The organism is Amycolatopsis sp. NPDC047767, assembly GCF_040704195.1.
Taxonomy (GTDB): domain Bacteria; phylum Actinomycetota; class Actinomycetes; order Mycobacteriales; family Pseudonocardiaceae; genus Amycolatopsis.
The window spans coordinates 1-56240 of record NZ_JBEYSJ010000044.1; the positions used below are offsets into that span (position 1 = coordinate 1).

The window sequence follows — 56240 nt, forward strand, 5'->3', positions numbered from 1 at the left end:
GCGACCTCCCCACGGGTTGACAGGGCTGGTTCCCAAGCACCCATGGTGGCGTTCGGTGCACTGAGCGCACCGAACGCCGCATGGGGTGCGTCGAACGCAACCAACGCCGCATCGGGGCGGGGGCGGCTACTTGTCGCTCGGGCCCATCACCTGGACTTCGCACCCCTGCTCGATCTTGTCCGAGTTCGGCGGCTGGTTGTTGCTCGTGTAGTGCCACGGGGACTCGTCGTCGTCCGGGTCTTCGGCGACGTGCATGCCTTGCGACGTCATGCAAGAGACCCGGCGGTGCAGGTTGTCCTTGTACGCCGGGTTCGCCGGGTCCTCGCCCCACGGCAGCAGGGGCAGCTTGGACCGGCACGCGTCGCCGGCGGCCTGGTGGTCGTTGGACCACTGTTCGGCGCCCGCGATGCTGTGGGGCTGCTGGTCGACGTCCGCGTCGTGGTCCTTCATGCAGGTGCGCCACGGTTCGATGAGCCGCTGGGAGTCCTCCGGCGACTCGTCGACGCGGTGGCGGGGGCGGCCGCTGTCGGCGTCCGTCGAAGCAGGCGCCGAGGAGGGCGCCGAAACCGAAGGCGTACCCAGCGAAGCGACCTGAGGGCTGGGATCAGCCGGCGACGAACACGCCGCCAGCACCAGCACCAACCCCGCGAGCCAGACCACTTTGGACATTCGAAGCCCCCTCATGTCGTTGCCAGCGCCTGCGTCGGCGTGAGCCGCGACGCGCGGATCGACGGGTGGATCCCCGCCAGCGCCCCCACCACCAGCGCGCCCGCCACGCCGCCGGCCACGGACAGCGGCGGGATGACCGGCGGCCACCCTTGGTACGTCGTGTAAAGCAGCGTCACGACGATCCCCAGCACCGTCCCCGCCAAACCGCCGAGACCTGACAGCGCCACGGCCTCCGTGAGGAACTGCCCGCGGATCTGCCCCTGCGTCGCCCCCAACGCGCGGCGCAGGCCGATTTCGCGGCGGCGTTCCAGCACCGAGATGAACATCGTGTTGGCCACGCCGACCCCACCGACCAGCAGCGCGACACCCGCCAGCCCGAGGAACAACGCGGAGAACGTCGTCTGGCTCGCCTGCTTCGCCGCCAACGCATCCGACGGCCGGCTCACCGACACCAGCCCTGGTAGCTGCGGGTACAACGTCGCGGGCAAAACCGCGCGTACGTCGGGAATCGCGTCCTCGCGGGCCTTCACGTAGATCACCGTCGGGTGACCGTCGAAGCCGAGGAACTGCTTCGCCGAGCCCCAGCCCACGAGCACCGCGCGCTCGATGTCCGGTGCGAGCGGCATCGGCGCCAGCACCCCCGTCACGGTGTACCACTGCTTGCCGATCATCACGATCGGCGCGGGCCGCCCGGGCGTCACCGCGGGGATTCCGAGCCGCGAAGCCGCGACGTAGCCGAGCACGACCGCGGGCAGGTTTTGCGTTGCCGCGTCGAGGAACTTGCCGCTCTGCACGGTGCCGTTGAGCGCGGACAGCAGGTCCGGGCTGCTCGCCAGCACGGCGAGACCCGAGCCGTCCAGCGGGTCGGTCAGATCGGAACGCCGCACGGTCTGGTGCGTGTTCGCGACGGCCGCCGCCGTCGTCACCGGGCCGATCCGGGCGACGCTGCCGACGGACGACTCCGGCAGCAGCACCGGCGGCGTCTGGTTCGGCTGCGGTTCGGCGCGCAGCATGTTCGTGCCCAGCGCCGTCAGCTTGTCCAGCAACGCGGCCTGACTGGAGGCGGGAATGCCGGTGACCACGATCATCGTGGCGATGCCGAGTGAAATCCCGAGCGCCGACAGGGTCGCGCGCAGCCGCCGGGTGCTGATGCCGAGCAGGCCGAGCCGCAGGACGTCGCGCAGGCCCAGGCGCACCGGGCGCGTGTCGAGTGCGGTGCTCACGCGGCACTCACCACGAGGTCCTGCACGATCCGGCCGTCGCGGAACTCGATGCGCCGCGGCAGGCTCGCCGCGATGTCGCGGTCGTGCGTGATGATCGCGATGGTCGTTCCTTCGGCGTTGAGGCCGTGGAGCAGCTCCAGCACGGCGCGGCCGTTGGCGGTGTCGAGCGCGCCCGTCGGCTCGTCGGCGAGCACGAGCGCGGGGTCGTTCACCACGGCCCGCGCGATGGCGACCCGCTGGCGTTCACCACCGGAGAGCTCGTGCGGCCGGTGGTCCACGCGGTGCGCGAGCCCGACCCGCCCGAGCGCCTCCAAAGCCAGCGGACGACGTTGCCTGCGCGGCACCCCCGCGTACAGCAGGCCGGTGGCCACGTTCTCCGCCGCGCTGAGGCCGTCGGTGAGGTGGAACTGCTGGAACACGAACCCGAGCCACCGCCCGCGCAGCGCGGACAGCCGCCGGTCGCTCAGCTGCGTCACGTCCTGGCCGCCGAGCTCGACGGTGCCGGAAGTCGGCAGGTCGAGCGTGCCGACGATGTTCAGCAGCGTCGACTTGCCCGAACCGGACGGTCCCACGATCGCCAGCAGCTCGCCCTCGGCGACGGCGAGCGACACGTCGTCGAGCGCCTTCACGCCCCCGGGGTAGTGCTTGCTCACCCCGCGCAGGGCCAGCACCGGCGTCACGAGGTCGTCACCACCCGCAGGCCCTCGGTGATGCCCGGGCCGCTGATCTCCACCTGGTCGCGGGCGAACATGCCCGTCTTCACCGGCACGAGCTTCCCGCCCTGCAGCTGCACGGCGTACCCGCCTTCGCGCAACGCGACCAGCGCGCCGAGCGGAACGGCCAGCACCCCGGCGTGGGTCTCCGTGGCCACCTCGACCTGCACCGAAGCCGAGTCGAGGTCGGCGACGTCGGACGCGTTCACGGGCACCACGGTCACGTTGATCTTCGGCGGCCCCTGGGTCGGGTCGCCGCCCGACGCGTCGCCACCGGTCACGGCGGTGCTGACCGAAGACACCTTCGCCGGGATCTCCTTGCCGTCGGGGCGCACCATCATCACGGCCATGCCGGTCTTGACCGAGCCGACCTCCGCCGCGTCGACGGGCGCGACCACGACCTTGGTCGTCGGCGTCGTGGTGAGCAGCGGGCCCGCGGCGGGGTCGCCGAGCTGGGCCGTCACGCTGTTCACGCGCGCCTCGCCGGGCAGCACCACGACCTGGCCGACGTCGAGCGTGCCCGTGTCTGGCAGGCCGGCTTTCTTCTCCCACTTCTTCAACGCGTCGGCGAACGTGAACTTCGCCTTCTGCAGGTCCTTCGCGCGAGCGCCGACGGAGTAGCCGAGGCGGGCGAGGTTGTCGGCCACCGTGGCGACGTCGGGGCCGGTCAGGTCGGGGTTGTCGAGCTTGCGGAACAGCGGGGTGTCGCCGAAGAACACCGGCACATCCACGCCGTTCACGGAGTACAGCGGCTTCCCGCGCTGGGCCACGGTGCCGATGTCCGGCAGCTGCGTGACCACGCCGGCACCCGCGCCCTTGAGCGGCTCCGGCGTGCCGAAGCCGAGGGTGCCGGTGAACGTCCGCGTGTTCGACAGATCGGTCTTGGCCACTGCCACGGTGGTCACGGCCGGTGGGGGAGCCGCGGCTTCCGCCGTGCCGCGGCCGTGGTCGATGGCCACGTACGCGGCGACGCCGAGCAGCACCACCACGGCGGCCGAGGCTGAGACGGCGATCGTGCGCCGCCGGGACTTACCGGCCACTGACGGCCTCCATCATCGCTTCTCCGATTTCGCTCACCCGGCGCGTCCGAAGTGGACTGAGCCGGCGGGTCCGGAGGCCACTATCGCGGCGAATTGTCAGGAAGCCGTCAGGAAGCGGTGCTGATCCGGTGTTCCCGCGGCGCTGGGTCGCCCGCACCGGCGGAGATCCTTATGCTCGCAGCATGTGCGCAGACATCGTGCTCGCGGAGGACGACCCGAAGCAAGCGGAGCTCGTCCGCCGCTACCTCGAGCGGGAACGCCACTCGGTGGTGGTCGTGCCCGACGGCCGCGAGACGCTCGACCTCGTCCGCCGCCGCCCGCCGGACCTGCTCGTGCTCGACGTCATGCTGCCCGGCATGGACGGGCTCGAGGTGTGCCGGATCCTGCGCGCCGAGTCCGACGTGCCCGTGCTGATGCTGACCGCACGGTCCACAGAGGACGATCTGCTGCGTGGCCTGGATCTCGGGGCGGACGACTACATCACCAAGCCGTACAGCCCGCGCGAACTGATGGCCCGCGTGCGGACTTTGTTGCGCCGCACCAAAAGCGTCGTACCCTCGGGTGGTCCGCTGTGCGTCGGCGCGCTGACGGTGGACGTCGGCCGGCACGAGGTGGCGGTGTCGGGGCAGCTGGTCGAGACCACGCCCGGCGAGTTCCGGCTGCTCGAGGTGATGGCCGCGCACCCGGACCAGGTCTTCACGCGCGGGCAGCTGCTGGAGCACCTGCACGGCTTCGACCGCTACATCACCCAGCGCGCGATCGACGTCCACGTGATGAACCTGCGCAAGAAGATCGAGACGGCGCCGCGCAAGCCCAAGCGGCTGCTGACCGTGTACGGCGTCGGCTACAAGCTCACGGCGGGACCGCCTGATGCGGCGTAGCCTGCTCGTCCGGCTGATCGCGGTGTCGGCGCTGGTCGCGGTGTGCGCGATCGCGGCCACGGCGTGGCTGGCCGCGCGCACCACCACGGGAGCGATCCGTCAGGAGCAGGGCCAAGTCTTCGCCGACGACGGCACCATTTACCAGGGCCTGCTCGGCTACGCGGCCACGCACCCGAACTGGGACGGCGTCGGCAAGGTCGTGCGCAGCTACGCGGAAGCCACCGGCCGGCGTGTGGTGCTGGCGACGCCCAAGGGCCAGGTGATCGCGAGCTCCGACGCCGATCCGGGCCGGTTGCCGCCGCAGCCGTCGGTGGTGATCGACCCGTTGTCGGTCGACCCAGGGCTGGGCGTGCAGTCCACCCCGGACCGGATCGATCCCGAGGCGGTGGGCCCGTATGCCTTGCCGCAGAACGAAAAAACGGATCTTTCGGCCATCGCGCAGCGGGTGCTCCGGTGTGTGCAGGAGCGCGGGAGCCTCGGCAGCATCGAGAGATCGCCCGCTGGGCACCCGCGTGTGGTGGCCCAGGACCCGTTCGCGCTGTCGCGGTGCAACGGCGCGACCCTGGAGCAGCCCACCGACACCGAGCAGGCGGCGCTCGACAAGCTGTCGGATCTCGTGAACGCCTGCCTCGGCCGCAGCGACCAGAGCGCGCCGGCGGCGCAGCTGTCGCTGTCGTGGACGTTCATCGGGCCCGAGACCGGCGCGACGGACACCGTCACACAGAACTGCGTGACCTCCGCGCGTCGCGAGCAGCTGACGCCCTACGTCGCGCCCGCGGCGTGGCTCTACATCACCGAAAAGGGCAGTGACCAGCCGCCGAGCGGATTCACGCTGTCGGCGGACAACCAGGTGCGCCTGGCCGAGGTGGCGGGCGCGATCCTCGTGCTCACGGTCGTGGCCACCGGGCTCGCGTCGATCCGGCTCATCCGGCCGCTGCACGCGCTCACGGGCGCGGCCCAGCGCATGGAGGCGGGCGAGGCCGGTGCGCGCGTGAAGGTGAAGGGCAAGGACGAGATCGCGCGGCTGGCGCGGGCGTTCAACGACATGTCGGAGGCGCGCGAGAAGCTGGAGACCGCGCGCAAGGCCATGGTCAGCGACATCGCACACGAGCTGCGCACGCCGCTGTCCAACATCCGCGGCTGGCTGGAGGCGACACAGGACGGCGTGAGCCGCCTCGACGACGAGCTCGTCGCGTCGCTGCTCGAAGAGGCGCTGCACCTGCAGCACATCGTCGACGACCTGCAGGACCTCGCCCTCGCCGACGCCGGAGCCCTGCGCGTGCACCCCGAGCCCATCGACGCCAACTCCCTGCTCACCCAGCTCGCCGCGGCCCACACCGCCCGCGCCGACGCGGCGGGCGTCCGGCTGGTCGTGCAGCCGATGGCCGACCCGGCCGTCACAGCGGACCCGGTGCGCCTGCGGCAGGCCATCGACAACTTCGTGTCCAACGCCGTCCGCCACACCCCTCACGGCGGCACCGTCACGGTGAGCGCCGCCCGCGTCGACGCGGACGTCGTGTTCTCCGTCGCCGACACCGGCATCGGCATCGCCGCCGACGACCTGCCGCACGTCTTCGACCGTTTCTGGCGCGCCGACAAGGCCCGCACCCGCGGCGCGAGCGGCGGCAGCGGCCTGGGGCTCGCCATCGTCCGCAACCTGGCGGCAGCCCACGGCGGGACGGTCTCTGTGGAGAGCACGCTGGGTGAGGGGTCGACGTTCACGCTGCGCTTCCCCGCCGCCGGCCCGCCAGAGTGAACCCCTCGCCCGGGCGGCTGGTGCGCGTCAGGCAGCTCAGGCAGCGATGCCGAGGTCGCGGATCAGCTTCGCGACGTGACCGGTCGCGCGGACGTTGTAGAAGGCGTGCGCGATCTTGCCGTCCGCGTCGACGATGAAGGTGGAGCGGATGACGCCCTGGTAGACGCGGCCGTAGTTCTTCTTCTCACCGAAGGCGCCCCACGCGGTGAGGACGTGCTTGTCCTCGTCGGAGAGCAGGGGGAAGGTCAGCTGCTCGTTCTCGACGAACTTCGCGAGCTTCGCCGGCTTGTCCGGGGAGATGCCGAGGACCTGGTAGCCGGCGTCGTTGAGCTGGGCGAGGCTGTCGCGGAAGTCGCAGGCCTGCTTGGTGCAGCCGGGCGTGCCGGCGTTCGGGTAGAAGTACACGACGACGGACTGGCCGCGGAAGTCACTGAGGGAGACGCTCTTGCCCGTGCTGTCGGGCAGGGTGAAGTCGGGGGCGGCGTCGCCGGGGGAGAGTCGCTGCTCGGTCATGAACGCAGCGTACTGTGCCGATCGTTGCCAATCCGACCACAGCCACGGCCGAATGGCCTCGTGGCAACGGTTACGTGCCACGTGGGCGCCAGGCGGCTTTTGGCCGGGTTGGTGATCAGACGGCGCCGCAGTACGTGGCCACGGCGGGCTCGCTCGCGCTGGGTCGCAGCTGCACCGTGAGCTGCGTGGTGCGGTCGGGCACGGCGAACGCGAGCGTCAGCTGCGCCGAGCGGCCCTGCTGCAGGTCTTTGCCCGCGTCGGTGATGCCGCCGAGGCCCTGGGTGGCGTCGACGACCTGTTTGGTCGGGCGTCCGTTGATCATCGCGACGACCGTGAGGCCGGACAAGCGGTACGAATCCGCGCCGTTGTTGGTGATCTCGATGCCGAACGACGCCGCGCGCGAGCTGCGCGGGTACGCCGCGGGGCTGGGCTGGAACGACTGCGGGGCGGACACCGAGATCGTGAGGCCGCTGGCGAACCGGTGTTCCGCGCCGAACTGCAGGTCACGCGGAGTCTGCGCGGCCGCGGCCTTCGCGGGGGCGCCGCCACCGCCGAGCGCCGCCGTGCCTTCCTGCGCGTCGACCCCGCAGGCCGCCACCGCCATCAGCAAACAGGCGGAGAGCAACAGCTGGGGGGTGCGCGCGGGCGCCATCTCGGTTTACTCCAGTCGGGGCGGGGTCTCGGGCCGTTCGGCGTAGTGACCGAAGTCGACCCGCTCCACTGTCCCTGCATGTGCACGTGCGCGCGCACGAAGACGCGGACCTGGTGTACAGCCGTGGCCGATCCGTGACCGAAAGGGCACTCCGGGTGACAGTCGTCACCGATGTGCCACTTAAACGGCGAAGGCGAACAAGAGGATGAAGATCGCCACGCCGGCGCCCCACGCGACCATGAGCCACCCGAAGTCACGCACCGGGTCGACCGCGCGGCTCTCCTCGCCGGGGATGTACACGCCGCGGTTTTCGAACCAGTCCGTCCACTTGCGCAGCAGGCGCAACGGATTGAGTGACGGCACGACTCACCTCCCGGATCGGCTTCGCTCCTGCCAGCCTACGGGGGACCCGTCCACCCGGTGAAGGAGCGTTCGAGCGTGCGGAAAAGCGTGATCCTGCTGGCACTCACGACCGTGTTCGGCCTCGCGGCCGCCGTCCCGGCCGCCGCCGCTGCGCCACCGCCGGGCACGGCGCCGCTCGACCACCCGGTGTGGGTGTGCCTGCCGGGGATGGCCGCGAACCCGTGCAACCAGAACCTGGCGGGTGACCCGCAGATCGCGACGCCCGGCGGCAGCTTCACGGCCGGCTACCCCGCGTCGCCCGGCCGGGTGACGTTCGACACCACTCGGGTGGAGCCCGGTGCGAGTGTGGTGGAACCGTTCGAGCCGCCGGCGGCCCCTCCGGTGGACTGTTTTTACGTCTACCCGACCGTCGACTTGCTCTCGAACCCGGCGCTGCAGATCGGCTCGCTGCCACCCGGCCCGGACGACGCCGCGGCCGCCGTCACCTACGCCCAGGTGGGTCCGCTGCTCAGCCACTGCCGCATGTTCGTGCCCGAGTACCGGCAGGCCCCGCTGGCCGCGCACATCGTCGGCGTGCTCACCGGCACGGACCCCGACTACGCGCTGGGCCTCGAAGACGTCGAACAGGCGTGGGACACCTACTGGCGCGACTACAACATCGACCCGGTCACGCACCGTCGCCGCGGGGTGGTCGTGATCGGCCACTCGCAGGGAGCCGCCGACGCGGCCTCGCTCCTGCGCGACCGCGTGGACGGCCACCCCGACGTACAGCCTTCGTTGGTGAGCGCGCTGCTTCTCGGCGGCAACGTCCAGGTCCCCACCGACCGCCCCTCCGGCGGCGGCTCCGACCCGGACGCGGCTTTCCAGCACCTGCCGGTGTGCTCGCGCGCGTCGGCTGCCGTGCCGGCGCCGGTCGGCTGCGTGGCCGGTTACTCGTCGTACAAGCAACCCGCGGGAACGGTCCCGCCGCCCGGCTCCACCTTCGGCCTCTCCTCGACGCCCGGCCACCGCATCCTCTGCACCAACCCCGCCGCCCTGCTCGCCGGCACCGCTCCCGACGCGACCACCCCACTCGACACCCGGCTCCCGACCCGGACTTTGGTGCAGGGCAACGCTCTTCTCCCCAACGGCCACCTCACCGCCGTCCTCCTCGGCGCCTCTCTGCCGACGTTCCCCACCGGCTTTGCCCGCTACCCCGGCGAGTTCTCCGGAGCCTGCACCTTCCGCCCCGTCCCCGGCGGCACCGCCTCCTGGCTCCAACTCACCGGCGGCGACACCCTGGTCGGCCCCCCGTCCAGCGGCGGCCTCGGCCTCCACGTCGACGACTTCTCCCTGACGTTGGGCAACTTGACGGCTTTGGTCGACGCGCAGACGGCACAGTGGGAGGCCGGCGCTCGGTGACACTTCGCCCGGGCCCACGGCAGGGTGCGTCCGGCCACGAGAGGTTCGGTCTCTCTCGGTGGAGTTCCCGCCTTCGAGCCGATGGGCGACGTCGGTGAGACGTGGCCGCGTGGCTAGGCGAAGTCGGCCAGGCGGGACGCGATTCGGGGCAGGTCGAGGTTGCCCTGGACGACGTCGTGGACAAAGGGTTCGGCGGCGTCCTCGTCGAGGGGCGTGCGGAGGGGTTTGTCGTTGAGGCCGAGGAAGAACCAGGTGGCGGTCCAGGCGAGGCGTTTGTTGCCGTCGATGAGGGGGTGGCCGCGGCCGAGCGACTCCATGAGGGCGGCCGCCTTCTCCCACACGCCGGGGTAGGCGTCCTCGCCGAACACCGACGTGCGCGGGCGCGCTGCGGCGGCCGCCAGGATGCCCGTGTCGCGCACCGCGAGCTCGCCGCGCACCACCCGCCGCGCGACGACCATCAGGTCGTGGATCGTCAGGTACTCGGTCATCGCGCCAGCCGCTCGTTGAGGCCCGCGCTCGCGTCCAGCACGTGGTCGAGCACCGTCGCACGCTGCTGCGCGCGCGACGTCACGGCGGCCATCAGCGTCTCCCGCACGTACTCCTGCAGGCTCCGCCCCTCGGCGGCCGCCTGCCGCTCGATCTCGCGCACCTCGCCGTCACTGAACTCGACCGGCAACACCTGACCCATGCCTGGAACCTTAAGGCCTCACCCCGCCCGGCGAACCCCGGTTTTTCCGCCCCCGCCCGGACGCCGCTCAGCGCGACGCCGGCGGATACGGCCCGGGCGGCGGGTACTGCTGCTGCGGTGCTGCTGGCGCGCCGGACCCCGGCACCTGCGGTCCTGGCGGCACCGAGCCGACCCACTCCGGACCGGGTGGCACGAACCCCTGTGATGCCGGCCCGGCCGGCATTGCGCCGCCCGGCCAGGCTTGCCCACCTCCACCGGCGCCGGGCCATTGCTGTCCTGGAACGGAGCCCGGCATTGCGCCTTCAGGGACCTGCCCCGGTATCGCGCTGCCCGGCCACGCTTGCCGCGCACCGCCGGGGCCGGGCCATTGCTGTCCAGGAGCGGAGCCCGGCATTGCGGCTCCGGGAATCTGTCCCGGGACCGCGCTCGGCCACGCATACCCGGCACCAGCGGCGCCCGGCCACTGTTGCCCAGGAACCGGCCCGGCCATCGCCTGCCCGGGAACCCCTTGCCACTGTTGCCCAACAACCGGCCCGGCCATCGTCTGCCCCGGAACCCCTTGCCACTGCTGGCCAGGAACCGCCCCCGGCATCCCCGCGCCCGGCCAACCTGCCGGACCGCCGCCGTACCCCGGCTGCCAGCCCGGCCCGCCGGCGAAGCGTGGCATGACCTCCGGCAGAGTCACCGCCACGGCGGGCACCCACAGCAGCACCGCGATCACCGCGGCCAACCCGGCCGGCAGGAACACGTCGTCGAAGGCACTTGCCCGCCGGATCCCCAGGATCCGCATCGAGCCGGGTACCGCGAGGACCACCTGCACGACCGCGCCCAGCATCAACACCCGCGCCACCCGTGGCCGGCGCGCGGCCAGTAGCGCCGCGCCCAGAAGCACGCCGAGGCCGAGCAAAGCGATCACCAGGTGGAAATAGGGCCCGGGGTTTAAATCAAAGTTGTAGCTCAGCTCCGCGATCTCGTTCCACACCAGCAGCACTTCGCACACCCCGGCAACACCTGCGAGCACGAAAGCCAGCACGCGCCCCTGCGGCATCGGTGACTCAACCACGCCCGATCCCCCTCCGTCATCAACCGGACACACACAGCATAGAGGTCGCCCCCGACAATCCAATGTGATCACGAAGCGGCCGCGGCGACGTCATCGCCGACGTAGCGAAATCCCGGAGAACGACCGAGCCAAAGGACCACCAGCGGCTGATCACCGCCGTCAACCGACACCGGCACCTCCACGGAGACGACCGACCCGGCCCCACAGTCCGAAAAGGACCCGCGGTCCGCACTCACGCCGGAGTCGGCCGCGTCACCCGCTTGCTCTCCTCCAACAGCAGGTCCAGCAGCGGGTTCGAATTCTCCCGCAGCCAGATCAGCGCCAGCCCCAACGGCGCCGCGTCCTCCAGGGGCAGCCACACCAGCCGCGGGTACGGGAAGTACGCGGCCGTCGACGCCGGCGCGATCCACGAGCCGCGCCCGGCCGCCACGTGGTGCAGGCACTCCTCCGGCGTGCGGCCCTGCGGCCCGTAGACCGCGCGGGTGCCGTCCGGCCGCGGGTCGATGAACCAGAACTTCACCACCGCCTCGGGCATCCCGTCGCGCGGTCCGACGATCGGTTCGCACACCAGATCCGCCACCTTCAGCGACGTCCGCGTGGCCAGCGGGTGCCCGGGCGGCAGCGCGACCCAGCGCGGCTCGTCGAGCAGCCAGTGCGCGACGAACCGGCGGTCGTCGCCGATGGGGAGCCACAGGAACGCGGCGTCGGCGGTGCCCGCGGCCAGCGCGTCGAGCTCGTCGGGCAGCGTGTGGACGGCGAGGGCGTCGACCTGCACGTCGGGCGCGACGCGGCGCAGCGACGACTCGACGTCGGGCAGGAAGTGCGCGGTGCTCTGCGCCTTGAACGCGATCCGCAGCCGCCCGGACAGGCCCGAACCGACGAGCCGCGCCTCCGAGACCATCGCCGAGCAAGCGCTGAGCAGTTCGCGCCCCTGCTTCAGGAACACCTGCCCCGCCGGGGTGAGCTCGACGCCGGAGGACCGGCGCCGGACCAGCGGGGTGCCGGCCACGCGCTCGAGCTGCCGGATCTGCCCGCTGACCGCCTGCTGAGTCATCATGAGCCGCCCGGCCGCGCGAGTCATGCTGCCCTCGTCGGCCACGGCTTCGAGGGCTTTGAGCAGGCGCAGATTCAGGTCCACCGCCCGATCCTCGCCACAACGGTTCGTTGTGGCAACCACAAGGATCCGGTGTTTCCCTTTCCCGCATCCCGGCCGGACCATAGCTGTATTGACACAGGGGAGCACCTATGAGTCTGAGCGGTAAAGTGGCCCTCGTCACGGGATCGTCGAAAGGCCTGGGCAGGGCCATCGTGCTCCGGCTGGCGGAGCAGGGCGCCGACGTGGTCATCAACTACTCCCGCGACGCAACCGCCGCGGAAGAGGTGAAAAAGGCGGCCGAAGCGCACGGTGTGAAGGCGCTGGTGCACGCGGCCGATGTGTCTCAGGTGGACGGCATCGTCGACCTGTACGACGCGGCCGTGGCCGAGTTCGGCAAGATCGACATCGTCGTGGCCAACGCGGGAATGGAAAAGGTCAACATCCCCGTCACGGACGTCACGGAAGAAGACTTCGATCTCCTCTTCCGGGTGAACACCAAGGGCCCGTACTTCGTGCTGCGCGAGGCCGCCCGCCGCATCGCCGACGGTGGCCGCATCATCACCATCTCCTCGAACACCACCACGGTTCCGCAGCTGGGCGTCGGCCTCTACGGCACCAGCAAGGTCGCCACCGGATACCTGGTGAAGGTGCTCGCGATGGAGCTCGGCCCGCGCCGCGTCACCGTGAACACGGTGGTGCCCGGCCCGATCGACGGCGCCGGGATTTTCACCGACCCGGCCAACGACGAATACAAGCGCAGTTTGATCGAAATGGTCCCGATCGGGCGATTGGGCACCACGGAAGACGTCGCGGGTGTGACGGCATTTCTCGCCGGAGACGAAGCCGCGTTGATCACCGGACAGCAGCTCGTCTGCGACGGCGGAATGCACTGACCACCGAAAGGAATTGTGGGAAAATGACAGGGACAATGCGCGCGGCTCAGGTTCAGCAACCGGGTGGCCCGTTCGTGCAGGTCGAACTGCCGATCCCCGAGCCGAAGCCCAACCAGGTGCGGGTGAAGGTGCACACGTGCGGCGTGTGCGGCGGCGAGATCATCCCCCGCATGGCGCTGTTCGGCACCAAGTTGCCGCGCGTGCCCGGGCACGAGATCGCGGGTGTCGTCGACGCGGTCGGCGACGCCGTGACCCTGTGGAAGGTCGGCGACAAGGTCGGGGTGGGCTGGTCCGGCGGGGTCGACTTCACGTGTGAGTACTGCCGCCGCGGCGACTTCGTCAACTGCGACAGCCGCACGATCACGGGCACGTCCTTCGACGGCGGTTATGCCGAGTACATGGTCGCCCCCGAGGACGCGGTCGCCCGGATCCCCGAAGGCCTGACGTTCGCCGAGGCCTCGCCGCTGATGTGCGCCGGCATCACCGCCTTCAACGCGTTGCGCCACGCCAAGGCCGGCCCCGGTGATCTCGTCGCCGTGCAAGGTGTGGGTGGCGTCGGCCACCTCGCCGTGCAGTTCGCCAACAAGATGGGCTTCCGCACCGTCGCGATCAACCGCGGCCGCGCCAAGGAGGAGCTGGCCCGCAATCTCGGCGCGGACGAGTACATCGACAGCAACGAAGGCAGCGTCGGCGAGTCCCTGAAGAAGATGGGCGGCGCCTCGGTGATCCTCGGCACGGTCGACCGCGCCGAGATGCAGTCGGAGCTGATCAACGGCATCCGCCCCAACGGCCAGGTGATCGTGCTCGAAGGCCAGAACCCGATCCAGGTCACCGGCCACACGCTGGCGGACTACCGGCTGAACCTCTCCGGCTGGTACAGCGGCGTGGCCCGCGACAGCGAGGACACGCTGAACTTCGCCGTGCTGCGTGGCATCCGGCCCGTGTACGAGGTGTTCCCCCTGGAGAAGGCCGAGGAGGCCTACCAGCACATGCCGAAGGCCAACATCCGCGTGGTGCTCCAGATCGCGGACTGACGCCTCGGTCCGGGAAAACGCGCCCACCTACCCCGAGGTGGGCGCGTTTTCTCATGCCAGCCGCAGCGAGACGCCGTCGAGCAGCGAGCGCAGCCCGAGCTCGAAAAGCTCGTCGAGATCCAGGTCGTAACCGTCCTCTTCCAGCGTCGTGAGCATCCGCGTGAAGACGGGATGGCGCCCGCCGGCCATGATCGCCGTGTGGCCGGGCGCCTGCGTGGCCAGCCATTCGTCCTCGGTCAGCCCCGACGTGCCGGCCGCGTGCCGCTCGCGTTCGAGATGGACGGCGACGCCCTGGATGTAGCTGAAGAACAGCACGTGCAGGTCGCACAGCTGCTTGGCGGACAGACCGAAGCCGTCGAGCGCCGACAGCGCCTGCTCCGCGTGCGTGGCCAGGTTGGCCAGCGGCAGCGGGCGCGTGATCGGCGACAGCTGCGCGAGCCACGGGTGCCGCCGGTACAGCGCCCACAGGGTGCGACCGGTCAGTTCGAGCCGCGTCCGCCAGTCGCCCGACGGCCGCGCGGGGTAGCCGCGTTCGCCGAAGGCCGCGTCGGCCATGAGCAGTACCAGCTCGTCGCGGCCGCCGACGTAGCGGTACGGCGCCATCGCCGCCACGCCCAGCCGCGCCGCCACTCCCCGCATGGACAACGCGGCGAGGCCCTCTTCGTCGGCGATCGTGATGGCCGTCCGCACGATCCGCTCGCGCGACAGGCCCGGTGGCCGCGGGCGTGCCCTCGGCTCGGCTTTCCGGCCCGCGACGACGGTGCCGGACCGCGGTTCGGCCCGCACCAGCCCTTCCTGGCCGAGTGTGGCGAGCGCCTTGGCCGCGGTGGCCGTCGCGACGCCCCATTCGACGGCGATCCGGCGCGTCGAGGGCACCTTCGCACCCGGCACGAGCTCCCCGTCGGCGATCCGGCGGCGCAGCTCCGCGGCGATCTCCAGGTAACGCTGCTCGGCGATCCCTCGGCTCCGATCTGTACCAGTACAGCTGACCATCTGTACTAGGTCAGTTTTGGCATGTTTCCCTGGCCGAAGCCAGTGTGTGGTCCGTAAGGATACGACGAACACCTGGAGGAAACCATGCGTAACGTCCTCGTCTCCGGCGCCGGCATCGGCGGTCCGACGCTGGCCTACTGGCTCCGCCGGGCCGGGTTCTCGGTGACCGTCGTCGAGCGCTCGCCCGGCCTGCGGGAGGGCGGCCAGGCGGTCGACGTGCGCGGGGTGGCGCTCGACGTGGTCGACCGGATGGGGCTCGGTGAGCAGGTGCGCGCGGTGCGGACGCGGATGCGCGGAATGTCCGTGGTGGACGGTTCCGGTGCCGAGCTGTTCCGCTCGGAGGAGCAGACCTACAGCAGCGGCCGCCTGGACATCCCCGACGTGGAACTGGTCCGCGACGACCTGGTTTCCCTGCTGTACAAGGCAACCGCGGCCGACGTCGAGTACGTCTTCGACGATTCCGTCACCGCCTTGCGGCAGGACGAACACGGCGTACGGGTGGAGTTCGAGCGCGGTGGCTTCCGCACGTTCGACCTCGTCGTCGGTGCCGATGGCCTGCACTCCGCCGTCCGGCGGCTGGCGTTCGGCCCGGAGGAGCGGTTCGCGCAGCACCTCGGGCAGTACCTGGCGATCTTCCCGACGCCCAACCTCCTCGGTCTGGACAACTGGCAGGTCTGGTTCCGCGACGGCGAAACCGGCGGCGCCGTGTACCCGGTGCACGACAACGCCGAGCTTCGGGTGACGCTCGGGTTCGCGTCCGCGCCGCTGTCGTACGACCACCGCGATGTCTTGGCGCAGAAGGAAATCGTGGCGAAGAAGCTGGCGGGCACGGGCTGGGAGGTGCCGCGCCTGCTGTCCGAAATGACCGGTGCGTCCCACTTCTACTTCGACGCCATGCAACAGATCCACCTCGACTCCTGGAGCACCGGCCGCGTGACGCTGCTCGGGGACGCGGGCTATTGCGCGTCGCCGCTCTCGGGCCAGGGCACCAGCCTCGCCCTCGTCGGCGCGTACGTGCTCGCCGACGAGCTCGCCCGCCACGACGACCACACCGCCGCGTTCGCCGCCTACGAGAGCCGGTTGCGCCCGTTCGTCGCCGCGAACCAGGCGCTGGCGACCGAGAACCCCGGCGGTCCGGCGGCCGAGGAGTCGGTGGACCGAGCGAAAAACGCGATCAGTCTCACGTAACGCCGCACGGCCCGGCAGAGCTTGGTCCGTCGTTCAGCCTCCCCACGGCGGTGCGTCAGTTCGGCGTTACCCAATCGGGTGAAGGTTGGCAGGTTCAGCTTCACGAATGGAGGAACCTGATGGTCGACGAGCCCTGCCGCCACGACGGACTGCACCGAAGGGCGTTCTTCGGGCTTGCCGCGGGGGCGGTGGCGGCCCCGGCGCTGGCCACGCTGCTCGGCGCCGCACCGGCGGACGCCACGCCGGGCCGGCCCGGAAACCGCCTGAAGTTCGCCGCCGTTTCCGACACGCACGTGAACACCACGAGCCCGCAGTCGACCACGTGGCTGACCCAGGTGTACGCCTCGATCGCGCGCCGCGACCCGGACCTCGTGCTGCACTGCGGCGACATCACCGACACCGGCCTGCCCGACGAGTACGAGCAGTACGGCAAGGTGCTGCCCGCCGCGCTGCGCGGCAAGATCCACTACTCGCCGGGCAACCACGAGACGCGGTGGGACCCGTCGGCCAAGGAGGAGTTCCACAGCCACTTCGGGCCGACGCCGTACTCGTTCGACGCCGGCGGCGTCCACTTCGTCGGTTTCGACCCGACGCAGGTGCTGCAGGAGCCCGGGCACTACGGGCCCGCCGGCCTCGACTGGCTCGAGCGCGACCTGCGTCGCGTGCACCGGGACACGCCCGTGGTGCTGTTCCAGCACTTCCCGTTCGGCAACCAGTTCTACTACGTCGACGACCAGCCGGCGGTGCTCGACGTGCTGGCGGAGCACAACCTGCGCGGGGTCATCGCCGGTCACGTCCACCGCGAGGACGTCACCCGCTTCAACGGCCTCACCCAGGTGACGCTGAACGCCGTGCGCAACGGCCCGTTCTACTACTGGGCCGAGAAGACGACGGCCGCCGACGGCACCGCGGTGCTGGACGTCAAGCGGGTCACCGTGGCCGCGGACGGGACCGACACCGAGGCGCCGTTCGCGACCGTGCCGCTGACCGGGGGCGGGCAGGGTCGCGAGCAGCGGCCGCGATACGTCCACGTGGGCAAGGTTTCCGGTGGCTCGCTGCCGGTCGAGGTGCGCGCGTCGGCCACGCAGCAGGTCGGCGTGCAGCCGTATCCGCAGGCCGTGTTCGGCGGCACGAGCCCCGGCGCGTGGTTGCCGCTCAGGGGTTCGGGGGACCGCTGGACCGGCAGCGTCGACGTCTCGGCGCTGGCTCCGGGCCGGCAGCGCCTTCAGGTGCGCGTGAACGCGGCCGACGGCAGCTGGTGGGAGCAGGTCGCGCTGTTCACCGTGCCCGCGGTGGCCGGCGACCCCGTCGACCGGTGGCAGGAGCAGCTTCCGGGTTCGGTGCAGGGCGGCGTGACCCTCGCCGCGGACGGCTTGGTGCTCGCCGCTTCTTCGGCCGGTGAGGTGACGGCGTTGCGCCGCGGCGGGAAGCGGGCGTGGCGCACGCAGCTCGGCCCGGTCTACCGGCGCCCGGCAGTCCACGGCACGCTGGCCTTCGTCCCGTCGGTCGACCACCACCTGTACGCGCTGGACGTGCACAGTGGACGCCGGGTGTGGACGTTCGACGCGAACGCCCCGGTCCTGAGCGCACCGCTGGTCTCCACTGTGGACGGCCACGAGCAGGTCGTGTTCTCGGCGGGGCAGGCGCTGTTCGCGGTCGGTACCGACGGCCGGCGCCGCTGGTCCGTGCCGGCGCGCGGATTCTCATCCGGGCAGGCCGCGAGCGATGGCGAGCGCGTGTACACCTCGGCGGCCGACGGTTACGCACGGGCGCACGACGCGCGTACGGGCAAGGAACTGTGGGCCTACCAGATGGTGTCCGGTGTCGAGAACCACATCGCGCTGTACAGCGGCTGGGACACCGTGGCGGCGCTCGGCGGTGACGTGGTCGTCTTCGCCACCGTGTCGAGTGCGATCGCTCTGGACCGCGCCACCGGCGCCCTGCGCTGGACCGTCGCCGGCAGCGCGATGTACGCGCCCGCGCTGGTCGTCGGCTCCAGCGTGCTGCTGACCACCGAGTGGGGTGTGCTGACGCTGGTCGACCTCGCCACCGGGAAACCGTTGTGGACGACCAATCTCGCGCTGCGCGTGTTCAACGCGGGCGTGGCGATCAGCGACGGCACGGCGTGGGTGCTGACCGTCGACGGCAAGGTCATCGGCGTGCGGCTCTCCGACGGCGCCCGGCTGGGCTGGCTGCAGCAGAGCCTCGTCTACACGTTCGGCCGGCCGGTGATCGACGGCCGCACGCTCGTGGTCGGCGACCAGAACGGTGTCGTCCACGGGATTTCCCTCCCCTGAGTTCCCCTTGAGTTCCACCGCGCCGAACCACCGGCGCCGGTGCCCGGAAGAAGGACAGAGATGGGCCTCACTCGAAGACAGTTCATGGTGGCCGGCGGCGCGATCGCGGCGTCCGGCCTCGTGGCCACGCCGGCCGTCGCCGCGACCCATGGACTCCCGCTCGGCGGCTTTCCCTTCGGTGGCAGCCGCGAACCCCAGGGCCAGTGGCTCGTCGGCGACACACACGTGCACGACGACCACTCGTCCGACGGCAGCCTGCCGCGCCAGACGTCGAAGCAGACGCTGCCGGGCAACCTGCCCGTCGGCGACCAGATCGGCCAGGCCGAGAAGACCGGGCTGGACTTCCTGCCGCTGACCGACCACCGCACGTACGACCAGCACTGGGATCCACAGTGGACCTCCGACCGGCTGCTGCTGATCCCCGGCGAAGAGGCGAACGGCTCGCCGCACGCGATCGTGCTCGGCGCGGTGGACAACGTCGTCGACGGCGCGAACCCGCCCGGCTCGGCGGCGTTCCGGCACGTGCAGCAGTCCATTTGGGACGCTCGGTCGCAGGACGCGGTGTGGCACGTGGCCCATCCCGACGACGGTGAGTACAGCGCCGCGGGCGGACCCAACGACAACGCCAGCGTGCAGGGCGTGCACAACATCGAGGTGCTCAACATCGCCTCGGACCCCGACCTGGAGATCGAGTACGCCGAGAACCGCTGGAACCGCGGCTTCGTCACCGGCGTCAGCGCCGCCAGCGACTGCCACTTCCGCGAGCTGTGGGACATCGCCGGTCCCGGCCAGCCGGCCACCCGCGTGTTCGCCGCCGACCGCAGCGTCCGCGCGATCCTCGACGGCCTGAAGGCCGGCCGCACCTCGGTGTCCTCCGGCGTTTCCGGCCCGTTCGTCACGATCGAGGCCGACCTCGACGGCGATGGCCGCTTCGAGGCGATGGGTGGTGACGAGACCGTGGTCGGCTTCCGGAAGCTGCCGAAGCGCGCTTCGCTGCGGGTGCGGGTCCGCCAGGGCGCCGGCACGCGGCTGCTCGTGTACGGCTCCCCGGGCCGCTCGGCGCAGGCTCTGCTCGACACCACCGTACGCGGCACCGACGACACGCGCACGCTGCCGTTGAGCCTGTCCGGTGACCACGTGTGGTTCCGCGCCGAGGTGCGCTCGCCCGGCGGCGTGTCCGGCCAGAACGCCGACCCGACCCTGCCCGACCAGTTGCGCGCGGCGACTTCGCCGGTCTTCGTCTCCGTCGGCCGCGTGGCCACGCCCACGCCGGAGATCCCGTTGCCCGCCATGCAGTCCGGGCACGACAACGCGATGGCGGTGCTCGGCGGGACCGGTGAGTTCACGGGGTTCGCCGACGTCGCGGTCACCGGCAACGACGTGCACGTGGTGGCGCAGCGCCACTCCGACGGCCGCAGCCGGATCGTCTACAAGCGCGTGGACCGTCGCGGCTTCGGGCTCTTCGAGGTCGAGCTCTCCGGCGGCTCGGGCACGGCCACGGCCCCGCGCGTCGCCGCTTCCGGGCGCGACGTGTGGGTGGTCTGGCAGGACGAGCGCGGCCACGAACAGCCGCACCGCCCCGCGATCTACCTGCGCCACAGCAGCACGGGCGGACTGCTCTTCGGCCCCGCCGTGCGTCTGGACGCGGGCACCGGCCGGGCCATACATCCGGCGATCGCACTGCTTTCCGGCGGACAGCCCGTCGTCACCTGGGCCGACAACACCAGCGGCGCGTTCGACGTCTACGCCCAGGTCGTCGGTGTCGACCGGAAGCCGGTCAACCTGTCGGCCGCGGGCAAGACGGTCAGCGCCGGCAACCGGGCCGTCGACTCCCGCTCGCCGCGCTACCCGGCCTCGGTGTTCCCGACCGTCGCGGTGGGCCACGGCGACCGCATTCTCGTTGCGTGGCAAGACGACCGGTACGACCCGGATCCACTGTGGACGGGCCACACCCCGCCCGCCGGCCAGGCCGCGTCGGGCGGCACGGACCCGGACAACTGGCAGATCCTGGCCACCACCCGCGCGGGCACCCGCGGCGGCTGGGGCGCGTCGGCGCAGGTCAGCGCCGCCACCGACCGCGCCGACCGCCACCCGAGCGCGGCCGTCGACCACTCGGGCGCCTTCGTCGTCGCCTGGGACAGCGGCGCCCTCCAGAGCTCGGGCGCGAACCTGTCCCTGCGCTCGGCCCGCTCGACCGACGGCCGCACCTGGTCGGCCGCCACGCCGTTCGCGGTCGAGCCGGCCGCGATGAGCCAGCGGCCCCGCCTGAGCCACGACCCGGACGGCACCGTCCGCGCCGTCTGGTACGACTCCCGCGCCGCGGACTGGCGCTGGAAGGTCTTCACGTCGCGCCTCACGCCGGCCGGCTGGTCGGCCCCGGCCCAGCTCACGAAACCGGGCAACGCCACGTACCCCGCGGTCTCCGCCGGCGTCGTGGCCTTCGTCACGGACCGTAACGCCACCCGGGGCCAACGCGACACCACGCAACAGATCTACCTCGTGGACACGGGCGGCCGCTGACGTGGCCCCCTTCCCGGCCGCCGGTGCTCGGCGGCCGGGCCCGCCACGTCGTCCTCGCCGAGCGAGGGGAGGGGTTCACTTGTGGCTCTGACGAGACGTAGTCACTCAGCGTGACGTGATTCCCGGCGGCCGGGCTCAGTGCCGCACGCGAGTCCGCCAGTGGCGCCCGCGCCGCCGGGTTCGCGAGTGCCGCCCCGTCCACGGGCCCGCGTCGACGTCCCGGTGCCGGGCGGCGAACGCGTCGGCGCTGAGGCCCATCAGCACCGGGTACGTGATCTGCCCGTGGAGCGCCTCGGTGTCGCGCACCCGGCCCTCTTCGCGGAACCCGAGCCGGGCGTGCAGGGCGAGCGACGCGAAGTTGCGGCCGTGCACGCTCACCTCGCACTTGCGGTAGCGGGCCCGCCCGAACATCGCGGCGAGCAGCGTCGTCACGGCGTCTTCGGCGTACCCGCATCGCCGGTGCTGCGCGCCGATCCCGACGCCGTAGCTGAACCGGCCCGCCGCGGGGTCCGTCCGGACCCAGATCGACCCGACGAGCGTCCGGCCGTGCAGCGTCTCGATCGCCAGGTGGCGGTCCCCGCCGGATCCGGCCACCTCCGCCCGGTGCGTCGCCCAGTGCCGGTAACCACCGCCACCGTCGCGGTCGAACCCGACCAGGGCCCGCCGGTCGTCGGGCCGGATTTCGCGCAACCGCACCTGCCGGCCCACCCAGGCGTCCCGCACAACGGCACGGCTGCCGGACAGCACCGGCCGGGCGAGGTTCGCGGTCATCGGTACGGCACGGTACCGGGTTGCTGATCGACGGGTTGACGGGCCGGCACCGGCGGAACCCCAGGGAGGCGATCGCTGCCGAGAGCGTGGTCCTCGGGCTCGGCACGCACTGACCGCCTGCGACGATGGTCCGGATGACCGGATACGGCCGCGATCGGGAACGCCGGCGCCGGACCCGCGCGCTGCTCGGCGTTGGGTACGTGGCCGGGCTGTCGGCGTTGCTGGGGTTCAAGATCGGCTGGGTGCTCGCCGTGAGTGTGCTGCTCGGGTTGCTCGTCTTGGTCTACGCGGTGTTGACGGTCGTCGTGCGGGGAGAACGGCGGTGGGAACGACGGCGGCGCGACGCGGGGGCCGAGCCGTCGTGGCCGGCCCAGTTGCCCGTGGTGGCGGCGCGGCTCCTGGGGGCCGCGGCGCCCGGACGGCATGCGCGAAGGGTCGACGAGGTCGGCGAGCTGCTCGGGCGATTGTCGTTGTCGAGCGAGGGGTTGAGGTGGGACCCCAGGGAAGGCGACCGCGGACGTGGCGTCGGCTCGCTGGTGTTCGACCGATCCTGGGCCGCGGAGGTGGTGGCGCTGTGGGGTCCGGGTCGCCAGGGTTGCCTGACGCTCGCGCATCCCGAAGGAACCGCGATCGACATCTGGATCCGGCATCCCGCCGACCTCCGGCAGGCGTTGGCCGCCGGTTCGCGATGAGTTCGGGTAACCCGAAAGGCCACCGTGATCATGGGGTGCGGCGGTTCAGGAAGACAATCGCCGTCTTCGACGCTCGGTGGGCGTGCGTACTGACCAATGTGGACTGAGGTGTGACCGCCCTGGCTCCCGCAGAATCGGGAACCAAGCAGCGAAAAACGGGCATGGCGCGCATGAGTAACCCGAAGCGGGAACCGAGTCGCACGGTCCGTCAGAGCACGGCGAGCCGGTCCACCAGCAGTTCCACCCGCTTCTCGGTGTGTTCCGGTGGCAGCCGTCCCGCTCGGGTCAGGGTGGCCAGTCCGTGCAGGGCCGCCCAGAACACCTCGGTGAACAGTCCCGGGTGGACACCGGGGCCGGCGACCTCGCCGAGACACTCCAGCAGGGCGGCGAAGGCGTCCTTCAGGGGCTCGGGGGTGTCGTCTTTCGCGAACGTCAGGCCGCCGTCGAGCTGGAACATGGCGTCGTAGACCGCGGGGTTGTGCTCGGCGAAGGCGAGGTAGGCGCGGGCGAGGGCGGTGACCCGGGCGCGGGGGCCGTCCGCGGCCGAGGTCGCGGCCCGCAGCGTCGCGGCCATCTCGGTGGCGCCCTCGAGGGCCACGGCGCCGATGATCTCGCGCTTGCCCCGGAAGTGGCTGTAGAGGACCGGCTGGCTGTACTCGATGCGCTGGGCGAGCAGGCGGGTGGTGACCGCGTCCCAGCCCTGCTGCTCGGCGACCTCGCGGGCCGTCGCCACGATGAGGCGTTCGCGGTCCGCCCGTTCCCGTTGCTTGCGTTCCTGTACCGACATGGGTTGAGCCTAGCACTGCTAGACAAACGAGCGGCAGTAGTACTAGCGTTGCTCCATCATCTAGCAACACTAGATCCCCGGAAGGTCACCATGCTCAGCGCACTCGAGGTCTTCACCACCGTGGTCGTCGGCCTGATGGTGGGGGTGGAGTTCTCCGTCGCCTTCGTCATCAACCGCATCCTCGACGGACTCCCCGACGACAGCGGCCAGCTCGGCCGCGCCCACGGGGGCCGGATGCTCGGCGCCCTCATGCCGTTCTGGTACATCGGCTCGCTCGTCCTGAGCGCCGTCTGGGCCGTCGCCGGCTGGCAGCACCCGGGCACCGGCCTCGTCGTCATCGGCGCCGCGCTGCTGATCGTCAGCGTGCTCATGTCGGTCCTGCTGCTCGTCCCGATCAACAACCGGGGCAAGACCTGGACCCCCGAGAACCGGCCCGCGGACTGGAAGGAGCAGATGAACCGCTGGGACCGCTTCCACTACGCCCGCGTCGGCGTTCTCGTCGCCGCCTTCGCCCTGCTGGTCACCGCCCTCACTTGAGCCCGCGGGGCCCACCGGCCCGGTCGTCAAGACACGGGCGCCAGCGATACCCACTGACCGATAGCGAGAGGAAGTGCCGAGAATGGCCAAGCTGCAGAGCCTGGACCCGAGTACGCCGATGTTCGCGCAGTTCAAGGAGAAGACCGGACCCATCGTCCTGGTCAACACCTTCTTCGTTCCGAAGGAGGGGGCTGAAGCGTTCCTGGCCCTCTTTCGGAGGCAGGCGGAGTTCATGAAGGCTCAGCCGGGATTCGTCTCCCTGCAGATGCACAAGGGAACGGCGGACAGCCGACTTCTGATGAACGTCGCGGTCTGGGAGTCGACCGCGGCTCTCGCCACGGCGTTCGGCAGCCCCGAGTTCCAGCGCATGGCGGCGGAGTTCCCAGACGACATCGTGTCGTACCCGCACATCTTCGAGCAGATCGACGTATGACACGGCAGTTGTAGCCGGGGAGGGCAGCCGGAGAAGCCCTGCCTGCCCCCGGTCAGTCACGCATCCATGCACCATGCCGGCTCGCCGACCGCCTGGCACTGTCCTGACACGGAAAACCCCTTACCCGCCCTCACCTTCCCGGGGAACCAGCACGTGGTGGTGAGGTGTGCCGCGTGCGCGGTCACCTGTGCGCGGTGCTGGGCTGCGCTGTCCAATGGGGAATCGAACCCCTGCGTTGCCCGCCACGCGCCAGGTGCCGGATTGGCCGCCGGCTCGGCTTGTGCTCGCTTTCCCCGGGGCGGTTACCTGCTTCCGTGCCGCCGGTCAGTGGAGGAGGTCGGCCTCCCAGTTGGTGCGCTGGATGTCGATGTCGAGGTGGCGCAGTTCGAGGGCGACGCGGTCGGCCTGCTCGCGCAGGTCGGCCACCGGGAGGGCGGCCAGCTGCCTCAGCTCGGACCGCAGCTGGCGCCCCATCGCCTGCCCGCGCCCAGCCGCGGCGTCGGCCGCTGCGGTGAGCACGGAGTGGCGCAGGCGCAGCACGTCGCGGCGGGCGAGGGCGTCGGTGACGGTGCCGTCGCCGAACGGGGTCTGCGCGTTGGTCCGGTTGATGCGGCGGATCAACGTCTCGAGTTCGGTGAGGACGGTCCCGGCCTCGGTGAGCAGCTCGGCCGCGTCCTCGGACGGTGGCTCGCCTTCCTGGTAGCGGGCGCTCGCGACGATCCGTGTGCGCAGCTGCTCGATCCGCTTTGCCGCGTCAGCACGCAGCGCCAGTGCCTCCGCGAGCTTCATCTCCTCGCTCATGCCGCGAGAGTAACGGCGATCAACTTCGGTTCCTACTTTGGCCTGGCGCACCTCGACTGCGGCCAGAGCACCGACGACTTTGCCGAAGTGACAGCCGCGGCCCAGCGCGGACCACACGACGTGATCGCGCTCTGGCACGACCTCGACCACCTGGCCGGAGTCCTGCGGCTGCTGGCATTCCTCGACCTACCCACCAGGCCTGCTCGGTGAGTCGGCCCCGTGAACGTGTCCGTAGGCGATCCGCATGGTCCAGACCGAATCGTGGCTGTCGCCGGTCTGCTGCCCTTGACCCTCACCACGCCGGCGGTGGCGTCCGGCGCGCCGGAGCAGTGGTCGACCGGACCGTTCACCGCGCAGGTCGCGGTGAGGGCCGGGGACGTCAACGGCGACGGCAAGGACGACCTCGCCGGCTTCAACGCCTTCCAGAACGCGTGCTACGTGAAGCTGTCGACCGGCTCGGGCTTCCAGCCGCAGCAGGATTGGAGCCTGTGCGCGAACAGCCTCGACGACAGTCCGTACTACGGACACTTCCTCGGCGACGTGGACAACGACGGCCGCGCGGACGCCATCACGGTCCGGCCGCACACGATTGCGACCCCGAGCGTGCGGGGCATCTTCGTGGCGAGGTCGCGCATCTACTACCCCGGCGACGAACGGTTCGAGTTCCCCACACAGTGGCTGGACAACAACATCGCCGGCGACCAGGCGAACCTGACGGCGGACCTGGACGGCGACGGGGACACCGACGTGATCGGCTTGTCCGCCGGGACCCCAGCACTGGCGGCCAGGTCGAACGGCACCACGATGCTGCCATTGACAGCGTGGGGTCCGGACACCCTCCGCGGAGAGAAGGCGACACTGGCGGCGGATGCGACCGGTGACGGCCTGGCCGATTGCATCCTCGTCGACTCGGGCGGTACGCGCGTGGTGCCCGCCACCACGGAGACCCGCTGGCACGTCACCCTGCCGCAGCAGTGGTCGACCACGCCGTTCCACGGCACCAAGAAAACCTTCACCGGGGACATCGATGCCGACGGCAAGGCCGACCTCATCGCCGTCAACGACACCGACGTGCGGGTCATGCGCTCCACCGGTGCAGGCTATTCCGCGCCCGAAGTGTGGTACGCGGGCTCGTTCTCCGGCACGAGGGACACCCTCACGGCCGATGTGGACGGTGCCGGCGATACCGACCTCGTCGCGGTGAACGACACCGACATCTGGGTGTTGCGCTCGCGGTAGGACTCAGGAGTCCAGCACGACATCCGACGCCTGTGCCGTGGGCCGAGTCAGGCTTGCCGGGTGTGGCGTTCGTGTCGTGTCACCCTTCGCGAGTTTCGATCGGTAACCCCTTCGAGCCGTAAATCCGCAGGTCAAGAGGCTCGAAGGGACTACCGATGTTTCGGGGTTGTGGGGCCGGAGAGACTCGAACTCTCACTGGCACGGACCTAAACCGTGTGCCTCTGCCAATTGGGCTACGGCCCCGGGAAAGCCGGGAGAATCGTAGCGCGCGCCACGTTCGGGGTGGCTCGGCGTGGTCAGTGGCGGTGGTGGGGGTGTCGTCCTCTAACGTGGGCGCCTACAGTCCGACGCGGCGAGGAGGGCACGTGGCTCGCGACCCCGAGACCATCGAGCGTGAGATCGAGCAGGCCAGGACGGCGCTGGCGGCGACGCTCGACCAGCTGGGCACCAAGGCCAACCCCCAGAAGCTCGCGGACCAGGCCAAGAACGGCATCCGCGCGAAGCTGGACGACCCCAAGGTCAAGTACCCGCTCATCGGCGTGGGGGCGTTGATCCTGGCGCTGCTGGTCCGCAAGCTGTTCCGCTGATCCACCCACACGTTTGAGCGGGCCCGGGGAACCGGGCCCGCTCAAACGTATCGACGAAGCGGCGAGTGTCAGGCGCGCGGGGAGACCGTCGGCTTCGAGGTGGGGACGGCGGGCGTCTCCTCGGCCTTGCGGTCTTCGACTTCCTTCGGCAGCTGCTTGCTCGGCGGGAGCTGAGGCTTGGCCGCAGCGGGAGCGGCAGCCGGCTTCGAAGACCCCGACGGCGGCACCTCCAGCGGCTCGATGTCCGGCAGGGTGAGCCGCGCGGCCATGTACGAGCTCGTGAACTCCAGGGCGCTCCCGTTGAGCAGGTGCACGACCGTGGGTCGCCCGTCCGGGGCGAGCTCGTCGACGAGCTGGTCCGCGCGGTCACGCGCGGCGATGATGCCCGGCGCCTTCGCGGTCCGTTCCCCGCCACGGCCGCTGACGGTGATCGTCCAGTCGTCGTTCTCGTGCGCGTACGTCGCTGTGATCGTCTCCACCACTACCTCACCCCTCTCGCCATCAGCATGCGTCACTGGCCGAGACTCGGCCACCGCACACTCATGACGCGATTTCTGCGCCCCCGCGCAACCCGCGACTGTCCATCAGTCTTTCTACAGGGTTCTCGATACCGTAAAGAAACTCTGTGTCACAAGACACGAGAGGGGATTCGCACTGAGTGACGACCGAATGGCCTAGTGCGCGTGCATGTTCACGCGCACGTCAGCGGGCGCGTCGTGACAGTCCGGACCAGAGCATGTCCATTGCGTAGTCGGTCGCTATGTCGGGAGTCACGTCCGGGAACCGCTCGCACCAGATCGCGAGACGCTCGCACGCGCCGACCACGAACTCGGCCGACGCCTCGGCGCGGAGCTCGTCGTCGAAGTACTCGCTCATCACCGCCACGATCAGGTCCGTCTGCTGCCGCCGCGTCTGCTCGATCTCGTCGGCCGCCGGCGTGCCGATCAACGCCATCTCGTGCCGCAGCAGCGACCAGGCCTCCCGGCGCTCGCGGATGAAGACGAAAAACGCCAGCAGCCCGCGCCGCAGCGCGTCCTCGGCGGACGCCGCGCCCACCGTCGCCTGCTCGGCCGCCTCGCGCAGCGCCGCCCGCGACTGGCGGATGCACGCCAGCAGCAGGCCTTCCTTGGAGTGGAAGTACTCGTACAGCATCGGCTTCGACACGCCCACGAGCTCGGCGATCTCGTCCATCGACGCCGCGCCGTAGCCGCGCTCGGTGAACACCCGCTCGGCGACCTCGATCATCTGCCGTTCGCGCTCGGCCCGGGGCACGCGCTTGCGTTTCGCGGTGGTCACGGCAACACTCTACCGCCGGTAACCTACTCTAAGTAGGATGGACTTCGGGTAACACTAAACGGGAGGGCGCATGGGCAACCGCACCGAGACCGGGTGATCGTGGTCGGGACCGGGTTCTCCGGCCTGGGCATGGCCATCCAGCTGCGCAAGGACGGCCGCGAGGACTTCGTGATCCTCGAGAAGGCCGACGACGTCGGCGGGACCTGGCGCGACAACAGCTACCCCGGCTGCGCCTGCGACATCCCGTCGCACATGTACTCGTTCTCCTTCGAGCAGAACCCCGGCTGGTCGCGCGCCTACTCGCCGCAGCCCGAGATCTGGAGCTACCTGCGCGGCGTCACGGAGAAGTACGGCCTGCGCCGCTTCCTGCGCTTCGGCCAGGAGATGACCGGCGCGCGCTGGGACGCCGACGAGAACCGCTGGCACGTCAGCACCAAGTCGGGCGACGAGTTCGTCGCCAAGGCCCTGGTCGCGGGCGTCGGCGCGCTGCACCGGCCGCAGATCCCGCACCTGCCCGGCATCGAGAACTTCGCCGGCCTGGCCTTCCACTCCGCGCAGTGGGACCACGGCGTCGACCTCGCCGGCAAGCGCGTCGCCGTGATCGGCACGGGCGCGAGCGCGGTGCAGTTCGTGCCGCAGATCGTGGGCCAGGTCGAGCAGCTCACGCTCTTCCAGCGCACCCCGCCGTGGGTCATGCCGAAGGCCGACCACGACATGCCCGGCTGGGCCCGCGGCCTCTTCAAAGCCTTACCGCTCGCGCAACGCGCCTACCGCGACGTCCTCTACTGGATGCTCGAAGCCCGGGCCATCGGCTTCAACGGCCAGCCGTGGGTGATGCAGCTCGGCCAGCGGATCGCCAAGCGCAACATCGACCAGGCCGTGGCCGATCCGGCCCTGCGCGCCAAGCTGACGCCCGGCTACACCATGGGCTGCAAGCGCGTGCTGATCTCCAACGACTACTACCCGGCCCTGGCCAGGGACAACGTCGACGTGGTCACCGAAGGCGTCGCCGAGGTCCGTGAGCACAGCGTGGTCGACGCGGCCGGCGTGGAGCACGAGGTCGACGTGATCATCTACGGGACCGGCTTCCACGTCACCGACGCGTTCGACACGCTCGAGATCGTCGGGCGCGAGGGGCGCAACCTGGCCAAAGAGTGGGCGACGGAGGGGATGCGCACGCACCTCGGCATCACCGTCAACGGCTTCCCGAACCTGTTCTTCCTGCTCGGCCCGAACACCGGCCTCGGCCACAACTCCGTGGTGTTCATGATCGAGTCCCAGATCTCCTACATCGCGCAGGCGCTGCGGCTGGCCGGCGACCGCGCGATCGACCCGCGGCCGCAGGTGCAGGAAGCGTTCAACACCGACGTACAGCGCAAGCTCGCGAAGGGCATCTGGACGCGGGGCGGCTGCAAGAGCTGGTACCTCGACGCGAAGGGCGTGAACCGCACCATCTGGCCCGGCTTCACGTGGCGGTACTGGCTCGACACCCGCACGGTCCGGCGGGAGGACTACGAACTGCTGGGCTGACGAACGAGGGGTACGAAGGGGACTTTCGCGGCAGGGGAGGAGGCGCGAAAGTCCCCTTCGTAGCTTGTGGGGAGGGTAGGAGCGCGCGCCGAACAAGCCCACGGACGACGGTGGGCGTGCTCGGGTCAGGGATGAGGGGTGGCGGGGGCTTTCGCGACCCTCGACAACGCGAAAGCCCCCGGCCGGGACCGGCGAAACGGTCCGGGTCGGCTCCGCCCGCGGCTCAGGCGGGCGCGAGTTTGCGCAGGTGGCTGATCAGGTCGACGACCGGCAGGTCGCACAGCTCGGCCATCCGCTCGAGCGCGGGCAGGTCGAGCGACACTTCGGCCGGGCTCGAGCTCAACGTGGTCGCGCCGGCTCCCGGGTCGCCGCGGCGCAGCCGGTCCTCGGCCCAGCGGCGCAGCGGCAGCAGTTCGGGCGAGGCCTCGGCCACCACTCGCCGCAGGTCCACCCGCACGCGTCCCGGCTCTTCCACGAACACCCGCCGGTGCACCTTGGCCAGCAGGTCCTGGGGCAGCTCGTCCATCGCGACGCACAGCTCGACCAGGCGCACCACGGAACACTGCCGTGTGCCCAGCTCGTACGTCGCCAGCGTCTGCAGGGAGATCTCACTCTGCAGATGCGTGTTCAGCTCCTTGCGCGTCCACCCTCGCCTGCGCCGGAGCTTGCGGAGCTCGTCACCGAGTATCCGCTGGTAGTGCTCAGCGTCGATCACCACTTCCTCGTCCCCTGCCCTGCTCACGCTCTCACACGCGGCGTCCGCTCTCGTGACTGCGAACGCGTGCGCGTCTCACGTGTATGAAAGTGGGCAGTGCGCTTTTCCTTACGCGGTTTCGGCCAAGTCTTTGGTGACGATTTCGCAGACTGCTCCGAACGGACGAACCGCAGTGCGCTGAACAGGTCAGTTGACGCAGGGAACGCCGTTGGCGGTGATCGGTTTCTGGTCGTCACCGGCGGCCGGCGGGGGCGCCGCGGGCGAAGACGCGGGCGCGTTGGCCGAGCCGGCCGGTGCGCCGGAGCCGGCGTTGTCGGTGCTCGGCTGGTAGTCCGAGCCGAGGAACACCATCACGTGACCGGCGTCGACGCTCTTGTCCTCCTGCACCGTGGCCTTGGTGCCGAGGGCGTCGGCCACGGCGTTGCCGGAGTCCTCGCCGCCGGAGGGCACCCAGATCACGGTGGTCTTGCGCGAGGTCGCGTTGGCCGTGTCGCCCGCGGTAAAGCCCTTGTCGCTGAGCTGCTTCGACACGCTCGCCGCCAGGCCCGTGCGGCCCGAGGCGTTGCGGACGTCGACCGTGATGCCCTTGTTCGCGTCGTTCGCCGGCGGTGCCGCGGCTTGCTGCCCGGGCTGCGGACCGGCGAGGCCCTGCACGAACTTCTTCACGGCCTGCGGGTCGACCTTGATGGCGTCGCCGTCGCTGGGCGTCTTGTACGCGACGTCCTCGACCGGGATCGTGCGGAACTCGAGCTGCCCGCCGGTGAGGCCCTTCATCTGCTGGGCGAAGCTGAAGATGTCCCAGTTCTGGTTGAGGACCACCGACTTCTTGATGGCGTCGATGAGCGCGTTGAGCTTGCCCGGGTCGGTGAGCGTGCCGGCCGAGAGCACCTTGCGCGCCATGCCGGCCATGAACACCTGCTGGCGCACCACCCGGTCGAGGTCGCCGCGCGGCAGGCCGTGGCGCTGCCGGACGAACTCCAGCGCCTGCACCCCGGAGATCGTGTGCACGCCCTTGGTGAACTTCGCGCCGGAGTAGGAGTCGTCGACGTTGTTGTTGAGGCACACGTCGACGCCGCCGATGGCCTGCGTGATATCGCTGAAGCCGAGCAGGTTGATGGCCGCGTAGTTGTCGATCGTCGAGCCGGTGAGCGCCTCGACGGTGCTGATCAGCTCTTTCGCGCCGGCCTGGTTGGCCTTGACGTCGAGCTCCTTCGGGTCCGTCACGCCCTGCTGCTGCAGGTCCTTGCGGGCCTGGAGCATCGCGCGGGCGTACGCGGAGTTGATCTTGTGCTCGCCGTAGCCGGGGATGTTCACGTAGGAGTCGCGCGGCAGCGAGATCGCGACGGCCTTGCTGCCGTCGTTCGGGATGTGCACGAAGATCAGCGAGTCGGTGTTGAGCTCACCGTCGGCCTCGCCCGCGCGCAGCTGGGCGAGCAGCTGCGCGGAGAGCGGGTTGCCCTGCGCGTCGGTGCGGCTGTCGAGGCCGACCAGGAGGATGTCGCGTGCGCCGTCGGCGGGCTGGTCGCCGCCCGACTGCGGGTTGATCACGTCGGCGTAGTTCAAGCCGTTGACCAGGCCCTGCAGCGACGCCCACGCGTAGCCGGTGAAGGCCATGACCAGCAGCGACACCACGGCGAGGGTGATCTTCGCGCCCCGGTGTGAGCCCCGCCGGCTCGAGCGCCGCGGCGGAGGCCCGGATCGGCGCTGCGGCGGACGCGACGGCCGGTGCTCGGCGTCTCGGGGGCCGCGCGGTTCCGCCCGGTCACGCGCAGGTGGCGGCATCCGGCGTCCGCTCGCGCTCCCCGGCGGGTCCTGCCAGGGGCGGGCGGGGCGTCGGCCACCTTGCCCGTTCCGAGGCGGGTGATCCACGCGGTCCGCTCCTTCTTCTTCTCGTCCTTCTGCCCATCACTGTCCGGTTCCCCGGACCTTGAAGACGCATGGTGCCGGGGCGGGGTTGCGGCGGGTCCGCACCTCCCCCGGCTGGTGTGGCCTGCACCACCCATGGTCCGCCACTCCGGCCAGGTTCGCCCGACCGGCGGTGTGCGTGTCCCCGTTCGAGTTTCTCGTCAAGAAGTCACGCTCGCAGCGCGGCGTGCGGGAATCAGGCACGAAACGGCCGCGACCAGGGCGAACACCGCTGTCGCCGCGTGCAGGACCACGGTCGGCGCGCCGGCCGCCGACACCATCAGCGCCGGCGCGCACGCGAGCGCGCACACGAACCACGTGCCGGCCGACGCGGTGGCGCCCGTGCGGACGGTGTGCAGCAGGAGCACGCCGAGCAGCAGGTGCACGAGGCTCTGCACGGGGTCGAGGTGCAGGCCGAGGAAGTCGGCGTCGGCGGCGACGTCGCCGAAGCGCGCCAGCGCGAGCCCGAACACGCCCAGCGTCGCGTAGCCGATGCCGAACGCGGCGGCCGCTCTGGTGAGCAGCACCGGCCGCCAGCCGGTGGCCGTGCGCGGTCTCGGCGGGGGCGGCGCGGGTTCGCCGTGGCCGCGGGGGTGGCGTTCGAACCACCAGAACACCAGGCCCGCCGGCACGAGCAGCAGCGCGATCGCCATCGCGGTGCGCGGTTTCACGAGCCAGCTCAGCCCGTCGGCGATCGGTCCGGGCAGGTAGACGACGGCGACGAGCAGCAGCATCGCCGCCAGGAACGCGAGGTACAGGCTCATCGGCGCCCGCAGCACGAACCCGGCCGCACGGCTGACCCGCGGCCGCGCCGCGACGCGCACCAGCCGTCCGCCGAGCAGCCCCGCCAGACCGAGCTGGGTCACGCCGAGCAGCAGGACCTCCCAGGGCGGCGCCGACAACGCGGCCGGCGCACCCGGGCTGCCCAGCAGGATCGGCGACGCGCCGAGCGCGAAGGTGGCCACGGCCAGCCCGCCCACCCCGGCCACGGCGGCACCGGCCAGCGCCGGCCGGGGCAGGCGCACGCCGTCGGCGTGGGCGAACGCGACCTGCTGGGCCAGCAGCGCGAGCGCCAGCGTCGCGCCGTAACCCGGCAGCGGCGAGCCGGACCACGCCGCGGTGGCCTCGCCCGCGACGACGAGCGCCAGCAGCCCGGCCACCGACCACAGGCGCGTGCGGCGGTAGAGCGCGAGCAGCGCGGGCGCGCAGACGATCGTCAGCAGGTACACGCCCAGCAGCCACAGCGGGTGCAGCGCGATCCGCATCACCGTCGCGTTCGTGCCGGCGGGGATGCCGAGTAGCTCCAGCGCGAGCGGGACGAGCAGGGCGACCACGGCGAAGATCAACGCGGGCCGCAGCAGCGGGCTCGCGCGTTCGGCGAGGTAGTGGCGGTAGCCCCGGTCGCGTTCGGCCGGCCAGCCGGTGGCGTTCGCGTAGCCGCCCGCGAAGAACAGCAGTGGTGTGAGCTGCGCGAGCCAGGTCAGCGGCCACCACGCGGACTCGGGCGCGCCCGCCCAGTCGGCCAGTGCCGTGGCCGATTCGCCGAGCACGAGCAGCACGGCCGAGGGGGCGCCGAGCACGGCCCAGCGCGTCGGGGGACCGGTGGCGGCGCGAGCGGGCCGCGGCGTGGTGCGCCGGGCCGTGTGCCAGCCGCGCAGCCGGAATACGAGCAGGCAGCCGATCACCAGGACGCTGGCGACCATCGGCCCGATCGGGTCGGCGACCGGCGGTCCCCAGCGTTGGTGCCACGAGTTCACGACGAGCCCGGCGGAGTAGAGAGTGGCGACGACCTGGCAGGTGCCCGCCGAGCCCATCGGGTTCACCACGCACGCGTGGTGCATGTCCTGCGACAGCCGTGCGTCGAGCGAGGCCCGCACGCTCTGGTCGAGCGGGTGGCCCTTTTTGTCCGCGTAACGCAGGAGGTCGTAGCCCAGGTCGTGGGCCTTGCACGGCACCGCGTAGTCCCACTTGGTGTTGTCGTCGCCCCACGGGGTGGAGCACCCGCCGTCGACGTGGACGGCGCGAACGGTCCCGTCGCGCGCCTGCATCGCGCCGGGCGTCACGCCGCTGGCGGCGGTGAAGTCCTTCGGCAGGAGCGCGAGCGCCGTCGGCTGCGGGCCGGGGTGGGTCAGCGCGGCGATGGCGTTCTGCGCGGCCAGCACGTCGCCCGTCGGCGGCCCCTGGTCCGGCGGCGACGCCGGGCGCGAGGCGATGAGCCCGAAGCCGAAGACGACGAAGAGCACCAGCAGCAGCCAGCCCGACGTCGACCAGGGACGGCGGACGCGCGCGGCGGCCGGAGGACGCTCGTCGGTGGCGGGCATGCGCTCAAGGGTGCCAGCCCCGCCCGGGCGGCGGCATGGGGATGACCCCCGGAAGGGGCGGGGGATCTCCCGGGGTTCGGGCCGCGCACCATATTTCAGGGGGTGGTGAATTGCATCACAGACCCTTTTTCGCGACTTCCGGTCACGGAGTGCGAGCTGAGGGTGAATTCACCCGTCCGTTTCCGGGAACCGTTCGTCGAACGAGATTAATCGAAATTGGGGGCGGCGATGATTTCACTCAGGCCACGCGGGGTGGTGGATCCGCGTCGGCGAACCGGACTTGATTCCGGCCGCCTTCCTTGGCGGCATACACCGCGGCGTCGGCCGCGTGCAGCAACTGTTCCACGGTCGCTCCGTTCGGCCCGAGCAGCGCTACTCCGATCGAGGTGGTCCGACCGGTGATGCGGGCGCGTCCGCCGCGTTTGTCGGTGGTCACGATCTGCTGGTCGGCGATCGCGGTCCGGATCCGTTCGGCCGTCACCTTGGCGGCCGTTTGGTCCACGTCCGGCAGCAGGATCAGGAATTCCTCGCCGCCGAAGCGGCCGATGATGTCCTTGGGGCGCGTGATGTCGTCGAGGGTCTGGGCCACCGTGCGCAGGACGTCGTCGCCGGCGGGGTGGCCGTAGGTGTCGTTGACCCACTTGAAGTGGTCGAGGTCGATCATCAGCAGGGCCACCATTTCGTTGCCGCGCGCGGCGCGGGCGAGGGCGCGATCGGCTGATTCGGACCACCCGCGCACGTTGAAGATGCCGGTCTTCGGGTCGGTGCGGGCCTCGGACTGCAGTTGGTTGATCTCGGCGAGCCGGTTGCCGAGCACGGTGATGAGCACCAGGATCACGATCGCCGGCGGGAAGTTCACCAGCAGGATCGTGGCGATGGTGCCGAGCCCGATGGTCGAGAGCTCCAGCAGGTTGTCGTCCTTCGTGCCCAGCACGTTGCTCAGCGTCGGCGCGGAAGTTCCGCCCAGTGCGAGCAGGCTGCCGATGACGATCGCCTGCAGTGCCGCGTAGCAGAAGCCGACCAGCATGAGGATGCCGAAGAGCTTCAGCGAGTTGTTCGGCGTGAGGTTCTCCAGCTCCGCCGAGGCGAACGTCTGGTAGAGCTCGTGCGCCGCCAGGGCCGAAACGGCGTGCGTGAACGAGGTGAACACGAACTTGTGCGGCGGCCGCCGCGAGTTGAACCACCGCTGCACCCGGACGATGACGATCAGCAGCAGTGTCAAGTGGATCGGCAGCAGCAGCGCGCCGGGGAACACCCAGATTCCCGACAGGTCGATGTGGACGGCCGTCACGCGGTTGCGCCGCCGCTCCTCCTGCCGGCGCGTGAGCTGGATGTGCACTGTGGCGCACACGGCGAGGATGCCGAATCGGGCCCAGTCCAGGGCCGTGGTGGGCCCGCCGGTGATGATCCCGAACGTCAGCAGGCCGACGGCAAGCGCTTCCCAGGAAAACAGGAAAACGATCATCGCCCGCGGCTTGGTCCACAGATCCCACGACCGCACGGGATTGCCGGAAATCAACTGACCGAGCCGTTTGCCGACACCCTGCGACCGGGTGGTCGCGTTTTGTGAAACACCGCGGGTATCCCCGGAAGAATCTTGGAACTTCGGCGCGTGATCATGAGAGGGTGTGGGTACCCCGCGATGGGAGTCCGTCGGTTCACCGTGCGCGTGTCCGTTGTCGGGCATCGGGCTCGGCCTCCTCCGGTCTCTCGGGTCGTTCGGGTCTGGTGGTATCCGCTGTGGTGCTGTTATCGCTTACCGGTATCATCGCACTCACCGACTTCCCGGCGGTGAGCCCTCCACGAGGGCTGAATTCGTGTTCCGTCCAACCGTGTGCCTCTTACCGGAGGTGCCTTCCCCCGATGGCTGGTGAACCCTGAATGCGAATTGCAACGCCAGTCTCTGAGCTGTGCCGTCCAGGAGGTGTTTTCCCGATGCGCGACCGCGAAGCCTGAATCGTTCTTGTCTGTTTGCCCGGAAATTGTCAGTGCGCTCAGTTCGAGGAGGTGGCCCACCGTGCGTGACCGCGAGGCGTGATTCCGGTGACCGGCAGCCAAGAGTTCGTGACCGTGTGAGCAGAGGAGAGCCGCGATGCGTGACCGCGAAGCCTGAGAACGCGAAGCCCGACAGCACTGAGCCTGGCAACACCGAGCCTGACAACACAGGGCCTCACAACGCAGGGCACCCCGAGACTTCGATCCGGATCCCAGAACCGGATCGCCCCGGCCGGTGAACGAGCCGGCCACGACTCAGAGCCCGGTGTCGGCCGCGACCGCGTGCCGCACCCGGGTCCACGAGAAGGCGGTGGGGATGGCCAGCGCCACGCCGAGCAGACCGGCGAGCGCGATGGCGGTGACCGCGGACCCGGTCACCTGGGCGACCACCCCACCCAGCGCGACCCCGACTCCCTGCGCGACCCGCAGCCCCGTGCGGTAGAGCCCGCCGGCGCCGCCGCGCAGCTCGTTCGGCACCCAGGTGGCGAACGTCGCGGTGACCGTGATGATGTACGCGCCCATCGCACCCGCCAGTGCGAGGAGCACGAGAGCCAGCGCCAGGTTCGGCTGGAGCAGGAACAGCGCGAGCAGGGCCAGCGACGTCGTCGCGAGGATGCCCAGCAGGCGCAGCCTGACCTGGGCGGACGCGAACTTCGAGAGCAAGTAGGCGCCGGCCACGAACCCCAGCGGGTCGGCTGCCAGCAGCCAGCCCACGGCCGCGGACGACGCGCCGAGCTGCTGCGCCAGCGGAGCCGCGAGTCCCTCGGGGACCACCGCGAGCCCGACCAGCCACGACAGCGCGATCAGCACCCGCAGCCTGCGCTGCCCGAACACGAACCGCGTGGCCCCGAACCACGTCGTCTGCTCGCCACCCGCGGCCGGGCGATCGTGCACCCACACGCGCACGATGAGCGAGGCGACGGCAAAGCTCACGGCGTCGATCGCCAGCGCCCACGACGTGCCCACGAACGTCACGAGCAGGCCGCCGCCCGCGAGCCCCAGCAGCATCACCGTGTTGGTCGTGATCCCGCGCAGGTCCTGGCTGCGCAGGTAGATCTCGTCGTCGGTGAACACTTCTCGGGTGATGGCGTTCTGCGCGGCGTTGGCGGGTGACGCGGCGAGCTGCACGGCCACGAGCAGGCTGCACAGCACGACGAGCGGCATGCCCGGCAGGCTCATGAGCCCCACGAGCACCGCCTGCACCGCGGCGCTCGCGCTCAGCACCGCGCGCCGCGGGTAGCGGTCGGCGAGGAAGGACAGCCCGAGCCCACCCGCCAGCGCGGGGAGGAACGTGAGGGCGTAGACGACGGCGGCCCAGAGGGCCGAGCCGGTGCGGTTGTAGACGAGGATGGCGAGCGCAACCTTCGCCAGCTGGTCGCCCGCGCTCGAGATGGCCTCGGCCGCCCACAGAACGCGGTACTCGACGTTCCGTAGTGGCGCCGTCAGCCGTGGCGTGGCGTGGGTCGTCACAGGGTGACCACTTCCCCCTCCCCGATCGGGTGAACGTGTCCGGTGGGCATTCTGCCTGGGCTGTGACGGCGACCCCGAGGGAGTCACAGTTCCCGGGCGGCGGGACAACAATCAGTATGCCGCTGATTACGGTCGGGCGAACAGCAGATACGCGCGTTATCTCCGGCTGGGCCGTTCAGGGGGCCGCGGGGCCGGCGGCGGGACCCACTCCCGGTCGGTGCTGACCTGTCCGGAGGTACCGGTGGGCTGGTCGACCTTCACTCGCTCGGCGCAGCACGGCCACCGTTCGTCGCGGTCGCCCTGCTTGCCGCACCGAATGGCCCAACACTGAAAAGGAGCCCGGTGGAGCGGTTCTTCGCCCCGCCGGCGCCGGCCAGTGGGGAGAGGGTTATGGACAGGCTCATGCAGGACAAGGCCGTGGTCGTCACCGGCGCAGGACGCGGACTCGGCGAGGCGTTCGCCGTGCACGTGGCCCGCGCGGGTGGGGCCGTGGTGGTCAACGACGTCGACGCCGGCCTAGCCGAACGCACGGCGGAGAACATCCGGCAGCACGGCGGCCGGGCCGTCGCGAGTGGACACAGCGTTTCCGACCCGGCGCAGGCCCAGGCCATCGTGGACCTGTGCGTGGGCGAGTTCGGCCGGATCGACGGCCTGGTCAACAACGCCGGGCTCAACTACGAGGCCCTGCCGTGGGACGACAACGTCGACCAAGCCAAGGAGCTGGTCGAGGTCAACGTCCTGGGCGTGATGTACACGGGCCTGGCCGCGATCAAGGCGATGGTCGCCGGCGGGGTGCACGGGTCGATCGTGAATATTTCGTCCGGCGCTTCGCTGGGGCAGCGGAAGCTGGGCGTGTACGCCGCTTCGAAGGGCGCCGTCGCTTCGCTGACGTATTCGTGGGCCCTGGACCTGGAGGAGCACGGGATCCGGGCCAACGCCGTGTGCCCGGTGGCGCACACGCGGATGGTGTGGAAGTCGGAGCGGGCGTTGCGCGCTTGCCCGCCGGAGCGGACGCCGTCCCGGATCGCGCCGGTGGTGCTGTTCCTGCTCGGCGACGGGTCGGCGGGGATCACCGGGCAGATGATCCGGTGCAACGGGCCGCAGCTGCACGTGATGGGTCAGCCGTTCCTGAAGCAGCCGATCCTCGAGCGGCAGGCGTGGGACACGGAGACGGTGCAGAACGCCTTCGACGAGGTGTTCTCAGCGCACCTCGAGAACTACGGGCTCGAGAAGCGGGTGCCGCCACGCCTTCGCAAGTGGACGGACAGCAGCCGGATCGCGTGAGGTCCCCAGGGCGGCCTGGACCCGCGCCGCCCCGGGGGTTCACGGGTCAGGACGCCGGCCTGGCGGCGGCGTAGAGGTCCTTGATCGCGGCGTCGTAGCGCTCGTTGATGACGCGGCGCTTGAGCTTCAGCGTGGGCGTCAGCTCGCCGGTTTCGGGAGTCCACGCCTGCGTGATCAGGTGGTAGCGCTTGATCTGCTCGATACGGGCCAGCCGGCTGTTGGCCGACTCCACCGCGCGCTCGATCTCCGCCAGCACGTTCTCGTGGGCGGCCAGCTCGTCGATGCCGGCCGCCTCGATGCCGTTGGCCGCTGCCCAGCCGGGAGCGATCTCGTCGTCGAGGACGATGAGCGCGGTGACGTACGGGCGGTCGTCGCCGATCGCGACGGCCTGGCCGATGAGCGGGTGCTCCTTGAGCAGGCCCTCGATGCGGGTGGGGGCGATGTTCTTGCCGCTCGAGGTGATGATCAGTTCCTTCTTGCGGTCGGTGATCCGCACGAAACCGTCTTCGTCGATGGTGCCGATGTCGCCCGTGGCGTACCAGCCGTCGGCGTCGGTGGCGTCGGCGATCGAGCCGTCTTCCTGCAGGTAACCGAGGAACACGATGGGGCCGCGCACGAGCAGCTCACCGTCTTCGGCCACCTTCACCTCGACGCCCTCGAGCGGCTTGCCGACGGTGCCCGCGCGGAAGCCGCCGGCGCTGTTCGACGTAGCCGCGCCGGTCGTCTCGGACAGGCCCCAGACCTCCTGGATCTCCACGCCCAGGCCGGCGATGAAGTACAGGACCTCCACCGGCAGGGCCGCGGCGCCGCTGGAGGCGACGAGCACCTTGTCCAGACCGAGCAGCGCGCGCACGGGGGCGAGCACGGCTTCGTCCGTCTTCGCGATGCGCTCGGCGAGCTCGGCCGGCACCTCCTTGCCGGCGGATCGCAGCTTGTAGCCCTCCTGCAGCAGGGCGTTGGCCGAGAGCAGCGCCTCGCGCCGGTCCTCGGGGACGCCGCCGAGCATGTTCTTCATGCCCGCCACCATCTTTTCCCACACGCGCGGCACGCCGAAGAAGCTCTCCGGGTGCACCTGCCCGAGCGCGGCGACGACCCCGGCGGCGTCGGCGACGGTGTGCACGTGGCCCGCCCACAGCAGCGGCAGGTAGATCGACAGCTCGCGCTCGGCGATGTGCGCCAGCGGCAGGTAGGCGATGTTCTTGGCGTGCATGGGCGCGTCGTGCAGGTTCTGCACCGCGAGTCCTTCGTGGACGGCGTTGCGGTGCGACAGCACGACACCCTTGGGATCGCCGGTGGTGCCGGAGGTGTAGATCATCGCGAGTGGGTCGTCCGGCTGGATGCCCTGCCACGCGGCTTCGAACGCGTCAGGGTCCTCGGCCAGCGCCGCGCGTCCGGCTTCGCGCACTTCGGCGAACGAAACGAACCGCTCGTCGCCGGCCGGGATCGCGGCCGCGTCCATCACGACGACGTGGCGCAGTGCGGGCAGATCGTCGAGCACCGGCAGCCAGCGTTCCAGCTCGCCCGCGCCGCCGAGGACGACGACGGGTGCGGCGCTGTGGCGGGCGACGTAGCGGATCTGGTCCGGGCTCAGCGTCGCGTAGGCGGTGCACGGGATCGCGGCCAGGTGCACGGCGGCGAGGTCGGCGACCAGGTGGTCGGGACTGCTCGCGGCCATGATCAGCATGCGGTCGCGCTTGCCGAGACCGAGCCCGGCCAGGCCGCGCGAGAACTCGGCGATCGCGGTGCGGAACTCACTCCAGCTCAGCGTCGGGTGACCCTCGAGGTCGAGCGAGGTGACGGCGGGGTGCTCGCCGTACTCGGTGGCGTTGCGGTGCAGCAGGCGGGGGATCGTCTGACCCTCGGCCTGTGCGGCTGCGGACTGCGGGGTGGTCAACGCTGGCCCTCCTCCGGTGGTGCTGGTGAGCGACCACTGTAGGGGCTCCCGGCCGGTGTGGATAGAGAATCGCGGCCACTCCGCTTGCCTGCGTGGACCTGACCGTGAACTACGCAAAACGGTCTATTCCCCACTGGTCGGAGAAAAGATCCACTTCAGCGGATCCTGCTTGAATGGAAGCCCCCGCCGAAGGAGAGCCCGTGCCCGCTCGTGATCAGTCCGCTCGTGAACTGCTGGCCGCGATCCGGCGCGAGCTCGCGCCGCGCGACGACGGCAACCGGCTCGTGCCGCTCGTCGCGTCCGGCTCCGCGCCGCGGGCGGTGTTCGCCGCGATCGCCGCCGAGGAACGGTGGATCGTGCGCAGCGACTGGCGCAGCTTCCACGCGCTGGCCGCCCGCGCCGACGAACCGCGGGCGCGCGAGTTCTTCGGCGGCCTCGCGCCGGGGGAGCGGCTCGCGCTGGGCAAGCTCGACGCGCTGGCGGCCGCGGCCGGCGACGATCCGGGGACGGAGCTGCCGCGCGCGGGTTGTCAGGCCTATCCGGCGTATTTCGCGTGGCTGGCGCTGAACGGCGAAGCGGCTGAAGTCGCTGTTGCGATCTTCGCGAACTTCGCCGCGTGGGGCCGGTACTGCGCTGCCCTCGCCGTGGGGATGCGTGAGCACTACGGCTTCGACGACGACGCGTGCGCGTTCTTCGACTTCTTCGCCGCCGACGTCCCGGAAATCGAAGAACAAGCGCTCGCCGCGATCCAGGCCGGACTCGACGCCGGCCGGCTCGACGCCGGCACCGCGCGGACGTACGCCCGGCTGTTCCAGAGCTACGAGCTGATGTTCTGGAACACCCTCGCCGACGAGTTCGCCGCATGACCCACGCCGGCAGGGAACTCAGCGCAGAAGCCGCCGCCCTCGACGCCGCCGACCCACTGGCCGCCAAGCGTGCGGAGTTCGACCTCGACCCGGCCGTCGCGTACTTCGACGGCAACTCCCTCGGCGCCCCGCCGCGGCACGTCGCGCAGCGGCTCGCCGACGTGGTCCGCGAGCAGTGGGGCGGCCGGCTGATCCGCTCGTGGACCGACGGCTGGTGGGACGCGCCGGAGCGGGTCGGCGAGCGGATCGCGCCGCTCGTCGGCGCGGCGCCCGGGCAGGTCGTGGTCGCCGACTCGACGAGCGTCGACCTGTTCAAGGTGCTCGTCGCCGCCGTGCGCGCGAACCCGGGCCGGGCCGAAATCCTGCTCGACGCCGCGACCTTCCCCACCGACGGCTACGTCGCCGAACAGGTCGGGCGGCTCACCGGACACGCCGTGCGGCGCGTGCCGGTCGCCGAGCTGCCCGCCGCGTGCGGCGAGGCGACGGCCGCGGTGCTGGTGAACCACGTGGACTACGTGTCGGGCCGGCTGCACGACATGGGCGCGATCACCGCCGCCGCGCACGCGGCCGGCGCCGCCGTGGTCTGGGACCTCTGCCACAGCGTCGGCGCGATCGAGGTGCGGCTCGACGAGCACGAGGTCGACTACGCGGTGGGCTGCACCTACAAGTTCCTCAACGGCGGGCCGGGCGCGCCCGCGTTCGTCTACGTCGCGAGCCGGCGGCAGGAGTCGTTCGATCAGCCGCTCGCGGGCTGGGCCGGGCACGCCGACCCGTTCGCGATGGAGGCCGGCTACCGCGCGGGCGCCGGGATTTCGCGGGCGCGCGCGGGTACCCCGGACATCCTGTCGCTGCTCGCGCTCGACGCCGCGCTGGACGTGTGGGACGACGTCGACCTCGCCGTGTTGCGGGCGAAAGGCTTGGCACTGGGCGATTTCTTCCTCCGCTGCCTCGACGAGCTGCTGCCCGGCGCCGACGTCCCGACGCCGCGTGACCACGCCCGCGGCCACCAGATCTCGGTGCGCGTGCCGGACGCGCAACGGACGATGTCGGCATTGCACGAACGCGGCGTGCTCGGCGATTTCCGCCCGCCCGACGTGCTGCGGTTCGGGCTCGCGCCGCTCTACACGCGATACGTGGAAGTGCTGCGCGCCGTCACGGCCTTGCATGAGCTGAGCTGAACGAAAAGGCGAACCGAATTCACGGAAAATCGTGGTTTTCACGGCTGAATGCATCCCCGCATAGCCCCTTCGGGTGAGCGACCGCGACAGTTCCGCGTGGTTGCCCGCTATGATCGGACCCTGCTTTTCCGCTGGTGGGCGCACCGCGGACCGGCGCGATCCCGGGCACGTGCGGCAAGGGAAACGTCGGTGCGGTTGCCGGGCGAAAGGGGCGGCGATGGCCGGCGCACGGGTTCGCGAGGTGTCGCTTTCGTATGTCGGCACGCTCCTGATCGGGGTGGTCATCGGAATTCTGCTCGCCGAATTCGGTGGCCTGTTCGTGCGTTTCCCGGTGGAATCCGTGCTCGTGCTGGTGCTGGTCTGCTCCGTGGCCGTGCTCGGCTGGGCGTGCCGGGAGATGCTGCACGATCTCGTCCGCCGCGGCCGGCGCGGCGGCTCGGCTCGTGAGGCCGGCCACGAAGACGACCTCGACTGGCCCGCCGTGCCGCGCTTGGTCCTGCACCGCGACGGCGACTCGCGTCCGAACGGCGTTCGGCGCTGAAAAGTGGTAATCGCGCCGGTTCGACCGGCGATTCCGCGGCCGGTGTAGTCCATTTCACGCCTTTTCGTCCTCGCGTGGAGTCCGGGGCCGCGCGTAAGGTGATCGTCACGGACCGTCCGCGTGTTCCGTGATCGACCTCACCGATGAATTCGGCGTTCCTCACACGCCGTTCACGTCGCCGATAGCGCGCCGCAGGTCACGACGGCACCGCCGTCCGGCCCATTCCTCCTGCGACCAAGCTCACCCTTCCGGTGGTGGATTTTCCAAAGCCCCGCAGGGAGTTGTGAGTGGATCACGGGAACATGACCTTGATTCGCATCCGGACTTGACGTTGGTGCCCGGCCTGCCTAACGTCGTCGCGGGCGATGGACCACGGTGAGTTGATCCGGCTGGTCGGAACCGGGTGGGAAAACCCTGGGCGACCCGATTACCTTGTACTGCCGGAAGGAAAACGGACCACGGTGAAGCAGAATTCTGTTCGTCGCAGCCGCGGCTCGTCGATTCGATCACGCGTGCTCGCGATCGCGTTGATTCCGAGTCTCGCTCTCCTGCTCGTCGGCGTCGCGCTCGCCGGTTACCTGATCACCGACGCCCTGCAGGCGCGGGACTACGCGCAGAAGATCCGCAGTTCGGAAGGCCCGGGCATCCCGTTCATCCTCGCCGCCGAGCAGGAACGGCAGCTGTCGATGAGCCTGCTGGCCGGACAGTCGGACGCGCGGCAGGCGCTGCAGGCCGCGCGGCCCAAGACCGACGCGGCGGCCGCGCAGATCAGCTCGATCCTCGAAGGCAACTTCGCCGACGACAACACCGTGCCCGCGAGCGTGAAGCAGAACATCGCCACGTTCGCCGGGCTGTACTCGAAGGTGCCGCAGGTGCGCCAGCAGGTGGACGCGGGGCAGCTGCCGCTGCTGCAGACGTTCACCTTCTACGACCAGATCATCGACCAGTTCACGCAGGGCGTCGCCGGGCTCGCGCAGGCCGCGCGCGGTGCCGAGAACGCGTTCGCGCGGCTGTCGGCGATCCCGATCTTCAACGCCGCCGAGGAAATGCAGCGCAGCGACGCCCTGTCGGCCGCCGGTCTCGCCTCGGGCGGTCTGAGCGGCGACGAGCAGCGCGCGTACATCGGGCAGATCGGCGCGTACCACGCGCAGCTGGAACAGTCCGTGCCGCAGATGCTGCCGCAGGTGCGCGCGAGCTACGACAAGCTCGTGGCCGGCGCCGACTGGCGCACCGTCACCCAGGTCGAAAACGCGTTCCTGGCAGGCGAAAAGCAGCTGCCGGTGCCGCAGCAGCAGTGGCGCGACGCCGCGCACCAGGTCGCCACGACGTTGATGACGATGTTCGTGACGCAGAGCTCCGCGGCCACCAACGCGGCGATCGCCGACGCCGACACCACGCTCACCAACTCGATCATCGCCGGCGCCGCCGCGCTGCTGATCGCGATCATCGTGGTGCTGATCGCGCTGCGCCTGTCGCGCCGGTTCATCGCGCGCCTCGCGCGGCTGCGGGAGGACACGCTCGACGCGGCCGAGGTCCGGCTGCCGGAGCTGGTGGAGCGCGTGCGGGCGGGCGAGCCCGTGGACCTCGAAGAGGGCGGGCACTTCCTCGACCACGGTGACGACGAGATCGGCGAGGTCGCCGAGGCGTTCAACAAGGCGCAGCAGGCGGCCATCGCCGCAGCCGTCGAAGAGGCGAAGACGAGGGAGGGCACCAAGACGGTGTTCCTCAACATCGCCCACCGCAGCCAGGTCATCGTGCACCGGCAGCTGAAGGTGCTCGACGCGGCCGAGCGCAAGCAGGAGGACCCGGACCAGCTGGACACGCTGTTCCAGCTCGACCACCTCTCGACGCGGGCCCGCCGCAACGCGGAGAACCTGATCATCCTCGGCGGCGGCCAGCCCGGCCGGCAGTGGCGCAACCCCGTCAGCCTGGCGGAACTGGTGCGGGGCGCGGCAGCCGAGACGGAGGACTTCTCGCGCGTGAAGACGGCGGCGCTGCCTTCGGTCGCCGTGCGTGGCCCGGTGGTCGGCGACCTCGTGCACCTGCTGGCGGAGCTGATCGACAACGCGACGTCGTTCTCGCCGCCGGAGGCGCGCGTCGAGCTGCGCGGCAACGTCGTCGGCAAGGGCGTGGTGATCGAGGTCGAGGACCAGGGCCTCGGCCTGGAGAAGGAGCAGGCCGAAGAGTTCAACGCGATGCTCGCCGACCCGCCGGACTTCGGGATCATGGCGCTGTCGGACGAGCCGCGGCTGGGCCTGTTCGTGGTCGCCCGGCTCGCGTCGCGCCACGGCATCTCCGTGCACCTGCGGGAATCGGCCTACGGCGGCACGCGTGCGATCGTGCTGGTGCGCCGGGATCTGCTCGCGCCGCTGGCCGACGCGACGCCGGACGTTCCCGAAGAAGAAGCCCCGGTGCCGGTGCCCGCGCAGCCGGTGCAGGACCCGGTGCGCATGAGCCGCGTCGGCCGGCGGGCGGCGCGGTTGCGTCCCGAAGCGGCTCCGGTCGCGGCGGTGGAACCACCCGCGTACGAACCGCCGGCGCCGCCGGTCGAGCAGCCCGCTCCGCCGCGTGCCGCCCGGCCGCCGCGCCCACCGCAGCCGGCGTGGCCCGCGCACGAGCCGCGGCCGGCGCCCGAGAACGGCCGCCCCCAGCAGCCGTACCGGCCGGAAGCGCCCGGACGTCCGCCGCTGCCCCAGCGCCGGCGTCAGCAGAACCTCGTGCCCCAGCTGCGTGAGGACCGTCCGGCGCACGAGCTCCAGGAGACCCGGGAGGACACGCCGGAACTGGCCCGCAACCGCCTCACGGCGTTCCAGCAGGGCACCCGGCGCGCCCGGGAGACGGAAGTCGACTACGACGACAACAGGTACGGAGATCGCGACTGATGGCCAACAACGGCGTCAACGAGCTCGACTGGTTGCTCGACGACCTCGTCAAGCGGGTCGCCGGTGCCGAGCGGGCAGTGGTGCTCTCGTCCGACGGGCTGCTGATCGGCCGGTCGAGCAATCTGTCCGAAGAGGACGGTGAGCACCTTTCGGCCGTCGCTTCGGCGTTCCAGAGCCTCGCGAGGGGCACCGGGCGCCACTTCGGCGGCGGCAACGTGCGGCAGACGATGGTGGAGATGGACCACGCGTTCCTCTTCGTGACGGCCGCCGGCCGCGGGGCGTGCCTCGCGCTGCTGGCGAGCGCCGACGCGGACATGGGGCTCGTGGCGTACGAGATGAACCTGATGGTCAAGCGGGTCGGCGCGGTGCTCACGGCGGCACCGCGGGCCGGAGTGGTCCAGCGGACCTCGCCATGAGCGGCCGGCACGAGTCCTGGTTCGACGACGAGGCCGGGCCGCTGGTCCGCTCCTACGCCGTCACGGGCGGGCGCACCCGCTCGGACACGCTCGGGCTGGACCTGATCACGCTCGTGGTCGCCATGCGCACCGCGCGCGAGGTGGCCGCGATCGAGCCGGAGTACGCGCAGATCCTGAGCCTGTGCCAGAAACCGACGTCCGTCGCCGAGGTGGCCGCGCGCGTGGACCTGCCCCTGCCTGTGGTGAAGGTTCTGCTGAGTGATCTGATCGAGCAGAACCTGGTGCTGTTCCGTACCGCGGCACCACCGACCGAAGCCCCGAACAAACACGTACTCCAGGCGGTTCTCGATGGCATCCGGAAACTCTGAACCCCGGCGCGCACTGACCGCGACGGCGGTCAAAGTGCTGATCGCCGGCGGGTTCGGGGTCGGCAAGACCACGATGGTCGGGTCGGTCAGCGAGGTCCCCCCGCTGCGCACGGAAGAGGTGATCACCACCGCTTCCGAAGGCGTCGACGACCTGTCGGGCGTGGAGCAGAAGACCACCACCACCGTCGCGCTGGACTTCGGCCGCATCACGATCAACCCCGAGCTGATCCTGTACCTGTTCGGCACGCCCGGGCAGGACCGGTTCTGGTTCATGTGGGACGAGCTGTCCGAGGGCGCGCTGGGCGCCGTGGTGCTGGCCGACACGCGGCGGCTGGAATCGTGCTTCGCCGCGGTGGACTTCTTCGAGCGGCGTGGCCTGCCGTTCATCGTGGGCGTGAACTGCTTCGACGGCGCGTACCGCTATGGCACAGAAGAGGTCCGGGCCGCGTTGGACCTCGACCCGGACGTTCCCCTGTTGCTGTGCGACGCCCGTGATCGGGAGTCCACCAAGCAGGTGCTGACGATCCTCATGGAGCACGTGATGAAGCACAATGACCTGGCGGCCGCGGGCTACTGACGGGCGTTCTTGACCCGGCGGCGCAGGTTGCCCAGCGCGAAGGCGCCCGGGCCGGTGAAGGCGATCGTCAGGAAGATCCACGAGTACAGCGCGGCGGGCTCGCCCATGTTCTGCATCGGCAGCAGGCCCATCGGCGCGTGGACGGTGAAGTAGGCGTAGGCCATCACGCCGGACAGTACGATCGCGGCCGGTCGCGTCGCCGCGCCCAGCAGGATCAGGACGGCGCCGACGACCTCGATCACGCTGGCCCAGAAGCCGGGGAAGCTGCCGAACGGCAGGGCCCCGCCCTGGCCGTCGATGCCGCCGAAGAAGCCGAAGCCGGCCAGGCCGTGGATCAGGAACAGGGTCGAGGTGACGACCCGGAACAGGGCCAGCACGATCGGGCGAGCCCGCTCGACGAGCTGCGGCTTCGTGGCCGACGCGGTGGACGAGGTGGCCTGGGTGCGGGTGATGGTGGTCATTTCCGGTTCCCTCCGAGTGTTTTTCCCTTTTGCCGATGCGTCGAGCGGGCTCGCCGCGGATCGACACGGGCGCGGAAACTTTTTTCGGACGGGTTTTCCGGGTGGGTTCCGGCAGACTGTCGCGATGGCTGCCAAACACAGCGCCGGGCTGCTGCTCTTCCGCCGGCGCGACGAGGTCGAGGTGCTGCTCGCGCACATGGGCGGGCCGTTCTGGGCGAAGAAGGACGAGGCCGCGTGGTCGCTGCCCAAGGGTGAGCTCGAGGAGGGCGAGGAGCCCGTGGCCGCCGCGCGGCGCGAGTTCGCGGAGGAGCTCGGCCTGCCTGCACCCGACGGTGCGTGGCTTCCTCTGGGCGACGTCCGCCAGTCGGGCAAGGTCGTCACGGCGTGGGCCGTGGAGGCGGACCTGGACCCGGCGGCGGTCGTGCCGGGGACGTTCGAGCTGGAGTGGCCGCCGCGCTCGGGGCGCAAGCAGGAGTTCCCGGAGGTGGACCGCGTCGAGTGGTTCGGGCTCGACGCCGCACGGGTGAAGCTCGTGAAGGGGCAGCGGGCGTTTCTCGACCGGCTGTCCGAAGTGGTCTAGCCCAGCAGGTCGAGGACCTCGGCCAGCGGTTTGGCCGTGAACGACGGCAGCACCAGGTCGGCGTGGCCGAAGTCGAGCACGGTGGTGATGGCGTTCGGCACGGCGACCGTGGGGATGCCGGCGGCCTTGGCGGCGCTGACGCCGTGGGGCGAGTCCTCGAAGGCGATCGCCTCCTCGGCCGGGACGTCGAGCGTGGCCAGCGCGGCGAGGTAGGTGTCGGGGCGCGGTTTGGCGGCGTGGCGGTCGCCGGTCTCGACGGAGCCGAACCGTTCGGCGAGGCCGAGGCGGGCCAGCTGGCCGTGGACCCAGGCGCCGGACGAGCTGGACGCGACGCCGAGCTTGAGGTTCCGGCTCGCGGCTTCGTCGAGGTAGCCGAGCACGCCATCGCGCGGGCCTTCGGCTGCCAGCAGCTGGTGGACCCGGGCGCGCATCGCCGGGCGCAGCTGCTCGGGGTCGATGTTCGCCACGCGTTCGGCGAGCAGCTCGAACATCGTGGCGGCGGTGTTCTGCGTGCCGATCACGGTGTGCCAGACCTCCAGCGGGAGCTCCGTGCCGTGGTCGCGGAACATCTCCTGCCACGACTGCAGCACCGCGGCTTCGGTGTCGGCCAGCGTTCCGTCGAAGTCGAAGATCAGCGCTCGCGTGGCCACCCGGTCAGCTTGCCGTACGGGTTGTCGTGGTGTCAGCGAGGTGTGAAGAACTCCGCAAGCACGGGGGCGAGGGCCGTGGCCTTCACGAGGTGGGTCTGACCCGGGAGCGTGCGGTAGGTGGCGCCCGGCAGCGTCTGGGCGAGCTGGGCCACGCCGGTCCGCATCCACTGGGGACTCTTGCCGCCGTCGATGGCGAGCGTCGGCGCGGTGACGCCCGACCAGCGTCCTTCGGGGAGTGGTTCGCCGGCTTGGTTTCCGTCCATCAAGGCGTTGTCGTAGGGGAGCGTGTGGGCGACGCGCTTGAGCTTCGGCCACGCGGGCATGAGGCGCATCATCGCGACCATGGGGGCGGGCAGTTCGACGCCGACGCGCATGAAGAGGCGCACGGCTTCCGCCCGGTTGTCGTCCTTGACGGCCTGTTCGAGCTTCGCGGTGTAGTCGGCTTCGAGCGGCTTTCGCGACCCGTCGACGACGAACGGCGGCTCGTACACGGCGAGTTTGCTCGTCGGCACGCCGCGGTGGGCCGCTTCGAGCGCGAGCACGGCGCCCGAGGAGATCCCGAAGAGCCCGGCTTCGCCACCCGCTTCCTTGACGACGGCGGCGACGTCTTCCACCTCGCGCTCCACGTCGTAGGGCAAGGTGTCCCCACTCTCGCCCCGGCCGCGGCGGTCGAACGTGAAGACGGTGAAGGCGCCGGCGAGTTTCTTCGCGATGGCGTCGTTGGGCGTCGAGCCGCGGTAACACATCGCCCCGTCGACGAGCACTAGCGAAGGCCCGGTGCCGACGCGGGTGTAGCCGAGGGTGGTGCCGTCGGCGGAAGTGGTGGTGGGCATGGGTTTTGCCTCTCTTTCAGTGGTTGATGGTGCGTTTGGCGCGGACCGCTGTCACGCCGAGCCACCCGAACGCGAGCGCGACGGCCACCCAGAACCCGATCACGACCACGGGGTTGGCGGACCCGCTGGCGACCCCGCCGAACGCGGCGAGGAACACGATGCCGGTGACCCGGGAGTAGCCGGATTTTTGGACCAGGCACGCCGCGGTGAAGGCCAGGAATCCGATGCCGGCGGCGACGATGTGAAGCGCCCCGTACCAGGAGATCGCGGTGTTTGCGGGGTCGGCTGTGAAGACCCCGGCGGCGATCAGGCCGGCTCCGAAGGTGGCGATCAGCCTGCTCCTGAGCCCCTTTGCGCAGGCGAGGACGAGCAGCCCGGTGACGACGAAGTTGGCCACCTGGATCCACCCGTGCGGGCCGATGGCGAGCAGGCTGACGTCGTTCCTTGCGGGGTCGAACCCGGGCCGGGTGAACGCTTGGGCGAGGGCCGTCCCGAGGTAGACGGGTCCGGCGGCGATTCCTGCGGTGAGCAGGGCTTTGTCCGCGCTGCGTGGCCTGGCGGTCGGTCTCTGTTCGACGGTGGTCATGGCGAGTCTTCTCTCGGGACCGGTGAGATGTTGTGGAGAACGTTGTCACCGATGGTTTGTGTCGTCAAGACAAAAAAATTAGTCGGTAGGTCAGTGGGGGACGTCGGCCGAGGCCACACGATGCGGTTGAGCGCGGCGGACCGAAGCACTCGCCGGACCTGCTCGAGTCACGGCGGTCGATGCTGCTTGGCAGGGTTGAGATCGGCGAATTCACGACCGATCGGGTGGCACGACGGATCGCTGGATCGCACCGACGCCTTCGCCTGACCTGGCGTTGCTCAAGTCAGGCCAGGCGATCGCGGGTCGGTCGTGCCCAGGTCGGGCATGCTCGCCAGGCCGGGGACCAGCGAAGGCGGCCCTGCCGAGCGAACCCACGGCCGCTGTTCCAGGCCGAATCGCTCGCCCGCCCGGGCGGCCGACAGTCGCTGCACTCAGGCCTGGCCCCGAGACGAACTCGGCGGGGCGGGCCGCTGCGCCGCGCCGCGACACTTGCCCGGCCGGGCGGCCGGCCGGGCGGCGGGGCGTGGCTGTGCTCGGGCGGGGCCTGGTGCTGGGGCAATGTGTGCGGGGCGGGCCGCTGTGCCGCGCCGCGACACTTGCCCGGCCGGGCGGCTGGGCGTGGCTGTGCTCGGGCCGGGCCTGGTGCCGGGGCGAGGTGTGCGGGGTGGGTCGTTGGGCCGCGCCGCGACACTTGCCCGGCCGGGCGGCGGGGCGTGGCTGTGCTCGGGCCGGGCCTGGTGCTGGGACGAGGTGTGCGGGGTGGGTCGTTGGGCCGCGCCGGAGCGCTCGCCCGACCGGGCGGCCGAGAATCGCGGTGCCCAGACCAGTCCCGGCGGCTGGGTTGAGATCGGGGCGGGCGGGGAGGGTCAGGCAGGCGCGGTTGGCGGTGTCAGGGTGGGCGGACGAGGGGCTGTGGTGCCTCGGTCAGGCGTGCTCGCCGGCGCAGGGGCGGCGAAGGCGAGCCAGTCGGGTGGCGTAGGAGCCCTTCGGTCGTGCCGAGGCACTTGTCTGACCCGATGTTGCTTGCGCGAGGTCTTGGTGGCCGGCTGTGCTCGGGCCGGATCTGGTGGCCGGGTTGTGGTCGGCGACGCCCAGGTCGCTGGCGTCGCGCCGGAGTGCTCGCCCAGCCCGGCGTCGCTCGCGTCAGGCGGGGCGGTCTTGCGCCAGGTCAGGCGGCGCGGCGGAGAGTGAGGAGGCTGATCTCGTTGGGTGCGAACACGCGGAACGGCGGGCCCCAGAAGCCGGAGCCTCGGCTGTTGTACAGCTGGGTGGGGCCGTGGCGGGTGAGGCCCGACAGGGTGGGCTGGTCGAGGCGGACGAGCAGGTGGAAGGGCCAGATCTGGCCGCCGTGGGTGTGGCCGGAGATTTGCAGGTCGATGCCGGCCTCGCGGGCCTCGTTGACCTGCTTGGGCTGGTGGGCGAGGAGGACGACGGGGACGTCCGGATCCGCGCCGGCGAGGGCGGCGGGGAGGTCGGGGCCGTGGCCGGGCAGCCCGGAGGCCGCGCCGGTGGGGTCGTCGATGCCGGCGAAGAGGATGCGGTCACCGCCGCGCTCGACGAGGGTGCTGCGGTTGTGGAGGGTGTCCCAGCCGAGGCTCGCCATGTGGTCGAGCCAGGCCTGCGCTTCGCCGAAGTACTCGTGGTTGCCGGTGATGTAGAACCGCCCGAGGCCGGCCTGGACGCCGCCCAGCGGGTCGACCTGCTTGCGCCGCTTGGCGACCGACCCGTCGGCGAGGTCGCCCGCGTGGCAGACGACGTCGGCCTGTAGCCGGTTCACCTCGGCGACCAGCTTTTCCGACCACTTGGTGCGGTCGAGGGGGCCGTAGTGCGTGTCGGTGATGACCGCGATGCGCAGGCCGTCGACGCCCGCGCCCAGCCGCGGGATCACCACGTCCGTTTCCTTCACCGGCGGCACCCGCATCGCGACCCGGTTGCCGACCGCGAGCAGCACCACCGACACCGCCAGGCTCGCCGCCGCCACGATCCGCGGCCGCGCGGGGTCGTCGACGCCCGCCGCCAGCAGCGCCAGCCGCAACACGTGCCCGAGGACGCTCCACGTGAACAGCACCCAGATCGTGCCGAGCAGGACATCCCCGGCCCGCGCCGCCGCGTCACTCTGCCGCGGCCCGTGCCCTTGGAACATCAGCACCGGGAACGCCACCATCGCGCCCGCGAACACCACCGTCCCCACGACGGTCCCCGCCACCGGCCACCCCGGGAGCAACACGAACACCGACCAGGGCTCCCCGAACAACAACAGCAACGCAACAACCAGGGCGGCCGCCCGACGAACCCGACGCATCACGGTCGTCCCTTCGACATGGTCTACCCAGAGTAGCCGGACTCGGGGGCTAACGGCCCAATGGGCTGTTAGGGCTGCTTCGAGCCGGGTGAGTCGGGTCGGTCGTGGTGCCGCCGCTGATCCGGCGGACCACTCCGAGACCACCCGATTCAGCGACTGCATTGTCGATCAGGTGTTCGATACTGTTTTCGATATGAAGTCCTCCACTGCTCACACAGCCACCGAGATCTCCCGACGCCTGGCCCTGTCCCACGCCGAGACCGAAGCTGTCACGGCTCTTCACGCTGCCCTTGCATCCCACCTGCCGACCACCCTCACCGCCCTCCGCAACGGCACCATCGACATCATCACCGCCGCCGGGATGGCCTACCTCGCCGGTTTCCTGTCGGCCGGCCAGGCCCACCTCGCCACGGAAATCCTCACGCCTGGCCGCCATGAATGGAGGTGGGTCACGTAGCGTGGACGCTCTCTTGTGGACAGTGCAGCCGGCCGCACTGTCCACGTAGGAGTATCGCGCGAGTCTTGGACAATCGCCCGCTCCGGACGGCCGCAACCAACCTCGCCTTGTGTTGCGCGAATTCTGCGGCGACGAACGTAGGTGAGAAAGGAGCTGTCGAGAATGTCATCAACAAAGGTGCCAACGACCTGGACGGAGGTGGCGCACGCAGAGAACCGGCACGACGGGTGAACCACCCCGGAGGGTCTCTACACCCTTGAGGCGACGCTCGCGACGGCCTGGCTACGCCATAGGTCCGGCCGGTCAGCGGCGGGAAGGAACCACAGGACGGCTCCTGACGACGGGTGAAACGCCCCGGAGGTCTCCACACCCTTGAGGCGAGGCTCGCCGTGGCCTGGCCACGCCATCGCCCGGCCGGTCAGCGGTAGGGAGGAACCACGAGGCGCCTCATGCCTCCAAGGTGACTCCTGGCGACGGGAAAACTCCCGGCCGCGGGGCGATTCCTGCCTGCGGGGCGCTATTCACGGCGGGGAGCTCCTGGTTGCAGGGTGATTCCTGCCTGCGGGGTGACTCGTTGCGGCAGGGAAACTCCTCGCCGCGGGGCGGCTCCTGCCTGCGGGGCTGCTCCTCGCGACAGGGAAACTCCGGGCCGCAGAGCGATTCCTGCCTGCAGGGCGGCTCCTCGCGACGGGGGAACTCCCGGCCGCGGGGCGACTGCGCCTGCAAGGCGGCTTCTCACCACCGGGGAACTCCTCGCCGCACGGCAACTTCTCGCCACAGGGGACCCCTGCACGCAGGGGAACCCCTCACCACACAACTCCTCCCCGCACGGAACTCCCCACCACGGCGAAACCGCTCACCGCAGGGCGGAGCCGGCGTGGGTGCCGGCCAGGTGGCCGAGGCCGAGGGCGGACAGGAGGCCGTTGCCGGAGCTGTAGCCGGCGCCGCCGGTCAGGCCGCTGATGCCGGTGGCGGTGCCGCCGACGGCGTAGAGGCCGGGGAGGGGGCCGGTGGCGGTGGTGGGGCGGGCGTGGGCGTCGACGAGGAGGCCGCCCTGGGTGTGGAAGAGGCCGGGGACGGAGCGGACGGCGACGTAGGGCGGGTGGAGCGGGCCGAAGCCCCAGTCGGTGCGGGCCCAGGGGTCCTGGGTGGTGTCGGAGGCGGCCGATGCGGCGGAAGCCAGAGTCGTGGAGAGGGAGGAAGGGGAGACGCCGCAGAAGGTGGCCAGGTCCGTGACCGTCGCGCATTCGCGGGCACCGCCCAGGGCGACGAGTTCCGCGAACTCCTGTTCGTGGCTCGACACGTAGTCGCGGATCTTCGTGTCGAACACGACGTGCCACGGACCGGGCGTCCCGAGCACGGCGTCGGCGTAGCCGGAGTAGCCGCGGGTTTCGTCGCCGAAGCGTTGGCCGGCGCCGTTGACCAGGACGCCGCCCATTTCGACCGTGGTCCACGACGTGATGGAGCCGTGGGGGTAGGCGACGGCCGCGTAGCCCTGGTAGGCCGTGGCGTTGCCCAGGCGGGCGCCGAGCGCGAGGGCCCACTGCAGTGACTCGCCCGTGCTGCCGTGGGAGCCGAAGTACTCGAAGCCGGCGATGTCCGGGGCCCACTCGCGCAGGAGGTCGCGGTTGGCGGCGAAGCCATTGCCGGCAAGTACCACGGCGTGGGAGGTGATCTCGTACGTGCCACTGCGCGGGCCGGAGACGCGCACGCCGGTGACGCGGCCGTCGTCGTGGAGCAACGCGGCCACGGGCGTGTGCACGAGCACCTCGGTGTCCGTCGCCCGCACGGCGCGCAGCAGGTCGGCGACGAGGTCGCGGCCCTTGCGTGACGGTGGGGCGTGCAGGCGTGGCACGGAGTGGCCGACGTGTTTGTAGTCGGTGATCAAGCGCAGGTCGACGCCGTGTGTGTCGATCAGCCACTCCACCAGCGCGGCCGACCCCGCGGCGAGCAGGCGGGCGAGGTCGTCGGCGTCGTGGCTGCCCGACTGGGCCAGCAGGTCCGTCGCGAGGCGATCGGCGGAGTCGTCGATGCCCGCCGCGGCCTGGAAGCGCGTGCCGGCGCCGGGGACGGAGCCCGTGGACAACGCGGTGTTCCCGCCCGCGTGCTCCGCCTTCTCCAGCACGACCACACTGGCGCCGGCGTCGTGGGCCGCCAGGGCGGCGGTGAGGCCACCACCGCCGGCCCCGACCACGATCACGTCGACGTCCGTCATGCCGAGACCTCCGAAAGGGCCGCGAGGATCCGGTCCGTGCTGGCAACATCGGCGTACTTCTGCGCCATGTCGAACAAGTTGGCCTGGT

54 protein-coding genes, 1 tRNA gene and 1 pseudogene (1 of these 56 running past the window's edge) are annotated in these 56240 nt (G+C 70.9%); 25 read left to right on the forward strand and 31 right to left on the reverse strand.

Going from position 1 to position 56240, the window contains the following annotated elements; all coding sequences use genetic code 11:
- Positions 1–126 precede the first annotated feature (126 nt).
- From AB0878_RS43725 to AB0878_RS43740, 4 genes are read right to left on the reverse strand one after another with little or no spacing between them, the layout of a single operon-like run.
- Complete coding sequence (locus AB0878_RS43725; protein WP_366588146.1) at positions 127–669, reverse strand: hypothetical protein; 543 nt, start codon at positions 667–669, stop codon at positions 127–129.
- An 11-nt stretch (positions 670–680) separates the two neighbouring features.
- Positions 681–1892, reverse strand: a complete 1212-nt coding sequence (locus AB0878_RS43730) for an ABC transporter permease (protein ID WP_366588148.1) — start codon at positions 1890–1892, stop codon at positions 681–683.
- Positions 1889–2572, reverse strand: coding sequence for an ABC transporter ATP-binding protein (locus AB0878_RS43735; protein ID WP_366588150.1), 684 nt, complete (start codon positions 2570–2572; stop codon positions 1889–1891). The genes AB0878_RS43730 and AB0878_RS43735 overlap by 4 nt, the downstream gene beginning before the upstream one ends.
- Entirely contained in the window at positions 2569–3645 is a 1077-nt protein-coding gene (locus tag AB0878_RS43740) for a peptidoglycan-binding protein (protein WP_366588152.1), read from the reverse strand. The genes AB0878_RS43735 and AB0878_RS43740 overlap by 4 nt, the downstream gene beginning before the upstream one ends.
- Positions 3646–3827: 182 nt before the next feature.
- Here AB0878_RS43740 and AB0878_RS43745 point away from each other — a divergent pair, with 182 nt between their 5' ends.
- Together AB0878_RS43745 and AB0878_RS43750 are read left to right on the forward strand one after the other, a co-directional pair.
- Positions 3828–4526 (forward strand): response regulator transcription factor, encoded by a 699-nt coding sequence (locus tag AB0878_RS43745; RefSeq protein WP_366588155.1) that lies wholly within the window; start codon positions 3828–3830, stop codon positions 4524–4526.
- Complete coding sequence (locus AB0878_RS43750) at positions 4516–6282, forward strand: HAMP domain-containing sensor histidine kinase (protein WP_366588158.1); 1767 nt, start codon at positions 4516–4518, stop codon at positions 6280–6282. The genes AB0878_RS43745 and AB0878_RS43750 overlap by 11 nt, the downstream gene beginning before the upstream one ends.
- Positions 6283–6318: 36 nt before the next feature.
- Here AB0878_RS43750 and bcp read toward each other — a convergent pair whose 3' ends face one another.
- The 3 genes from bcp to AB0878_RS43765 all read right to left on the reverse strand — a co-directional run bounded on the left by bcp (position 6319) and on the right by AB0878_RS43765 (position 7810).
- A complete protein-coding gene (gene bcp, locus AB0878_RS43755; protein ID WP_366588161.1) occupies positions 6319–6795 on the reverse strand; it encodes a thioredoxin-dependent thiol peroxidase in 477 nt (158 codons plus the stop codon).
- A 115-nt stretch (positions 6796–6910) separates the two neighbouring features.
- Positions 6911–7447, reverse strand: a complete 537-nt coding sequence (locus tag AB0878_RS43760) for a hypothetical protein (protein ID WP_366588164.1) — start codon at positions 7445–7447, stop codon at positions 6911–6913.
- Between the two features lie 180 nt (positions 7448–7627).
- Positions 7628–7810 (reverse strand): hypothetical protein, encoded by a 183-nt coding sequence (locus AB0878_RS43765; protein WP_285972913.1) that lies wholly within the window; start codon positions 7808–7810, stop codon positions 7628–7630.
- 75 nt (positions 7811–7885) lie between these two features.
- On the opposite strand from AB0878_RS43765, the gene AB0878_RS43770 reads away from it, so the two are divergent.
- Complete coding sequence (locus AB0878_RS43770) at positions 7886–9211, forward strand: DUF3089 domain-containing protein (RefSeq protein WP_366588167.1); 1326 nt, start codon at positions 7886–7888, stop codon at positions 9209–9211.
- A gap of 113 nt (positions 9212–9324) precedes the next feature.
- Here AB0878_RS43770 and AB0878_RS43775 read toward each other — a convergent pair whose 3' ends face one another.
- From AB0878_RS43775 to AB0878_RS43790, 4 genes are all read right to left on the reverse strand, one after another.
- A complete protein-coding gene (locus AB0878_RS43775; protein ID WP_366588170.1) occupies positions 9325–9699 on the reverse strand; it encodes a Fic family protein in 375 nt (124 codons plus the stop codon).
- Positions 9696–9899, reverse strand: a complete 204-nt coding sequence (locus AB0878_RS43780; protein ID WP_366588172.1) for a hypothetical protein — start codon at positions 9897–9899, stop codon at positions 9696–9698. The genes AB0878_RS43775 and AB0878_RS43780 overlap by 4 nt, the downstream gene beginning before the upstream one ends.
- Before the next feature lie 67 nt (positions 9900–9966).
- Positions 9967–10962, reverse strand: coding sequence for a hypothetical protein (locus tag AB0878_RS43785; RefSeq protein ID WP_366588175.1), 996 nt, complete (start codon positions 10960–10962; stop codon positions 9967–9969).
- 232 nt (positions 10963–11194) lie between these two features.
- On the reverse strand, positions 11195–12100 hold the full coding sequence (locus tag AB0878_RS43790; protein ID WP_366588178.1) for a LysR family transcriptional regulator: 906 nt from the start codon (positions 12098–12100) through the stop codon (positions 11195–11197).
- Positions 12101–12207: 107 nt separating this feature from the next.
- On the opposite strand from AB0878_RS43790, the gene AB0878_RS43795 reads away from it, so the two are divergent.
- Positions 12208–12951 (forward strand): SDR family oxidoreductase, encoded by a 744-nt coding sequence (locus AB0878_RS43795; protein ID WP_366588180.1) that lies wholly within the window; start codon positions 12208–12210, stop codon positions 12949–12951.
- Between the two features lie 23 nt (positions 12952–12974).
- Positions 12975–13985 (forward strand): alcohol dehydrogenase catalytic domain-containing protein, encoded by a 1011-nt coding sequence (locus tag AB0878_RS43800; protein WP_366588183.1) that lies wholly within the window; start codon positions 12975–12977, stop codon positions 13983–13985.
- Between the two features lie 51 nt (positions 13986–14036).
- Here the strand turns inward: AB0878_RS43800 and AB0878_RS43805 are convergent, their stop codons facing one another.
- Complete coding sequence (locus tag AB0878_RS43805; RefSeq protein ID WP_366588186.1) at positions 14037–14978, reverse strand: TetR/AcrR family transcriptional regulator C-terminal domain-containing protein; 942 nt, start codon at positions 14976–14978, stop codon at positions 14037–14039.
- An 84-nt stretch (positions 14979–15062) separates the two neighbouring features.
- Here AB0878_RS43805 and AB0878_RS43810 point away from each other — a divergent pair, with 84 nt between their 5' ends.
- The 3 genes from AB0878_RS43810 (at position 15063) to AB0878_RS43820 (ending at position 20983) form a co-directional block, all read left to right on the forward strand.
- Positions 15063–16166 carry an FAD-dependent monooxygenase gene (locus AB0878_RS43810; RefSeq protein WP_366588190.1) on the forward strand — a complete coding sequence of 368 codons (1104 nt, stop codon included), beginning with the start codon at positions 15063–15065 and terminating at the stop codon, positions 16164–16166.
- Positions 16167–16285: 119 nt separating this feature from the next.
- Positions 16286–18463, forward strand: a complete 2178-nt coding sequence (locus AB0878_RS43815; RefSeq protein WP_366588193.1) for a PQQ-binding-like beta-propeller repeat protein — start codon at positions 16286–16288, stop codon at positions 18461–18463.
- Positions 18464–18523: 60 nt separating this feature from the next.
- Positions 18524–20983: a CehA/McbA family metallohydrolase gene (locus AB0878_RS43820; protein ID WP_366588195.1), complete on the forward strand. Its 2460-nt coding sequence runs from the start codon at positions 18524–18526 to the stop codon at positions 20981–20983.
- A 135-nt stretch (positions 20984–21118) separates the two neighbouring features.
- Here the strand turns inward: AB0878_RS43820 and AB0878_RS43825 are convergent, their stop codons facing one another.
- Positions 21119–21679, reverse strand: coding sequence for a GNAT family protein (locus AB0878_RS43825; protein ID WP_366588306.1), 561 nt, complete (start codon positions 21677–21679; stop codon positions 21119–21121).
- A 209-nt stretch (positions 21680–21888) separates the two neighbouring features.
- Between AB0878_RS43825 and AB0878_RS43830 the strand changes: the two genes are divergently transcribed.
- On the forward strand, positions 21889–22446 hold the full coding sequence (locus AB0878_RS43830; protein WP_366588197.1) for a hypothetical protein: 558 nt from the start codon (positions 21889–21891) through the stop codon (positions 22444–22446).
- 208 nt (positions 22447–22654) lie between these two features.
- On the opposite strand, the gene AB0878_RS43835 is transcribed toward AB0878_RS43830, so the two are convergent.
- On the reverse strand, positions 22655–23233 hold the full coding sequence (locus tag AB0878_RS43835; protein ID WP_366588199.1) for a TetR/AcrR family transcriptional regulator: 579 nt from the start codon (positions 23231–23233) through the stop codon (positions 22655–22657).
- Positions 23234–23323: 90 nt separating this feature from the next.
- Here AB0878_RS43835 and AB0878_RS43840 point away from each other — a divergent pair, with 90 nt between their 5' ends.
- Positions 23324–23770, forward strand: a complete 447-nt coding sequence (locus tag AB0878_RS43840) for a DUF1772 domain-containing protein (RefSeq protein WP_366588202.1) — start codon at positions 23324–23326, stop codon at positions 23768–23770.
- Between the two features lie 82 nt (positions 23771–23852).
- Positions 23853–24203: an antibiotic biosynthesis monooxygenase family protein gene (locus AB0878_RS43845; RefSeq protein WP_366588205.1), complete on the forward strand. Its 351-nt coding sequence runs from the start codon at positions 23853–23855 to the stop codon at positions 24201–24203.
- Between the two features lie 324 nt (positions 24204–24527).
- Here the strand turns inward: AB0878_RS43845 and AB0878_RS43850 are convergent, their stop codons facing one another.
- A complete protein-coding gene (locus tag AB0878_RS43850) occupies positions 24528–25004 on the reverse strand; it encodes a DIP1984 family protein (RefSeq protein ID WP_366588208.1) in 477 nt (158 codons plus the stop codon).
- Between the two features lie 87 nt (positions 25005–25091).
- Between AB0878_RS43850 and AB0878_RS43855 the strand changes: the two genes are divergently transcribed.
- Positions 25092–25214, forward strand: coding sequence for a hypothetical protein (locus tag AB0878_RS43855; protein ID WP_366588210.1), 123 nt, complete (start codon positions 25092–25094; stop codon positions 25212–25214).
- Between the two features lie 51 nt (positions 25215–25265).
- Positions 25266–26243 (forward strand): VCBS repeat-containing protein, encoded by a 978-nt coding sequence (locus tag AB0878_RS43860; protein WP_366588213.1) that lies wholly within the window; start codon positions 25266–25268, stop codon positions 26241–26243.
- 169 nt (positions 26244–26412) lie between these two features.
- On the opposite strand, the gene AB0878_RS43865 is transcribed toward AB0878_RS43860, so the two are convergent.
- A tRNA-Leu gene (locus AB0878_RS43865) sits at positions 26413–26486 on the reverse strand.
- A 122-nt stretch (positions 26487–26608) separates the two neighbouring features.
- On the opposite strand from AB0878_RS43865, the gene AB0878_RS43870 reads away from it, so the two are divergent.
- Positions 26609–26830, forward strand: coding sequence for a DUF3618 domain-containing protein (locus AB0878_RS43870; RefSeq protein ID WP_285972933.1), 222 nt, complete (start codon positions 26609–26611; stop codon positions 26828–26830).
- Between the two features lie 68 nt (positions 26831–26898).
- On the opposite strand, the gene AB0878_RS43875 is transcribed toward AB0878_RS43870, so the two are convergent.
- Together AB0878_RS43875 and AB0878_RS43880 are read right to left on the reverse strand one after the other, a co-directional pair.
- A complete protein-coding gene (locus AB0878_RS43875; protein WP_366588216.1) occupies positions 26899–27312 on the reverse strand; it encodes a hypothetical protein in 414 nt (137 codons plus the stop codon).
- A 220-nt stretch (positions 27313–27532) separates the two neighbouring features.
- Positions 27533–28126, reverse strand: a complete 594-nt coding sequence (locus AB0878_RS43880) for a TetR/AcrR family transcriptional regulator (RefSeq protein WP_366588218.1) — start codon at positions 28124–28126, stop codon at positions 27533–27535.
- Between the two features lie 70 nt (positions 28127–28196).
- Here AB0878_RS43880 and AB0878_RS43885 point away from each other — a divergent pair.
- Positions 28197–29656: pseudogene (locus tag AB0878_RS43885) on the forward strand (NAD(P)/FAD-dependent oxidoreductase).
- A gap of 223 nt (positions 29657–29879) precedes the next feature.
- On the opposite strand, the gene AB0878_RS43890 reads toward AB0878_RS43885, so the two are convergent.
- The 5 genes from AB0878_RS43890 to AB0878_RS43910 form a co-directional block, all read right to left on the reverse strand.
- Positions 29880–30374 (reverse strand): helix-turn-helix domain-containing protein, encoded by a 495-nt coding sequence (locus tag AB0878_RS43890; protein ID WP_366588308.1) that lies wholly within the window; start codon positions 30372–30374, stop codon positions 29880–29882.
- 183 nt (positions 30375–30557) lie between these two features.
- Positions 30558–31985: an LCP family protein gene (locus tag AB0878_RS43895; RefSeq protein WP_366588310.1), complete on the reverse strand. Its 1428-nt coding sequence runs from the start codon at positions 31983–31985 to the stop codon at positions 30558–30560.
- 452 nt (positions 31986–32437) lie between these two features.
- Entirely contained in the window at positions 32438–34597 is a 2160-nt protein-coding gene (locus tag AB0878_RS43900) for a phospholipase A2 (protein ID WP_366588220.1), read from the reverse strand.
- Positions 34598–34835: 238 nt separating this feature from the next.
- A complete protein-coding gene (locus AB0878_RS43905) occupies positions 34836–36062 on the reverse strand; it encodes a GGDEF domain-containing protein (RefSeq protein ID WP_366588222.1) in 1227 nt (408 codons plus the stop codon).
- 785 nt (positions 36063–36847) lie between these two features.
- Positions 36848–38062 (reverse strand): MFS transporter, encoded by a 1215-nt coding sequence (locus AB0878_RS43910; RefSeq protein WP_366588225.1) that lies wholly within the window; start codon positions 38060–38062, stop codon positions 36848–36850.
- A gap of 390 nt (positions 38063–38452) precedes the next feature.
- Here AB0878_RS43910 and AB0878_RS43915 point away from each other — a divergent pair, with 390 nt between their 5' ends.
- Positions 38453–39346: an SDR family oxidoreductase gene (locus AB0878_RS43915; protein ID WP_366588227.1), complete on the forward strand. Its 894-nt coding sequence runs from the start codon at positions 38453–38455 to the stop codon at positions 39344–39346.
- 46 nt (positions 39347–39392) lie between these two features.
- Here the strand turns inward: AB0878_RS43915 and AB0878_RS43920 are convergent, their stop codons facing one another.
- Positions 39393–41240, reverse strand: a complete 1848-nt coding sequence (locus tag AB0878_RS43920; RefSeq protein WP_366588230.1) for an AMP-dependent synthetase/ligase — start codon at positions 41238–41240, stop codon at positions 39393–39395.
- Positions 41241–41440: 200 nt separating this feature from the next.
- On the opposite strand from AB0878_RS43920, the gene AB0878_RS43925 reads away from it, so the two are divergent.
- From AB0878_RS43925 to AB0878_RS43955, 7 genes are all read left to right on the forward strand, one after another.
- Positions 41441–42106, forward strand: a complete 666-nt coding sequence (locus tag AB0878_RS43925; protein ID WP_366588233.1) for a transcriptional regulator — start codon at positions 41441–41443, stop codon at positions 42104–42106.
- Positions 42103–43284, forward strand: coding sequence for a kynureninase (gene kynU / locus AB0878_RS43930; RefSeq protein ID WP_366588236.1), 1182 nt, complete (start codon positions 42103–42105; stop codon positions 43282–43284). The genes AB0878_RS43925 and kynU overlap by 4 nt, the downstream gene beginning before the upstream one ends.
- Before the next feature lie 217 nt (positions 43285–43501).
- Positions 43502–43825, forward strand: a complete 324-nt coding sequence (locus tag AB0878_RS43935; RefSeq protein ID WP_366588239.1) for a hypothetical protein — start codon at positions 43502–43504, stop codon at positions 43823–43825.
- Positions 43826–44286: 461 nt separating this feature from the next.
- Positions 44287–46707 carry a nitrate- and nitrite sensing domain-containing protein gene (locus tag AB0878_RS43940; RefSeq protein ID WP_366588241.1) on the forward strand — a complete coding sequence of 807 codons (2421 nt, stop codon included), beginning with the start codon at positions 44287–44289 and terminating at the stop codon, positions 46705–46707.
- Positions 46707–47123 (forward strand): roadblock/LC7 domain-containing protein, encoded by a 417-nt coding sequence (locus AB0878_RS43945; RefSeq protein ID WP_220243702.1) that lies wholly within the window; start codon positions 46707–46709, stop codon positions 47121–47123. The genes AB0878_RS43940 and AB0878_RS43945 overlap by 1 nt, the downstream gene beginning before the upstream one ends.
- Entirely contained in the window at positions 47120–47491 is a 372-nt protein-coding gene (locus AB0878_RS43950) for a DUF742 domain-containing protein (RefSeq protein ID WP_220243701.1), read from the forward strand. Before AB0878_RS43945 ends, AB0878_RS43950 begins: the two co-directional genes overlap by 4 nt.
- Positions 47472–48068, forward strand: coding sequence for an ATP/GTP-binding protein (locus AB0878_RS43955; protein ID WP_366588243.1), 597 nt, complete (start codon positions 47472–47474; stop codon positions 48066–48068). Before AB0878_RS43950 ends, AB0878_RS43955 begins: the two co-directional genes overlap by 20 nt.
- On the opposite strand, the gene AB0878_RS43960 is transcribed toward AB0878_RS43955, so the two are convergent.
- Positions 48062–48529, reverse strand: coding sequence for a DoxX family protein (locus AB0878_RS43960; protein ID WP_366588245.1), 468 nt, complete (start codon positions 48527–48529; stop codon positions 48062–48064). The two genes, AB0878_RS43955 and AB0878_RS43960, sit on opposite strands and share 7 nt — an antisense overlap.
- A gap of 124 nt (positions 48530–48653) precedes the next feature.
- Between AB0878_RS43960 and AB0878_RS43965 the strand changes: the two genes are divergently transcribed.
- Positions 48654–49109, forward strand: a complete 456-nt coding sequence (locus AB0878_RS43965; RefSeq protein ID WP_366588247.1) for an NUDIX domain-containing protein — start codon at positions 48654–48656, stop codon at positions 49107–49109.
- On the opposite strand, the gene AB0878_RS43970 is transcribed toward AB0878_RS43965, so the two are convergent.
- The 4 genes from AB0878_RS43970 to AB0878_RS43985 all read right to left on the reverse strand — a co-directional run bounded on the left by AB0878_RS43970 (position 49106) and on the right by AB0878_RS43985 (position 53480).
- Positions 49106–49759, reverse strand: coding sequence for an HAD-IA family hydrolase (locus tag AB0878_RS43970; RefSeq protein ID WP_366588249.1), 654 nt, complete (start codon positions 49757–49759; stop codon positions 49106–49108). The two genes, AB0878_RS43965 and AB0878_RS43970, sit on opposite strands and share 4 nt — an antisense overlap.
- A gap of 32 nt (positions 49760–49791) precedes the next feature.
- Positions 49792–50592 carry an alpha/beta hydrolase gene (locus AB0878_RS43975; protein WP_366588251.1) on the reverse strand — a complete coding sequence of 267 codons (801 nt, stop codon included), beginning with the start codon at positions 50590–50592 and terminating at the stop codon, positions 49792–49794.
- 16 nt (positions 50593–50608) lie between these two features.
- Positions 50609–51178, reverse strand: coding sequence for a DUF998 domain-containing protein (locus tag AB0878_RS43980; RefSeq protein ID WP_366588253.1), 570 nt, complete (start codon positions 51176–51178; stop codon positions 50609–50611).
- 1168 nt (positions 51179–52346) lie between these two features.
- Positions 52347–53480, reverse strand: a complete 1134-nt coding sequence (locus AB0878_RS43985) for a metallophosphoesterase (RefSeq protein WP_366588255.1) — start codon at positions 53478–53480, stop codon at positions 52347–52349.
- An 88-nt stretch (positions 53481–53568) separates the two neighbouring features.
- Here AB0878_RS43985 and AB0878_RS43990 point away from each other — a divergent pair, with 88 nt between their 5' ends.
- On the forward strand, positions 53569–53937 hold the full coding sequence (locus AB0878_RS43990) for a hypothetical protein (RefSeq protein WP_366588257.1): 369 nt from the start codon (positions 53569–53571) through the stop codon (positions 53935–53937).
- A gap of 856 nt (positions 53938–54793) precedes the next feature.
- Here the strand turns inward: AB0878_RS43990 and AB0878_RS43995 are convergent.
- Both AB0878_RS43995 and AB0878_RS44000 read right to left on the reverse strand, forming a co-directional pair.
- Positions 54794–56152 (reverse strand): FAD-dependent oxidoreductase, encoded by a 1359-nt coding sequence (locus tag AB0878_RS43995; protein WP_366588260.1) that lies wholly within the window; start codon positions 56150–56152, stop codon positions 54794–54796.
- Positions 56149–56240: the end of an isochorismatase family protein gene (locus AB0878_RS44000; RefSeq protein WP_366588262.1), read on the reverse strand. It continues 598 nt past the right edge of the window; the window shows 92 of its 690 coding nt (coding positions 599–690); its start codon lies beyond the right edge, outside the window — the gene reads right to left on this strand; its stop codon occupies positions 56149–56151. Before AB0878_RS44000 ends, AB0878_RS43995 begins: the two co-directional genes overlap by 4 nt.

Coding starts and splice junctions, on each gene's coding strand:
- AB0878_RS43815 (WP_366588193.1), top strand. CDS start 16,286: ATGGTCGACGAGCCCTGCCGCCACGACGGACTGCACCGAAGGGCGTTC.
- AB0878_RS43805 (WP_366588186.1), bottom strand. CDS start 14,978: ATGGTCAGCTGTACTGGTACAGATCGGAGCCGAGGGATCGCCGAGCAG.
- AB0878_RS43900 (WP_366588220.1), bottom strand. CDS start 34,597: ATGCCCGCCACCGACGAGCGTCCTCCGGCCGCCGCGCGCGTCCGCCGT.
- AB0878_RS43795 (WP_366588180.1), top strand. CDS start 12,208: ATGAGTCTGAGCGGTAAAGTGGCCCTCGTCACGGGATCGTCGAAAGGC.
- AB0878_RS43980 (WP_366588253.1), bottom strand. CDS start 51,178: ATGACCACCGTCGAACAGAGACCGACCGCCAGGCCACGCAGCGCGGAC.
- AB0878_RS43760 (WP_366588164.1), bottom strand. CDS start 7,447: ATGGCGCCCGCGCGCACCCCCCAGCTGTTGCTCTCCGCCTGTTTGCTG.
- AB0878_RS43725 (WP_366588146.1), bottom strand. CDS start 669: ATGTCCAAAGTGGTCTGGCTCGCGGGGTTGGTGCTGGTGCTGGCGGCG.
- bcp (WP_366588161.1), bottom strand. CDS start 6,795: ATGACCGAGCAGCGACTCTCCCCCGGCGACGCCGCCCCCGACTTCACC.
- AB0878_RS43945 (WP_220243702.1), top strand. CDS start 46,707: ATGGCCAACAACGGCGTCAACGAGCTCGACTGGTTGCTCGACGACCTC.
- AB0878_RS43995 (WP_366588260.1), bottom strand. CDS start 56,152: ATGACGGACGTCGACGTGATCGTGGTCGGGGCCGGCGGTGGTGGCCTC.
- AB0878_RS43840 (WP_366588202.1), top strand. CDS start 23,324: ATGCTCAGCGCACTCGAGGTCTTCACCACCGTGGTCGTCGGCCTGATG.
- AB0878_RS43835 (WP_366588199.1), bottom strand. CDS start 23,233: ATGTCGGTACAGGAACGCAAGCAACGGGAACGGGCGGACCGCGAACGC.
- AB0878_RS43905 (WP_366588222.1), bottom strand. CDS start 36,062: ATGATCGTTTTCCTGTTTTCCTGGGAAGCGCTTGCCGTCGGCCTGCTG.
- AB0878_RS43915 (WP_366588227.1), top strand. CDS start 38,453: ATGGACAGGCTCATGCAGGACAAGGCCGTGGTCGTCACCGGCGCAGGA.
- AB0878_RS43850 (WP_366588208.1), bottom strand. CDS start 25,004: ATGAGCGAGGAGATGAAGCTCGCGGAGGCACTGGCGCTGCGTGCTGAC.
- AB0878_RS43955 (WP_366588243.1), top strand. CDS start 47,472: ATGGCATCCGGAAACTCTGAACCCCGGCGCGCACTGACCGCGACGGCG.
- AB0878_RS43950 (WP_220243701.1), top strand. CDS start 47,120: ATGAGCGGCCGGCACGAGTCCTGGTTCGACGACGAGGCCGGGCCGCTG.
- AB0878_RS43960 (WP_366588245.1), bottom strand. CDS start 48,529: ATGACCACCATCACCCGCACCCAGGCCACCTCGTCCACCGCGTCGGCC.
- AB0878_RS43895 (WP_366588310.1), bottom strand. CDS start 31,985: ATGGCCTTCACCGGCTACGCGTGGGCGTCGCTGCAGGGCCTGGTCAAC.
- AB0878_RS43985 (WP_366588255.1), bottom strand. CDS start 53,480: ATGCGTCGGGTTCGTCGGGCGGCCGCCCTGGTTGTTGCGTTGCTGTTG.
- AB0878_RS43935 (WP_366588239.1), top strand. CDS start 43,502: ATGGCCGGCGCACGGGTTCGCGAGGTGTCGCTTTCGTATGTCGGCACG.
- AB0878_RS43750 (WP_366588158.1), top strand. CDS start 4,516: ATGCGGCGTAGCCTGCTCGTCCGGCTGATCGCGGTGTCGGCGCTGGTC.
- AB0878_RS43965 (WP_366588247.1), top strand. CDS start 48,654: ATGGCTGCCAAACACAGCGCCGGGCTGCTGCTCTTCCGCCGGCGCGAC.
- AB0878_RS43975 (WP_366588251.1), bottom strand. CDS start 50,592: ATGCCCACCACCACTTCCGCCGACGGCACCACCCTCGGCTACACCCGC.
- kynU (WP_366588236.1), top strand. CDS start 42,103: ATGACCCACGCCGGCAGGGAACTCAGCGCAGAAGCCGCCGCCCTCGAC.
- AB0878_RS43845 (WP_366588205.1), top strand. CDS start 23,853: ATGGCCAAGCTGCAGAGCCTGGACCCGAGTACGCCGATGTTCGCGCAG.
- AB0878_RS43810 (WP_366588190.1), top strand. CDS start 15,063: ATGCGTAACGTCCTCGTCTCCGGCGCCGGCATCGGCGGTCCGACGCTG.
- AB0878_RS43745 (WP_366588155.1), top strand. CDS start 3,828: ATGTGCGCAGACATCGTGCTCGCGGAGGACGACCCGAAGCAAGCGGAG.
- AB0878_RS43800 (WP_366588183.1), top strand. CDS start 12,975: ATGACAGGGACAATGCGCGCGGCTCAGGTTCAGCAACCGGGTGGCCCG.
- AB0878_RS43830 (WP_366588197.1), top strand. CDS start 21,889: ATGACCGGATACGGCCGCGATCGGGAACGCCGGCGCCGGACCCGCGCG.
- AB0878_RS43780 (WP_366588172.1), bottom strand. CDS start 9,899: ATGGGTCAGGTGTTGCCGGTCGAGTTCAGTGACGGCGAGGTGCGCGAG.
- AB0878_RS43820 (WP_366588195.1), top strand. CDS start 18,524: ATGGGCCTCACTCGAAGACAGTTCATGGTGGCCGGCGGCGCGATCGCG.
- AB0878_RS43775 (WP_366588170.1), bottom strand. CDS start 9,699: ATGACCGAGTACCTGACGATCCACGACCTGATGGTCGTCGCGCGGCGG.